This window comes from Methylovulum psychrotolerans, assembly GCF_002923755.1.
GTDB classification, from domain to species: domain Bacteria; phylum Pseudomonadota; class Gammaproteobacteria; order Methylococcales; family Methylomonadaceae; genus Methylovulum; species Methylovulum psychrotolerans.
The window spans coordinates 118,956-176,626 of record NZ_PGFZ01000006.1 but is presented as its reverse complement, the minus strand read 5'-3'; the positions used below and the strand labels follow the sequence as shown (position 1 = coordinate 176,626).

The 57,671-nt window shown below is 53.0% G+C and carries 56 protein-coding genes (1 of these 56 only partly in view); 37 read left to right on the top strand and 19 right to left on the bottom strand.

What is annotated here, in order from left to right; all coding sequences use genetic code 11:
- From AADEFJLK_RS14130 to AADEFJLK_RS14115, 4 genes are all read left to right on the top strand, one after another.
- On the top strand, positions 1-126 hold the end of the coding sequence (locus AADEFJLK_RS14130) for an intermembrane phospholipid transport protein YdbH family protein (RefSeq protein WP_103974712.1). 1,746 nt of this gene lie to the left of the window's left edge; 126 of the gene's 1,872 nt are visible here — the last part of the coding sequence; the start codon falls outside the window, past its left edge; its stop codon occupies positions 124-126.
- Entirely contained in the window at positions 126-323 is a 198-nt protein-coding gene (locus AADEFJLK_RS14125) for a YnbE family lipoprotein (protein ID WP_088620179.1), read from the top strand. The genes AADEFJLK_RS14130 and AADEFJLK_RS14125 overlap by 1 nt, the downstream gene beginning before the upstream one ends.
- Before the next feature lie 9 nt (positions 324-332).
- Complete coding sequence (locus AADEFJLK_RS14120; RefSeq protein ID WP_103974711.1) at positions 333-671, top strand: YdbL family probable chaperone protein; 339 nt, start codon at positions 333-335, stop codon at positions 669-671.
- A 96-nt stretch (positions 672-767) separates the two neighbouring features.
- Positions 768-3,104, top strand: a complete 2,337-nt coding sequence (locus AADEFJLK_RS14115; RefSeq protein ID WP_103974710.1) for a fatty acid cis/trans isomerase — start codon at positions 768-770, stop codon at positions 3,102-3,104.
- A 51-nt stretch (positions 3,105-3,155) separates the two neighbouring features.
- Here AADEFJLK_RS14115 and AADEFJLK_RS14110 read toward each other — a convergent pair whose 3' ends face one another.
- The 3 genes from AADEFJLK_RS14110 to gpmI all read right to left on the bottom strand — a co-directional run bounded on the left by AADEFJLK_RS14110 (position 3,156) and on the right by gpmI (position 6,434).
- Positions 3,156-3,956 carry an OmpA family protein gene (locus AADEFJLK_RS14110; RefSeq protein ID WP_088620182.1) on the bottom strand — a complete coding sequence of 267 codons (801 nt, stop codon included), beginning with the start codon at positions 3,954-3,956 and terminating at the stop codon, positions 3,156-3,158.
- 18 nt (positions 3,957-3,974) lie between these two features.
- Entirely contained in the window at positions 3,975-4,355 is a 381-nt protein-coding gene (locus AADEFJLK_RS14105; RefSeq protein ID WP_088620183.1) for a DUF4398 domain-containing protein, read from the bottom strand.
- A 426-nt stretch (positions 4,356-4,781) separates the two neighbouring features.
- Complete coding sequence (gene gpmI, locus AADEFJLK_RS14095; protein WP_103974708.1) at positions 4,782-6,434, bottom strand: 2,3-bisphosphoglycerate-independent phosphoglycerate mutase; 1,653 nt, start codon at positions 6,432-6,434, stop codon at positions 4,782-4,784.
- 421 nt (positions 6,435-6,855) lie between these two features.
- On the opposite strand from gpmI, the gene AADEFJLK_RS14090 reads away from it, so the two are divergent.
- Positions 6,856-7,665, top strand: coding sequence for a ParA family protein (locus tag AADEFJLK_RS14090; protein WP_088620185.1), 810 nt, complete (start codon positions 6,856-6,858; stop codon positions 7,663-7,665).
- Positions 7,662-8,567, top strand: coding sequence for a ParB/RepB/Spo0J family partition protein (locus tag AADEFJLK_RS14085; protein ID WP_088620186.1), 906 nt, complete (start codon positions 7,662-7,664; stop codon positions 8,565-8,567). The genes AADEFJLK_RS14090 and AADEFJLK_RS14085 overlap by 4 nt, the downstream gene beginning before the upstream one ends.
- Before the next feature lie 273 nt (positions 8,568-8,840).
- Here AADEFJLK_RS14085 and AADEFJLK_RS14080 read toward each other — a convergent pair whose 3' ends face one another.
- The 7 genes from AADEFJLK_RS14080 to AADEFJLK_RS14060 form a co-directional block, all read right to left on the bottom strand.
- A complete protein-coding gene (locus AADEFJLK_RS14080; protein WP_211299223.1) occupies positions 8,841-10,064 on the bottom strand; it encodes an ABC transporter permease in 1,224 nt (407 codons plus the stop codon).
- Positions 10,061-10,741: an ABC transporter ATP-binding protein gene (locus AADEFJLK_RS14075; RefSeq protein ID WP_103974707.1), complete on the bottom strand. Its 681-nt coding sequence runs from the start codon at positions 10,739-10,741 to the stop codon at positions 10,061-10,063. The genes AADEFJLK_RS14080 and AADEFJLK_RS14075 overlap by 4 nt, the downstream gene beginning before the upstream one ends.
- Positions 10,741-11,889 (bottom strand): efflux RND transporter periplasmic adaptor subunit, encoded by a 1,149-nt coding sequence (locus AADEFJLK_RS14070; protein ID WP_103974706.1) that lies wholly within the window; start codon positions 11,887-11,889, stop codon positions 10,741-10,743. The genes AADEFJLK_RS14075 and AADEFJLK_RS14070 overlap by 1 nt, the downstream gene beginning before the upstream one ends.
- A 3-nt stretch (positions 11,890-11,892) precedes the next feature.
- Positions 11,893-13,335 (bottom strand): TolC family protein, encoded by a 1,443-nt coding sequence (locus AADEFJLK_RS14065; protein WP_103974705.1) that lies wholly within the window; start codon positions 13,333-13,335, stop codon positions 11,893-11,895.
- A complete protein-coding gene (locus AADEFJLK_RS24590; protein WP_170065122.1) occupies positions 13,332-13,499 on the bottom strand; it encodes a hypothetical protein in 168 nt (55 codons plus the stop codon). The genes AADEFJLK_RS14065 and AADEFJLK_RS24590 overlap by 4 nt, the downstream gene beginning before the upstream one ends.
- A gap of 79 nt (positions 13,500-13,578) precedes the next feature.
- Positions 13,579-13,752 (bottom strand): hypothetical protein, encoded by a 174-nt coding sequence (locus AADEFJLK_RS25160; protein ID WP_211299222.1) that lies wholly within the window; start codon positions 13,750-13,752, stop codon positions 13,579-13,581.
- A gap of 123 nt (positions 13,753-13,875) precedes the next feature.
- On the bottom strand, positions 13,876-14,244 hold the full coding sequence (locus AADEFJLK_RS14060; RefSeq protein ID WP_103974704.1) for a PAS domain-containing protein: 369 nt from the start codon (positions 14,242-14,244) through the stop codon (positions 13,876-13,878).
- A gap of 555 nt (positions 14,245-14,799) precedes the next feature.
- On the opposite strand from AADEFJLK_RS14060, the gene AADEFJLK_RS14055 reads away from it, so the two are divergent.
- The 3 genes from AADEFJLK_RS14055 (at position 14,800) to AADEFJLK_RS14045 (ending at position 20,226) form a co-directional block, all read left to right on the top strand.
- The gene (locus AADEFJLK_RS14055; protein ID WP_103974703.1) at positions 14,800-19,347 is read left to right on the top strand and encodes an RHS repeat-associated core domain-containing protein; all 4,548 of its coding nucleotides are present in this window, start codon (positions 14,800-14,802) and stop codon (positions 19,345-19,347) included.
- The gene (locus AADEFJLK_RS14050) at positions 19,344-19,712 is read left to right on the top strand and encodes a hypothetical protein (protein ID WP_103974702.1); all 369 of its coding nucleotides are present in this window, start codon (positions 19,344-19,346) and stop codon (positions 19,710-19,712) included. The genes AADEFJLK_RS14055 and AADEFJLK_RS14050 overlap by 4 nt, the downstream gene beginning before the upstream one ends.
- Before the next feature lie 82 nt (positions 19,713-19,794).
- Entirely contained in the window at positions 19,795-20,226 is a 432-nt protein-coding gene (locus AADEFJLK_RS14045) for a hypothetical protein (protein WP_103974701.1), read from the top strand.
- A gap of 93 nt (positions 20,227-20,319) precedes the next feature.
- Here AADEFJLK_RS14045 and AADEFJLK_RS24585 read toward each other — a convergent pair whose 3' ends face one another.
- From AADEFJLK_RS24585 to AADEFJLK_RS14020, 5 genes are all read right to left on the bottom strand, one after another.
- Complete coding sequence (locus AADEFJLK_RS24585) at positions 20,320-21,270, bottom strand: PAS domain-containing protein (protein WP_170065121.1); 951 nt, start codon at positions 21,268-21,270, stop codon at positions 20,320-20,322.
- On the bottom strand, positions 21,267-24,227 hold the full coding sequence (locus AADEFJLK_RS14035) for a chemotaxis protein CheB (RefSeq protein ID WP_249028053.1): 2,961 nt from the start codon (positions 24,225-24,227) through the stop codon (positions 21,267-21,269). Before AADEFJLK_RS14035 ends, AADEFJLK_RS24585 begins: the two co-directional genes overlap by 4 nt.
- 196 nt (positions 24,228-24,423) lie before the next feature.
- Positions 24,424-25,068, bottom strand: a complete 645-nt coding sequence (locus AADEFJLK_RS14030; RefSeq protein ID WP_103974789.1) for a MarC family protein — start codon at positions 25,066-25,068, stop codon at positions 24,424-24,426.
- An 88-nt stretch (positions 25,069-25,156) separates the two neighbouring features.
- Positions 25,157-27,244, bottom strand: coding sequence for a catalase (locus AADEFJLK_RS14025; protein WP_103974788.1), 2,088 nt, complete (start codon positions 27,242-27,244; stop codon positions 25,157-25,159).
- An 80-nt stretch (positions 27,245-27,324) separates the two neighbouring features.
- Positions 27,325-27,504 (bottom strand): hypothetical protein, encoded by a 180-nt coding sequence (locus AADEFJLK_RS14020; protein ID WP_103974700.1) that lies wholly within the window; start codon positions 27,502-27,504, stop codon positions 27,325-27,327.
- Positions 27,505-27,523: 19 nt separating this feature from the next.
- Between AADEFJLK_RS14020 and AADEFJLK_RS14015 the strand changes: the two genes are divergently transcribed.
- The 7 genes from AADEFJLK_RS14015 (at position 27,524) to AADEFJLK_RS13980 (ending at position 36,151) form a co-directional block, all read left to right on the top strand.
- Complete coding sequence (locus AADEFJLK_RS14015) at positions 27,524-27,874, top strand: four-helix bundle copper-binding protein (RefSeq protein ID WP_088620197.1); 351 nt, start codon at positions 27,524-27,526, stop codon at positions 27,872-27,874.
- Between the two features lie 19 nt (positions 27,875-27,893).
- Entirely contained in the window at positions 27,894-29,222 is a 1,329-nt protein-coding gene (locus AADEFJLK_RS14010; protein WP_249028052.1) for a PQQ-dependent sugar dehydrogenase, read from the top strand.
- A gap of 24 nt (positions 29,223-29,246) precedes the next feature.
- Positions 29,247-30,068 carry an alpha/beta fold hydrolase gene (locus tag AADEFJLK_RS14005; protein WP_088620198.1) on the top strand — a complete coding sequence of 274 codons (822 nt, stop codon included), beginning with the start codon at positions 29,247-29,249 and terminating at the stop codon, positions 30,066-30,068.
- A gap of 346 nt (positions 30,069-30,414) precedes the next feature.
- Entirely contained in the window at positions 30,415-30,663 is a 249-nt protein-coding gene (locus AADEFJLK_RS14000; protein WP_103974786.1) for a DUF2171 domain-containing protein, read from the top strand.
- A gap of 85 nt (positions 30,664-30,748) precedes the next feature.
- Positions 30,749-31,426, top strand: a complete 678-nt coding sequence (locus tag AADEFJLK_RS25615; RefSeq protein WP_249028051.1) for an EF-hand domain-containing protein — start codon at positions 30,749-30,751, stop codon at positions 31,424-31,426.
- Positions 31,427-31,770: 344 nt separating this feature from the next.
- Positions 31,771-33,867, top strand: coding sequence for a hypothetical protein (locus tag AADEFJLK_RS13985; RefSeq protein WP_146054610.1), 2,097 nt, complete (start codon positions 31,771-31,773; stop codon positions 33,865-33,867).
- 676 nt (positions 33,868-34,543) lie between these two features.
- A complete protein-coding gene (locus tag AADEFJLK_RS13980; protein ID WP_103974698.1) occupies positions 34,544-36,151 on the top strand; it encodes an MFS transporter in 1,608 nt (535 codons plus the stop codon).
- A gap of 186 nt (positions 36,152-36,337) precedes the next feature.
- On the opposite strand, the gene AADEFJLK_RS13975 is transcribed toward AADEFJLK_RS13980, so the two are convergent.
- The 3 genes from AADEFJLK_RS13975 to AADEFJLK_RS24060 form a co-directional block, all read right to left on the bottom strand.
- Positions 36,338-37,888, bottom strand: a complete 1,551-nt coding sequence (locus tag AADEFJLK_RS13975) for a cytochrome c family protein (protein WP_146054609.1) — start codon at positions 37,886-37,888, stop codon at positions 36,338-36,340.
- Positions 37,889-37,953: 65 nt separating this feature from the next.
- Positions 37,954-39,666, bottom strand: a complete 1,713-nt coding sequence (locus tag AADEFJLK_RS13970) for a hypothetical protein (protein ID WP_103974785.1) — start codon at positions 39,664-39,666, stop codon at positions 37,954-37,956.
- Between the two features lie 231 nt (positions 39,667-39,897).
- On the bottom strand, positions 39,898-40,104 hold the full coding sequence (locus tag AADEFJLK_RS24060) for a hypothetical protein (RefSeq protein WP_146054608.1): 207 nt from the start codon (positions 40,102-40,104) through the stop codon (positions 39,898-39,900).
- A 261-nt stretch (positions 40,105-40,365) separates the two neighbouring features.
- Here AADEFJLK_RS24060 and AADEFJLK_RS13965 point away from each other — a divergent pair, with 261 nt between their 5' ends.
- From AADEFJLK_RS13965 to hypF, 20 genes are all read left to right on the top strand, one after another.
- On the top strand, positions 40,366-41,442 hold the full coding sequence (locus AADEFJLK_RS13965) for a hydrogenase small subunit (RefSeq protein ID WP_088620884.1): 1,077 nt from the start codon (positions 40,366-40,368) through the stop codon (positions 41,440-41,442).
- A complete protein-coding gene (locus AADEFJLK_RS13960; protein WP_103974696.1) occupies positions 41,442-43,238 on the top strand; it encodes a nickel-dependent hydrogenase large subunit in 1,797 nt (598 codons plus the stop codon). The genes AADEFJLK_RS13965 and AADEFJLK_RS13960 overlap by 1 nt, the downstream gene beginning before the upstream one ends.
- Positions 43,239-43,249: 11 nt before the next feature.
- The gene (locus AADEFJLK_RS13955) at positions 43,250-43,849 is read left to right on the top strand and encodes a HupE/UreJ family protein (protein WP_103974695.1); all 600 of its coding nucleotides are present in this window, start codon (positions 43,250-43,252) and stop codon (positions 43,847-43,849) included.
- A 9-nt stretch (positions 43,850-43,858) separates the two neighbouring features.
- Positions 43,859-44,569, top strand: coding sequence for a Ni/Fe-hydrogenase, b-type cytochrome subunit (gene cybH, locus AADEFJLK_RS13950; protein WP_103974694.1), 711 nt, complete (start codon positions 43,859-43,861; stop codon positions 44,567-44,569).
- A gap of 2 nt (positions 44,570-44,571) precedes the next feature.
- Positions 44,572-45,243, top strand: coding sequence for a HyaD/HybD family hydrogenase maturation endopeptidase (locus AADEFJLK_RS13945; RefSeq protein WP_088620888.1), 672 nt, complete (start codon positions 44,572-44,574; stop codon positions 45,241-45,243).
- Positions 45,243-45,551, top strand: coding sequence for a HypC/HybG/HupF family hydrogenase formation chaperone (locus tag AADEFJLK_RS13940; RefSeq protein ID WP_088620889.1), 309 nt, complete (start codon positions 45,243-45,245; stop codon positions 45,549-45,551). Before AADEFJLK_RS13945 ends, AADEFJLK_RS13940 begins: the two co-directional genes overlap by 1 nt.
- Positions 45,548-45,967 carry a thioredoxin domain-containing protein gene (locus AADEFJLK_RS13935; RefSeq protein WP_088620890.1) on the top strand — a complete coding sequence of 140 codons (420 nt, stop codon included), beginning with the start codon at positions 45,548-45,550 and terminating at the stop codon, positions 45,965-45,967. The genes AADEFJLK_RS13940 and AADEFJLK_RS13935 overlap by 4 nt, the downstream gene beginning before the upstream one ends.
- A gap of 83 nt (positions 45,968-46,050) precedes the next feature.
- Positions 46,051-46,899 (top strand): hydrogenase expression/formation protein, encoded by an 849-nt coding sequence (locus tag AADEFJLK_RS13930; protein WP_103974693.1) that lies wholly within the window; start codon positions 46,051-46,053, stop codon positions 46,897-46,899.
- Positions 46,896-47,117 carry a rubredoxin gene (locus AADEFJLK_RS13925; RefSeq protein WP_088620892.1) on the top strand — a complete coding sequence of 74 codons (222 nt, stop codon included), beginning with the start codon at positions 46,896-46,898 and terminating at the stop codon, positions 47,115-47,117. The genes AADEFJLK_RS13930 and AADEFJLK_RS13925 overlap by 4 nt, the downstream gene beginning before the upstream one ends.
- Positions 47,117-47,587 (top strand): [NiFe]-hydrogenase assembly chaperone HybE, encoded by a 471-nt coding sequence (hybE, locus tag AADEFJLK_RS13920; protein WP_103974692.1) that lies wholly within the window; start codon positions 47,117-47,119, stop codon positions 47,585-47,587. Before AADEFJLK_RS13925 ends, hybE begins: the two co-directional genes overlap by 1 nt.
- Positions 47,584-48,771: a Ni,Fe-hydrogenase I large subunit gene (locus tag AADEFJLK_RS13915; protein ID WP_103974691.1), complete on the top strand. Its 1,188-nt coding sequence runs from the start codon at positions 47,584-47,586 to the stop codon at positions 48,769-48,771. Before hybE ends, AADEFJLK_RS13915 begins: the two co-directional genes overlap by 4 nt.
- A 6-nt stretch (positions 48,772-48,777) precedes the next feature.
- Positions 48,778-49,119, top strand: a complete 342-nt coding sequence (gene hypA, locus AADEFJLK_RS13910) for a hydrogenase maturation nickel metallochaperone HypA (RefSeq protein WP_088621355.1) — start codon at positions 48,778-48,780, stop codon at positions 49,117-49,119.
- The gene (hypB, locus tag AADEFJLK_RS13905) at positions 49,119-49,904 is read left to right on the top strand and encodes a hydrogenase nickel incorporation protein HypB (RefSeq protein WP_103974690.1); all 786 of its coding nucleotides are present in this window, start codon (positions 49,119-49,121) and stop codon (positions 49,902-49,904) included. Before hypA ends, hypB begins: the two co-directional genes overlap by 1 nt.
- 40 nt (positions 49,905-49,944) lie before the next feature.
- Complete coding sequence (locus AADEFJLK_RS13900; RefSeq protein WP_088621735.1) at positions 49,945-50,160, top strand: addiction module protein; 216 nt, start codon at positions 49,945-49,947, stop codon at positions 50,158-50,160.
- On the top strand, positions 50,157-50,447 hold the full coding sequence (locus AADEFJLK_RS13895) for a type II toxin-antitoxin system RelE/ParE family toxin (RefSeq protein ID WP_088621353.1): 291 nt from the start codon (positions 50,157-50,159) through the stop codon (positions 50,445-50,447). The genes AADEFJLK_RS13900 and AADEFJLK_RS13895 overlap by 4 nt, the downstream gene beginning before the upstream one ends.
- A gap of 43 nt (positions 50,448-50,490) precedes the next feature.
- Positions 50,491-50,721: a HypC/HybG/HupF family hydrogenase formation chaperone gene (locus AADEFJLK_RS13890; protein WP_088621352.1), complete on the top strand. Its 231-nt coding sequence runs from the start codon at positions 50,491-50,493 to the stop codon at positions 50,719-50,721.
- Positions 50,718-51,848, top strand: a complete 1,131-nt coding sequence (gene hypD, locus AADEFJLK_RS13885; protein ID WP_103974689.1) for a hydrogenase formation protein HypD — start codon at positions 50,718-50,720, stop codon at positions 51,846-51,848. Before AADEFJLK_RS13890 ends, hypD begins: the two co-directional genes overlap by 4 nt.
- 71 nt (positions 51,849-51,919) lie before the next feature.
- The gene (locus AADEFJLK_RS13880) at positions 51,920-52,888 is read left to right on the top strand and encodes an SPFH domain-containing protein (RefSeq protein WP_103974688.1); all 969 of its coding nucleotides are present in this window, start codon (positions 51,920-51,922) and stop codon (positions 52,886-52,888) included.
- Between the two features lie 21 nt (positions 52,889-52,909).
- Positions 52,910-53,953: a hydrogenase expression/formation protein HypE gene (gene hypE, locus AADEFJLK_RS13875; RefSeq protein WP_103974687.1), complete on the top strand. Its 1,044-nt coding sequence runs from the start codon at positions 52,910-52,912 to the stop codon at positions 53,951-53,953.
- Positions 53,917-56,280: a carbamoyltransferase HypF gene (hypF, locus tag AADEFJLK_RS13870; protein WP_346222716.1), complete on the top strand. Its 2,364-nt coding sequence runs from the start codon at positions 53,917-53,919 to the stop codon at positions 56,278-56,280. Before hypE ends, hypF begins: the two co-directional genes overlap by 37 nt.
- Before the next feature lie 125 nt (positions 56,281-56,405).
- Here hypF and AADEFJLK_RS25900 read toward each other — a convergent pair whose 3' ends face one another.
- A complete protein-coding gene (locus AADEFJLK_RS25900; RefSeq protein ID WP_282957365.1) occupies positions 56,406-56,534 on the bottom strand; it encodes a hypothetical protein in 129 nt (42 codons plus the stop codon).
- A 267-nt stretch (positions 56,535-56,801) separates the two neighbouring features.
- Between AADEFJLK_RS25900 and AADEFJLK_RS13865 the strand changes: the two genes are divergently transcribed.
- Positions 56,802-57,671, top strand: an 870-nt coding sequence (locus tag AADEFJLK_RS13865; RefSeq protein ID WP_103974685.1) for an IS982 family transposase, incomplete at its 3' end; no start/stop codon positions are given.

Sequence of the window (57,671 nt, the reverse complement as noted above, 5' to 3'; positions counted from 1 at the left end):
GCGGGTGACTTTGAGCGGGCTATCCTCAAAGAAGCCAAAAGCCAAGCCGCCCCTATTAAACAACCTGTTACCCCCACTCATGGGGATCATCCACCTAAGCCGCCGCCAGCGGAACGGAGACCATAATGAAATGGACAACTGCAAAACGTGTGCTTATTTTGTCGGGTGCTTGGCACTTGTTTGGCTGTGCGCCAACGGTTAAATTTGAAGCTCCCGACAAACCGATAGAAATCAATATGAATATAAAAATCGAACATGAAATCCGCTTGAAGATTGAAAAAGATGTCGATGATCTGATTTCCACGCAAAAAGGCTTATTTTAGGAGATATCAATGAAAAAAACACGCTTGCACTGCTTACGGTCTGTGCTGTTAGGGCTATTACTGGTCTCTTTACCGATTGCCGCCGCCGATTTGGATCAGGCCAAAGCGGCTGGGTTCATTGGCGAAAAAATAAGCGGTTTTTTGGGGGTGGTCAATCCTGCCGCGCCTGCCGATGTGAAAGCCTTGGTGGAAAGCATCAATGCCCAGCGGTTGGCGGAATATCAGCGCATAGCCAATAAAAACGGGGTCACTGCCGACACCGTCGCCAAACTTGCCGCACAGAAAATCATCGGTAAAACCCCCTCAGGGCAATTTGTCGACACCGGATCGGGTTGGCAACAGCGTTAACCGAACCTGCTGGAGGCTTGCCCACTCAAACCCTGCATAACCTTTTGCAAGCCTGCGCGGATAAGGCCTATCATCCGCTAACCGACAAGGGACATTATGCGCAAGCTGCTGCTCTGTTTATTGCTATTATTGCTGGCAAGTTGCGCGGCTTATACCCGTTACCAACTCGACCAACAGTATGGCGCCGCCGATCCTGCCCGTTTCGGCCACCCCATCAGCACCGCGTCTGCCGTCAGTTACCGCCGTGATGTCAAACCCATCACCGATAGCCGTTGTGCGGTTTGCCACGGCTGTTTCGACGCGCCTTGCCAATTACAAATGGGCAGTTACGAAGGCATTACGCGTGGGGCGAGCAAAGAAAAGATTTATAGCGACTTAAGGCTATCGATGATGGCGCCGAGCCGCTTGTTTACCGATGCCCAAACCAATCAGCAATGGCGTTTGCGGGGCTTTACCCCGGTGCTTAACGAACGCCAGCCTGACCCGGCCACCAATCGGGAAGCCAGTGTCATGGCTAAACTTTTGCAATTGAAAAAGCGGCACGACTTCCCTAAAGCGGGTTTGTTGCCCGCCGGGCGTTTTGACTTTTCTTTGTATAGGGACCAAGCGTGTCCGGCGCTTGAAGAGATGGCCGATTATGCCAAAGACCATCCCGAATGGGGGATGCCTTATGGCTTGCCGCCGTTAACGGATAAGGAACAGCAAACGTTAATGCGCTGGTTAGAGGCGGGGGCACCTGTTGAAGCGCCGACCGCTTTGGCCAAAAACCAGTTAGATGAAGTGCAACAGTGGGAAGTGTTTTTAAACGGCGATAGCCTGAAGGCACAGTTAATGGCCCGCTATATTTACGAACACTGGTTTTTGGCACACCTGTATTTTACTGATTTGCCGGAAACGGCATTTTTTGAGCTGGTGCGCTCGACCACCCCGCCCGGCCAGGCCATCGGCCTGATCGCTTCGCGCCGCCCCTTTGACGACCCGCAAGTGGCGAGGGTCTACTACCGTTTGCGCCCGCTGCAAGGGACGGTGCTGAGCAAAACCCACTTGCCTTACGCCCTTAATGCGGCACGGATGCAGCGCCTTAAGGGCTGGTTCCTGGACGCACCCTATACCGTAACGGCCCTGCCTTCGTACACGCCGGAAATCGCCGCCAATCCGTTCGTCGCCTTCGCACAACTGCCGGTGCGCTCACGTTATCGGCTGATGCTGGACGAAGCGCAGTTTACTGTGATGGGTTTCATTAAAGGCCCGGTTTGCCGTGGGCAAGTGGCGATCAATGTCATCAACGATTATTTCTGGATCGGTTTTGCCCATCCCGATAACCCAGATCAGAACAGCCAACAGTTGCTGACCGCCGCCCTCCAGCAAACCGACCTGCCTATCAGCGACCAAAGCTTGGGCAGTGTGTTAAAATGGCGGACGTATGCGGCACAGGAAAACCAGTATCTACAGGCCAAAAGCAGCCTCATGAATAAGGTGCTGAGCGGGCAACACGCGCCTAATTTGTCCCTGTTATGGGATGGTGACGGCACCAATGCCAATGCCGCCCTGACGGTATTCAGAAATTTCGACAACGCCAGTATCGTCCAAGGCTTCGTTGGCGAACAGCCGCAAACGGCGATGATTATTGGCTATCCTTTACTGGAACGCATCCATTATTTGCTGGTGGCGGGGTTTGATGTGTTCGGCACCGTTGCCCACCAATTGCAGGCACGGCTGTATATGGACTTTTTGCGGATGGAAGGGGAACAAAATGCCCTGGCCTTTTTGCCGCTGTCCATGCGCGGCGCGGTGCAAGATAAATGGTACCGCAACGCGCCTGATGCCGTGTTGGCGCATTTGCATGATAAACAGCGTTTGTATGTGCAAAATACCGGCATCCTTTATAAGACCCAAGAGCCGTGGCCTGAGTTTACGCGGCTTTGGAAACGCCATCTCAGCCCCGTGCTGGACACCCGCTACGAATTGACCGACACTACCCTACCGCTTGATTTGCTGAAACAATTGGCCGGGCTGCATGGCAAAGCCGTTTCTTATCTGCCGGAAACTGTGTTCATCACCCTCAGCGACGCGCAACACCCCGCCCAGCATTTCACGCTCATACGCAATAGCGCCCACAGCAATGTTTCCGAACTGTTCAAAGAAGAAGACCGCCGTTTGCCCGATGAAGATACGTTGACGTTAGTACCCGGTTTTCTGGGCGCTTACCCAAATGCTTTTTATCGCTTAGGGGTACACCAACTGCCGGATCTTATCAACACCATACAGCATCTCAATTCTGAAGACAGTTATACCGATTTGAGCGCCCGTTTTGCTATCCGACGCACCAACCCGCAATTTTGGCCACATACCGATTTGCTCCATGCCGCTTACCGTAAAAGCTTTCCGATAGAAGCGGGCTTGTTTGATTTTAACCGCTTTGAAAATAGGTAGGGGCGGGCAGATGCCCGCGCTCCCAGCCTCTTACCGCCGCTGCGTTAAAGCCTAACGCTGAGTGATGTTACCGTTGGCATCGGACAGGATAATTTCCACACGGCGGTTCAGTTGGCGGCTGCCGGCATCATCATTGCTGGCGATAGGGGAACCCTCGCCATAGCCGTGCGTGCTGATGCGCTCGCCGCCGATACCGTCATTGAGCAACGCCGATTGTACCGAGTCGGCACGGCGTTCGGAGAGGTCTTGGTTATGTTCGTCACTGCCCGTACTGTCGGTATGGCCTTCGACGGATACCTTGTAGTTAGGGTATTGTGACAAAAAATCCGCCAGTTTTTGGACATTGCGGACACCGCCTGATTTCAGCTGCGCTTTGTCGACGTTGAACAAGACATCGCTTAGGGTGATGACCATGCCACGGTCGGTTTTCTTGGCGTTCAGGGCATCAAGCTGGCGTTGTTGTTCGGCAATGAGCGCGTGGTCACGGTCTATTTCTGCCGTTCTGGCATCTAAGCGCACCGCATTACGGTTAGCGGCAGCATTGGTGACGACCAATTCTGCGGTTTTGCGGTTGGCGACTTCTTGGGCAATATTGACTTGCTGTGTCGTGAGATACGCTAATTGGTTAACGGTGCCGGCATCTTCGTCATTAGCGAAAGCGGTATCCGCTTTCGTTAAAGATTCCCCCGCCGTTTGCAGTTCTAAAGCCGCCAACGAAGTCACATCGGCATCGCTACGCGCGGTATTAAAGTTGCTATGGGCGGCATCCAGAGCCGGATTGGGTACGGAACCACAGCCTGACAACAGTGCCACAGCGATCAGGGAGAGGGGGAAAAAGTGATGGTTTTGCATAAGGGGCTCCTGTGTGGGTTAGTGGGCGCTACGGTCAAGTTCTTGACGTAACACACGGTTGTCTTCCTGCAATGCGCCAGCGGCGGTATGGGCTTTGGCAGAGCGGGCGGTGGCGCTGGCGAGCTGCGCGTCAACTTGTGCCTGCTCCGCCAGCTGCCGGGCGATTACATAGTCTTTGTCGTCCATCGCCCGGTTGGCGGCATCCATTTTATCCATCGCCGATTTAAGCAATATAGGCGCTAATTCCGTTCCCCCGGCACTGCTGGCATTATCGACAGCGGCTTTGGAAACGGCCATCTGTTCTACGGGCGGCGGAACACTGGCGCAGCCAGCGATCAGTAAGGCAAGCGCCGCACTGCTAAGCAGAAGGCTCGCTTTAGGGTGGGTCATTTTGTTCATAACATATTATCCATTGGGTTATATAAGCATCGGACACAACCGTTAAAAGTTCACGGTTGCAACAATTATTGCGTTCTGATGGACTATTAAAATAATTGCCAGAAAGCAACGGATTTGAAAAACCATTGGCTTTATTAAACACTTTTTTGGGGGCTTTGACGGTACGGTAGCGTACATAGGCGGTTATTGCCGTACAGCGGTGCTGTGGCATTAACTGATAGCACTGTCCGCATGATAGGGATCAGGCAGGGGGCTTATTTAACCCTATCCGTCCCACTTCTTTTTGATAGAGCGGGCAAACGGTTCGGGGAATTTTTTAACTTGGCTTTATAGGGAAAGTTCAGGGGCTTTTTTGGCGGGGATAAATAGCATGGCGGAGGTTACGGCTCTTGGGGTGCGGGCATCCTGCCCGCGCCCCAAGGATTATTAACCGACGGCCACTAAACTCGCGGCATAATCTTCGGGTGGCTCAAAGCCTAACAAGGTGATGCAGGTCGCGGCGAGGTTGGCAATACCCGCGTTGGGCACGTCAGCCAACCGGGCGTTGGCCAGCCCCGATGGGTCATAGACAATACCCGGCACCGGGTTTAATGAATGCGCGGTCTTAGGTTTGTAGTTGCCTTGTTCATCCAGCACCAAAGCGCCGGTTTTCTTATCCAGTTCGCACATATCGTCGGCATTACCGTGATCTGCCGAGCACACCATAATGCCGTTAGTTTGTTTCAGGGCGGCCATAATCTTGCCGACCCCTTCATCTACGGCCTCAACCGCCAATTTGACGGCATCCACCCTACCTGTATGGCCCACCATGTCGCCGTTCGGGAAATTCAGGCGGATAAATTGGTATTCGCCGCCCTCAATCGCCTTTACCACCGCAGCGGTGATTTCATCGGCTTTCATGCGGGGCGCATCTTCGAACGGGCAGACATCAGACGGAATTTCTTGCCACGTTTCGGTAGCAAATTTACCCGAATTATTGCCGTTGAAGAAGTAGGTCATGTGGCCGTATTTTTGCGTTTCCGAAATGGCCAATTGCTTGACACCGGCATTGGAAAGGTATTCGCTCATCGTGCGGTCAATCGCTGGCGGTGTCACCAGATAACGCGCCGGCACACCCAGATCACCGTCATACTGCATCATGCCCGCATACATCACATCGGGTTTGCCGCCCCGGTCAAATTCCTTTAACTCATCGGCTTCAAAGGCTTTGGTAATTTCCAAGGCACGATCACCGCGAAAGTTAAATAAAATGACGCTGTCGCCATCGACGATCGGCCCTACCGCTACGCCGTCGCGCTCAATGACAAAGGCGGGCAAATCTTGATCGAGAATGCCAGGCATTTCCGCCCGGAACGTTGTCACGGCTTCTTGCATCGACGCAAACGTCCGGCCTTCGGCTTTGACATGGGTTGCCCAGCCCCGCTTCACCATATCCCAATTGGCATCATAACGGTCCATAGTGATATTCATGCGCCCGCCACCCGATGCCACGCAATAATCGACTGTGCCGTCGGCATTGAGCGCATCCAAAAAAGTTTCGAAGCGTTCCACATACTCGAATGCCGAAGTCGGCGGCACATCGCGCCCGTCAATCAAGGCATGTATCCGCGCACGCTTAACGCCCTGCTCTTTCGCCTTGCGTAACATGGACTCCAGATGGTTAATATTGGAATGGACATTACCGTCCGACAACAGGCCGATAAAGTGCAAGGTTGATGCTTGGTCATGGACATGGGTAATCAGCTCATGCCATACCGAACCGTCGGCATACATCGCACCGGAGGCAATCGCTTTACCGATTAAGGCCGCGCCTTGCTCAAAAATCCGCCCGCAACCGATGGCATTATGGCCTACTTCCGAATTGCCCATATCCCCATCATCCGGTAAACCTACCGCTACGCCATGCGCCCGCAATTTTGTGTACAAGGCATTTTCATGCAGCCAATCTAAATTCGGCGTATTGGCCTGTTTGACAAAATCGCTGGCCGGGTTTTTACCGATCCCCATCCCATCCATAATGACCAATACCACAGGTCCTTGCGGGCCGGTAAAAGCCACATTTTTTTTCAACTCAATCATTGCAAACTCCAAATTACAGGTCTATGTAGATAAAAATTTTCTTAGGGCCGCTGACAGCGTTAGGCTATTGCATCGCGGATACGGAGGGGATGGGTTTTTGTATAATCAGTGTGATCCGATAGGGCGGGTTGACGGAAACCGACTGTGGTTTTGCCTATGTACACCGCGATAACCGCTGCTTAAACGTTACCCACCGCCGCTGATTTTTAGTGTGTGGGCACTAAATAGGGGACAGAAAAGAGGCCTGATAGCCCTATAAACCGCTCTATTCATGGTATGCCAAATAATATTTTAAAGCAACTTGCGCAAGGTATAGGCCCGGCAGATGTGCCGGCCGCGCGGTCAACAGCATTTTAAAGGGCTGTCTTTTTTATCCCTACCCACCTATAATGGACACAAATTTTACTCATACCGTACACACATGTCAGCTAAAAAAACCGTAACCATTGCTGTATCCAACCATAAAGGCGGCTGCGGCAAAACCACGACTGTGATTAACCTTGCGGCGGAATTGGCAAAATTAGGCCTATCCGTATTGGTTATTGACCTTGACCCCCAAGCCAACGCCAGCCTGCATATCGGCAAAAAACATCCCAGCGAAGTGTCGGTGACCTGTGCGGAACTGTTGCTCTCCGAAATCGAAAAATTGCCCTTAGCCATCCATGAAGATACCCATATTGAAGGGGTGTCGTTAATTTATGGCTCACTCTTGTTGGGCAGGACAGAAGACGAATTGAAGGATGTCGTGCCTAGGCCTTCGGAGGAATTGCGCGATAAGATACGGCCTTTGCAAGGCATTTATGACGTGATCTTAATCGATTGCCCGCCCAGTTTGAAACTGTTGACCAGCAATGCCCTTGCGGCGGCCAGCCATTTGATTATCCCTATCGAATCCGGTTCGCAATACGGCATGTACGGCGTTACCGATTTGCTGAGGTTGGTTGAAAAAATCCGCCGCATTAATCCGGCCTTAGAATTGATTGGCGCTTTATTAGTCCGTCATGATGAAAGGCAAACCGTCTGTAAATTAATTGAGGGCGCGGCGCGGGAGCAGATCGGTAAATTGATCGACATTAAAATCCCCACCAGCACCAAAGTCAACCAATCGGCGATTGCGCAAATGAGTTTGCGCGAGTTGGACAGGACATCGAAGGTGGCTAGGGAATATAAAAGGTTGGCGGAATTATTGGTTGAACGCCTGCAACTTACGGTGGGAGATGAGCCTTTATGAAAAAAGACTTAAAAGGTATGCTGCAATCCAAGCTACAGCAAAATAACCTGCGCCATACCGCTTCCGGCCAAGAGGTGGAGTTTGCCGAAGGCAGGGAATACCGTTTGGTGCCGGTTGACAGCATTGAGGCCAACCCTTACCAGCCGCGCAAGGTATTTCCTCAGGACGAATTGGACAAGCTCGCCGCGTCCATCGCGGAGATTGGCCTATTGGAGCCGATTTTATTGCGTAAAGCGGGCGATGGCTATCAGATAGCGGCAGGCGAGCGGCGCTGGCGGGCGCATAAGCTGCTGCATAAAAATACGGTCGAAGCGATCGTCACCAATATCTCGGACAGCGATATGGCGGTGTTTGCCTTGGCCGAAAATGTCGATAGGGAAGATTTAAGCGATTATGAAATCAGCCTGGCCATACGCCAAATTGAAGGCTTGTTTCCGACTAAAAAGAAACTCGCCGAATCCCTAGGCTTGGTCAGGGAAGACATGTACCGCTATTTTGCCTTTAATGAGTTGCCGGATTTTATCTTGGCCGATTTGGAGGCCAACCCCAGATTACTGTCCCGCTCCGCCGCCAACGACCTGAAAAAAGTCTTGAAAGACCATAAGGATTCGCCGTATCTTGACCAAGTGAGTGCCGAGGCGTGGGATTTATTGGTGGCTAAGGAACTCGACCAAACCAAATTGGCCGATTTTATCAAAAGAAAAATAAAAGAGGTAGCGAACAACATCGATACCGATGTGCAGATGGCGCAGTATTTTTTTCGGGACGGCAAAAAAGTCGGCAATATTTCTTCGACCAACCATCATTTTACCATTAAACTCAGCGCCAAACTGCTCGACGAAGTGCAAGAAAAACGCCTAAAAGACTTTATAGAACAGATGTTGGCAGATACGGCGTTGTAACTGGGGGCAGCGGGCCTAAAAAAGTGTAACAAGTTGTTACACTTTTTAGCTGGGCTTTGGCTATCGGGGTGAGTCTTCGTGCAATGCTCTTTAGCCATTGCACGCTGGCCTAACCGAGTGTACCAACCTTTAGCCTGCCGTTTGCTTAACGCCTGACTCTATAAGCAGGTTTATAGCTATTTTTAATGCCCCAGCCTTTGGCCGTCCGTTACGGCGCCAAGTAAAGCCGACTTTCGTCTTCTGGCAAGGAAAATTGGCTTTTTTTCTCCCCCGCTACTGAAACCGCAAGGCTTCAATAGGCTTTAAATTAGCGGCTTTCCGCGCCGGATAAAAGCCAAAAAACACCCCGACACTCGCCGCCACCCCAAACGCCAGCAACACCGAGCTAAGCGTCACCACTACCAGTGTATCGTTGATTTGGCTGTAAAAATAAGCGCAGGCAACCCCTAAAGCCGCGCCGATAAAACTCCCGGCTAGGGAAATCATCACCGCTTCGAAGAGAAATTGCAGCAAGATGTCGCTGTTTTTTGCGCCGATAGCCATGCGGATGCCGATTTCGCGCGTCCTTTCGGTGACCGATACCAGCATGATATTCATGATGCCGATACCGCCCACTAAGAGCGATACCGAGGCGATGGCGCCGAGCATGGTCGACATGGCGGCGGTGGTGCTGGCGGCGGCTTGGGCAACGGCGGTGAGGTTGCGGACGGAAAAATCATTGTCTTTATCGGCATGGATACGGTGCCGGGTGTGCAGTAAATCATTCATTTCCTGTTCGGCTTTCGCCATCACGGCGGCGGACTTGGCTTTCACTAAAATCATCCGCACCATGCCGGGGAATTGGTTGCCGAACAATTGCCGTTGCGCAGTGGTGATCGGCACTAACACGGTATCGTCTTGATCGCGCCCATCCAAACTTTGGCCTTTTTGCGCCAAGATGCCGACTATCAGAAACGGGCTGTTTTTGACCCTGACAATTTTCCCGACCGGGTTTTCATCGCCAAACAGATTTTTCACCACCGTTTGCCCCATCAACAGCACCCGCGTCGCCGCACGGATGTCGCTGTCTTTAAAACCTTCCCCGGCCACCACTTGCCAATCGCGGACTTCAATAATGGCTGGTGTGGTGCCCGCGACTTGGGTGCTCCAATTATTGGATGCGTAAATCAGTTGTGCAGAATTGAAAATATTCGGCGCGACGGCGGCGATTTGCGGCAATTCGCTGATGGCTTGGGCATCGGCTAAGGTTAATGTCGGCACGGTGCCGGAACCTTGCCGGGTGCCCCCCGCCGAGCTGGAGCCGGACAATACGATAAACAAATTGCTGCCCATGGAGGCGATGGACTCATTCACCATCAATTCCGCACCTTGGCCGATAGCCATCATCATAATGACCGCGCCGACCCCAAACACCATCCCCAGCATGGTCAACAGGGTGCGCATCCGGTTCGCCAGCATGGCCGCCCAACCTTCCCCCAATAAGGCCCCGATAATCATGTGCGGGTATCGCTGGCGATTTGCCCGTCACGCACCAGGATCATGCGCTGGGCATGGGCGGCAATATCCGGTTCGTGGGTGACGAGGATGATCGTGATTTTTTGCTCTGCGTTCATCGTTTGGAAGATTTTCATAATGTCTTCGCTGGTTTGGGTGTCCAGATTGCCGGTCGGTTCATCGGCGAGAATGAGTTTGGGATCGGTCACCAAGGCTCTGGCGATGGCGACACGTTGCTGCTGTCCGCCGGACAATTGGTTGGGACGGCGTTCGCCAAATTCTGCCAGGCCGACCCGGCTGAGCATTTGCAGGGCTTTTTCGCGCCGTTCGGGTTTGCTTTTACCCGCATACAGCAAGGGTAAGGCAATGTTCTCTAAGAGCGAACTGCGCGGCAATAAGTTGAAGCCTTGAAAAACAAAGCCGATCAATTGGTTGCGCAGGTTAGCCAGTTCATCCGAGCTTAAGGTGGCGGTGTCGCGGTCTTGTAGGTAATAATGCCCGGCGGTGGCGGTATCCAAGCAGCCGAGGATATTCATTAACGTCGATTTGCCGGAACCGGAATGCCCCATGATGGCGACAAATTCGCCGCTTCCGATGTTAAAGTTAATGTCCTTAAGCACCGGGACATTGATCAAATACTGTTTGTAGAGACCGCTGACGGATATGAGGGGGCGGGGCATCAGAACGCCTTGATACGGAAGTTTTGCTTGTCCGCCGCCGTTTTTTCAGCACTTGGCTTGGCATTGCTATTTTCCAGTATCAGCGCGTCACCCGCTTGTAAAGCCCCGCCAATGACTTCGGCATATTTGCCGTCATTAATGCCCAGTTCCACAGGGATTGCCACCGCCGCACCCTTTTCCAAACGGTACACCGTTTTGGCAGATTTATTGGCAACGCTGCCGACAGGGCGAAACTTTAAGGCGGCTAAGGGCAGTTTTAAACTGTCGCCCCTTTCTTCAATAACGATATTCACAAACGCCGTCATGCCGGGCAGTAAAATTTCATCGGGATTGCTGACATCAATCACCACGTCGTAGGTCACGACATTTTGCAAAACGGTCGAATCTAGGCGGATACGCCGGACGGCGCCGGTGAAAACACGGTCTGGGTAAGCATCGACGCTAAAGTTGACCGCTTGGGCTTTGCGTACCCCGCCGACATCGGCTTCAGCGACCGAGGTGTCGATTTGCATGGTTTTTAGGTCTTTGGCAATGGTGAACAGGGTCGGGGTTGTAAAGCTGGCAGCGACCGTTTGGCCAATATCAACACTGCGCGACACGACCACACCGGATACCGGCGATTTGATAATGGTATACCCCCGATTTGTCTTATCGCGTTTCAGTAACCCTTCCGCCGCATCGACCAAGGCTTTTGCCACCGCCAAGGCTTGCACGGATTGGTCGAGTTCGGATTTGGCGATGTAATCTTGGGCATACAAGCCGTATGAGCGTTGCGCGTTCAATTGCGCCAACTTCAACGATGCTTGGGTGTTGGCGAGGTTGGCTTGGCTTTGTTCAAGTTGGGCGTTAATCAGTGAGGGGTCAATTTCTGCCAGTATCTGGCCTTTGGTGACGCGGTCGTTAAAATCCACATTCAGTTTATTGACCACGCCGGAAATTTGCGTGCCGACATTGACCAGCACCACGGGATTTAAGGTGCCGTTGGCGGAAATGCTCGTAGTGAGTTTGCCTTTAACGAGGATTTCTGTGCGGTAGTCGGGCTTTTTTTCTGCCGTCCGCCATGGGCCGAACCAATAGCCCCCGGCAAGAACCGCTGCCAGCACCAGCAAAATAATGGCGATATGCCGACTAAACCAAGAACGTTCCATAGATTACCTTGAGGGCAGGGAAGCAAAATCCAGCCGCCCTAGGGCTTGAGCCAGTTGGGCTTTTTGGGTTAACCAAGTGTATTGGGCTTGGATGATTTGTAGGCGGGCGGTGGCGTGGCTGGCTTGGGCGCTTAACAGATCAATTATATTGCCCGCCCCGGCTTTATATCGCCCCATTGCCACCCGCTCGGCTTGGAACGCGCTCGCCAGCAAATCTTCACTGCTTTTAAAGGTGTCGTGGGCGATGTTGACTAACTGATAAGCCTTCCAGACATCCAAACTGACCGTTTGGTCGAGCTGGTCAAAATTCGCACGTTGTACGTCCAGCTTTTCTTTGGCGCTGCGGACTTGATAAGTGACATTAAAGCCCGTAAACAACGGCACACTGATTTGCAGCCCTACTGTCCAACTTTGGGTTTCGCTAGGCAAACTGGTTTGGTTGTAGCCCACGGTGCCGACTAAAGACAGGCTCGGCAGATGCCCCGCTTCGGCGGCTTTAACGCTGGCTTCCGCCGCTTGGATAGTGGCTTCGGCGGCCGCCAAATCCGGGCGTAAGGTTTTCGCTAGGGCAATCAATTGGTGGATATTATGGTCTTGCTCACGGCTAGGTTTGGGTACCGAGGGCGGCGCGATTTGCAAAGGATAGTCGGCTTCTAGCCCTAAAGCATTTGCCAAACTGCCGCTGGCGACCCTGGCTTCACCGGCGGTTTTTTGGTGGTTGAGACGGGCTTGGGCAAACGCCGTCTGCGCCAGTAGCGCGTCAGCCAACGCCGCCGCACCGATTTCATGGCGGGTTTTTGCCGCCTTCAAGGCTTCGCCCGTTGCGTTTTCCGACACTAAGGACGCATCGGCGGCGGCTTGGCTGGCAAATACTTGGTAATAGGCTTGTATCGCCGAGAACATCACCGTTTGCAGTACCGCGTCTTGTGTCCAATTGGACGCTTCCAAGGTTTTTTGCGCCGTCTCCAGCACCGCTTCCCGCCCGCCAAAGTTATAAAGCAAATAATTTAAACTGATGACGGGTGTGAAGCGGTTGATTGCTTGTGCCGCACTGCCGGAACTGGTGTTGCTGATGGTCGTTGACTGTAAATTACTGCTGCTCGACGAATTGATGCCGCGTGACAACGAGGTCGTTAACGTCACTGTCGGTAGATACGCCGCTTTGGCAATGCCGACTTGTCCGGCCTGATAGCGTGCATTCGCCCAAGCGAGGCGGGTTTGCGGATTAAAGCACAAAGCTTGGTTAACGACGTCCACCAACGTCCACGCCGGATGGCTAATAGGATTGAGGCGGCAAGGATCATCCGCCCCGTGCTGTTGTTGGCCTGGGCTTGGGCTGACTTGCCGATGTGTGGCGAAAGGGTCGGCAAATCTGCTGTTTTGATCGGCATTGCCGACTAAGGGGCAAAAAACCATGCCTAATCCCGCCCATAAAATAAGCTTCATAACGATGGCCCGGCCAAACTTTTGGCGATAACGGCCACGGCAATTTCGGCGGTGGCGGGCAATGGCACGCTACCCACCAATTGGTAATGCGCCAAAAAATGCCCGCCCTGTCCATAAACCATCGCGGCACTGAGTGCCCGAAAGCCGCTTGGCGGTACGCTCATTTAAGTGTTCGGGCATAAAAGTGCATGGCTTGGGATGAGGTAATGTGAAAAATATCTGTCTGGGCACGCGAACAGCCGCTTATTGTGCCGCCATGATTCCTTGGCATTGCAGTTTGTCTGAAATGAACGGCGAAGTCTGTGCGTTATCGCGCATTAAGATGAATGTGCTTAGGGCTGGGCTGAATTCAGCAACGGATAGTGCGATGGTTTGGTGTGAGGTGGGCTGGTTTTGCCACACTAAGGGATAAGCCACAAGCGGACGGTGGTTGGCCCTTTATGACCCCTGAAATATATAGGGCGTGGGAATGGGAAAAACTTGGGGTGGCAGCTTAAAAAGTGTAACAAGTTGTTACACTTTTTAGTTTGCCTTTGGCTGTCAGGAAAGCCCCTGTTCAATAGGGGCGGCGGCGGTTTTTTGTTGGCTTATGTCACTTTGCATACCGACATAATAGATGACTGCGCCATCGTCACCATATACCGCCGTGATGCTGGTCCAGGCCGGATAATCCTCACCGTTTTTGCGCCGGTTCCATATTTCGCCTTGCCAAGCCCCCGTGGTGTTGACGTTATGCCATAAGGCGGCATAAAAGCCCTGATCGTGCCGCTCTGACCGCAATAGGTTAGGAGTTTGGCCCAGTGCTTCGGCGGTGCTAAAACCCGTAATATGGGTGAAGGCTTGGTTCACTTTAAAAATCACCCAGTCGGTGTCGGTGACCCAAATGCCTTCTTGCGATTCCATTTTCATCTGAATCAACACAGGATAACGACTGACTTTTGATCTGCGCTTCTTTCTGCTCACGCGCTACATGTTCAGTATTTTACCTCATAGCCACATTTGACCACTTTTGAAACACGCACTAACCGCAATGTGTTATTTCACCCATCAACATAGGTTAAATAACCTAGTTCAATTATTCGCCAAAAAAACAAATACCAAAAAATTTTTTATTTTAAATTAGATTACTACACTTTGTCGCAGGCAAATCAAGGATTGCAACAGCGTAGTCCTTAAGTAAACAGGCGACTTAGTGTATTTGGTACAAATAATGCTCAATTTCGGGACACCTTTTGGTTATTTTGCCCTGATGAATTCATTGTCCAGTCTGCTTGGCCTTGTTGGAATTATTAATGATGCGCGGCGCACCCTCACTTAGCTGCCGTCAAATCCGGCTTGAGATTAGATAAACCGGGCGTGTATGTCGCGCCCATTAATCGTAGTGGCCAGGACACCATAACCCAATCAAATGGCATTGCCTTTTGGTAATCCCTGATTCACATTCACAATAAAATGGTATGAATTATGATGAGTACACTAAACAGTATCTTCCCGACATTGGAGCGTCATTTATCCTTTGGTAGAGTTATTGGATTACCTTTATTATTGGGTATCTTCCTTGTAATCAACATTGCCGAAGCTAATCCTGGGCTTGCTTATGAAAGTTTGCCCGGAGAATTACGAGTGGAGCAATCCGATAAAAACCGGGTGCCGCAGGTGGAGTTTCAGACTGAACCGTTGTTTGGCTCCATTTTACTTAAGGAAACCGATTATAGGGGCGAGGGGCAGTTTCCGTTGGAGTTTATACGCTACAATGCTTCGCCACAGCCGACTAGCGAAGTTAATTGCGCCCAAGATGCAGGGCTATATGAAAACTGGACGCACAGCTATTCCAGTTGCCTTGTCAGCCATCTTAATTATGGCGGCCCATCCAGTAACCGGACGATCACGGTATGCACTATGGGCATCTGCACGATGTTTGGGGAAACGTTGAAGCCTCCGCGCCAAGATGTTCGTGACACCCTCGTGCGTAACGGTGTAATAAATGGGGTTGCCTATTCATGGGTGTATACCCAATTTAAAACCGGAATACGCGAAGCTTATGACAGCAACTATCGGTTGGTCGCACGCTTTGACCGATCTGGTATTGAACACCGTCTCGCTTATATCACGATGACGTCGTCAACTGGCAGCCAATGGACTCGACTAAGCACAGTAACCCATGTGCCAAGTGGGAGACAACTTGTATTTCAGTATAGCCCTTCGCCAGGATTTTATCTGCAATCTATTACAGACCCGTCGGGCAATCTCTACACTTATGCTTTATATTCTTATGATCGTCTCACCGACCCGGGTACGGTCACCTTTCCGTCTGCTGATGACGGAGGTGCACAATTAGTACGCAGCTATACTGTTGATTCTAAGGGATGTCATCTTGGAGGAGGCAACCATCTTATGGGCTATAGCTACCTATCTAATATTGACGAGCTTGGCATAAACCAATTAAATATCGAGTTCATGGGAGGTCAAGATGAAAAGTTCTGCGACCCAATTTATGCAGTAAGCGGTTTTTGGTATACGAAAGTTACCAAAGCGGGTCACAATGCCCGGCCAATGATTGGCACTCATTACTACGACCCAGGACATGAGGAGTTCTTTACAAATGCAGAGTTGTTTGCAGATACAGATACTGCAGCATACCGATCTCTGGATATTAAAAGGACATATATAAGTGCAAATGGCCCAGTTTTGCAAGATTCACAGATTTTACGTCCCGAATCCGTTTCGCCACGCTGCGCCGGCTGCGATGACGATTACCAAAATTACACCTACAGCACCACCGGCGACCTCCTCACCCGCACCGATTACCTTAACCGCAAAACCGTCTTCGTCAACGACACGCGCGGCCTGCCGTTGACCGAAACTGAAGCCGCAGACACCACAGATGCGAGGGTGACGACGCGCACTTGGGATACCCGCTTTCCCCTGATGACCTCCGAAATACGCGGCGCTGTCGCCAAAGAATGGCGTTACAACAATTATGGCCATCTGGTAAAAGAAATTGTCCGCCCCGCTTCGGAAGATTTGGTCAGCGACAATTGTCCGGTCGGTTCACTTACCTGCCACCAAACCAATTACATGTATGTCTATTATAACATTGCCCATGCCAACGAAATAGGAGCGTCCGAAAATAGGGTAATAACCAAAACCATCAAAAAAGGCCCCCGCCCCGGTGTGCAGACCATTACCGAGTACCGCGACAACGGCGACTTGTGGAAAATCACCGATGCCAAAGGGCATGTCACGGAAGTGTTGGCGACAAATGCCCACGGCCAAATCACTCAACTGAAAGACAGCAACGGACGGGTTACCGACAATGTTTACAACAATTTGCGCCAACTGGTGTCCTCTTCAGTGGCCAGTGATAAAACCAGTTACACCTATTACACGAATGGCCGCCTGAAAACGTTAACCCAACCAGATAGTACGGTATTCACTTACACCTATACCAAGGCGGGTTCCGTCAAAACAGTAAGCCGCAAAGCAGGGGAAGCCGGTGATGTCATTGACCAACTAGAATACCAACGCGACAGCCGTGGCCATATTCTCAAAATAATTGCCACCCGCAACGGCGCCGAAACCCAAACCTGGATCAATTCATTCGATACCCAGGGCCGCCTGGAAACCAGCAAAGACGGCACTAACAAATGGTCTGTCAACAATACCTACAACGACAATAACCTGCTTCGGGAAACCTGCCGTAGTGACGAACTTGACGACAATGATTCCGTTTCCGAGATGTGTGACATCAATGACTACAACAACCGCAACGAATTGTGGCGCACCTTTTTTGCGGCGAGACTCACTGACGGAACGTTAGGCAATAAAACCCGATTGTTGACCTTGGGATTCGACCCGGCGGGTCGGATCAATCAAGTTACCGACCCGTTGGGCATCAACACCTTCATCACTAACAACGAAGTAGGTCGCCATACTATCGAGCAATCCTCCGATTTTGGCAAACGGGAAGCTGACTTTGATTTGGCGGGCAATGAAGCCTTCAAAACTGACCCTGACGGCTACGATGCCACTAAAGCGTTTGACAACCTGGATCGCCTAACACAGGCCGACTATTCTGATGGCGGCAACCTCACCCAACTGTGGGATGTGCCGGCGTTGCCGGAAGGTCAGGCGGGGTCTGCCGACAACTACAAGGGACGTTTATCATCCATATCCCGCCTAAATGCCGCACCAGAGGGCAGCGCGGAAGTTTCTGAAGCCTATGTGCTGAACCAGCGTGGGGACAAAACCAGCATAGTCCAAAGCATTGATGGCCGACCGGACAAAACAGTAGGCATAGAAGTCACAGTGGGGGCAGATGGCACAGGCCGCCCAAAAAAACTCACCTATCCAGGCGGCTTGGTCATAGACTATCTTTATAACAATTCCGATGGCAGGGTGCATCAAGTGAACGCCATCAAAGGAGGCATTACCTACGAAGTGGCCAAAGACATCACCTGGCAACCATTAATAAACCGCTTGCGCAGCCTAACCTTCGGCAACAATTACCAGTATTGGCGGGACCGCGACGCGGGTGGCCGGTTGTCCCGGGTACGCGTTATCAAAGCGGATGGTGTGTCAAACGCCTTTTATGCCCCCGTCCGCTATGACGCACGCAACCGGGTGAACGGTTACGGGAACATCACTTTCGGTTATGACGATTTGGATCATCTGAAACTGCAAGGGCTGATCGATACGGCTAACCCTGCGCGTACCGAACTTGAACACGACAACAACGGCAACCTGACCGAATGGCGCAAATACGATAACAATAACGCCCTGCAAGCCAAAGACACCTTAACGTATGTCACCAGCCCGTACCTGCGCAACCGGCTGATTCAAGAGGCCATCTCCCCGTCACCAAACGGCGGGTTGGATGGCTGGAATGACCCTTATACCCATGATTTGTCCGGTTATGTCAAAACCCATGGCCGTTTCAATTTCCGTTACGATCATAGCCGCAGCCTGAACCTGTTCGGGATTGACGGCAACAAAACCCGTTATGTCTATGACGGGTGGCGCCGTAGGGTATTGAAAATACAAAGCGGCAACGAGACGCGTTATTTTTACGATGCCAACGACCATCTCATTTACGAACAAGCCGCCGACGGTAGCCAGCGCAACTACGTTTGGCTCGGTGACATCCCGCTGGCGGTGCTTGACCAGGATGCCGCCGGCACCATTACCGCCCGTTACTACATCGAAACCGACTTCACCAACACCCCACGCTTCCTGCGCCGCGCAAGTGACAACGCCACGGTTTGGGAATGGCCCGTCGCCCCTTACGGCAACGCCAAACCCACCGGCCCGGTCACGTTCAATCTGCGCTATCCGGGCCAATATTTTGATGCCGAATCCGGCCTGCACTACAACCACACCCGCTACTTCCAGCCCCGCACCGGACGGTACTTGCAGCCTGATCTTATCAAGCTGGAAGGCGGGGTTAACGTGTATACTTATGCCGACGGCAATCCGGTGCATTATACGGACCCGACGGGGACTTTTGTCTGTGCAAGTTTTGGACAATCCGAAAATTGCACAGACGGTCAACGTCCACCGCCAACAGGAACTCCAACGAATGGCCCTTTAAGCCCAATTGGGATTGCCAAAACAGCCGCTACCGCAGCGTCATTAGCTATGCCTGGATTGCGTGGAGTTAAGCCGGTTATTAGTGCGGTGGCTGTTCCTGGTCGAGTTCAGTCTCGTATTAACTTAAAAAATGAAGGGATGGAACATGTGGTAGCCCGTCACTTGTCCAGTAAAACTAATGCAAGCCAATTTTCAATAACAGAAGGTGAAGTTCGTGGCTTGTTACAAAGTAAGGATGTGGTGAATACGCCAGTTAGTCGAACAATCGATACTAAAGGTGGTCTGCTTTACGTTCGGGAGTTTGATGCTGGACGAGCTATTGGCTTCGATAAATTTAGCGGCGGTCAGGAGACATCAACTATGACAATATTAACCAACAAGTTTGGTGAGTTAGAGTCCGCTTTTCCAGGAATGCTAAAATGAGCGATAGGCAATTCGGACCGCAAACTCAATTGCTGAGAAAAGAACTGCTGGAATCAATGGCATATCTATTTTCAGGCGATATAAACCCAATACTTTTAGAGACCCTTAGGTTTTATTTTCCTTGGTTATCTTTTGCCTTACTTATTAATTGGCTTCCTGAGCAGGGAGAGGATATTTATTGGGTCTTAATTGATAGTCAACGCGTTGCTGTGGTTGAAATACCACGAGAAACTAATGTTGATGTGAAAAACGTACTGATAGAGGTCGTTCCTGTTTCTGAATATCAAAAGCGTACTTCGACTGCGGTGAAACGGCGTAAGTTTAAGGCGGCACTTGATCTTATGCGAGAAAAAGAACGCGAATAAGCCCGGATCGGGTGGAGGTGACGGAATTGCGTCCGCCACCCGATCTTGGCCGGATTGCGTAGAGTTAAGGCGGTTATTAGTAATGAACCTCAAAATTATAGAAAAACATTTTGGCTCGTACTTGGAAAAATATTGGCAGTTGAGTGATATAGCACCATTTCTTTTTGTCTATATTGAGTTGCTCCTTTTATTTAAAAACGAGTTATCTCAGGTGGAGTTGAATGTCGTATTGGAACGGCAAAAGCAATTGCGCGGAGAAGAATTTGCGGATGACGGTTTTGATGAACTTATGAATTTAAGTCGCAAAGAGGTGGATCGAGACATCGGAAACAATACTAGTACAACGCGGAAAGGAATGTTAAACAGGTTGCTGTTTTGTGCGTTGCTGGATACAGAGGAGAATGATTTTTTCTACTTAACTGAACCGGTATTCGAATTTGTTCGGAAAATGGAAATTTCGCCTGATCAACTAAAGCGGATTTTGGAATCAGCGTTTGTTGGGTTAAAGATTTGAAGCCCGATAGGGTACAGCGTATCTACCCGGCTACTTGGCTGTCCCAGCAAAAAGTGTAACAAGTTGTTACACTTTTTGGTTTGCCTTTGGCTGTCAGGAAAGCCCCTGTTCAATAGGGGCGGCGGCGGTTTTTTGTTGGCTTATGTCACTTTGCATACCGACATAATAGATGACTGCGCCATCGTCGCCGTATACCGCCGTGATGCTGGTCCAGGCCGGATAATCCTCACCGTTTTTGCGCCGGTTCCATATTTCGCCTTGCCAAGCCCCCGTGGTGTTGACGGTATGCCACAAGGCGGCATAAAAGCCCTGATCGTGCCGCTCTGACCGCAATAGGTTAGGGGTTTGGCCCAAGGCTTCGGCAGCGCTAAAACCGGTAATGTGGGTGAAGGCTAGGTTCACTTTTAAAATCACCCAGTCCGTATCAGTGACCCAAATGCCTTCTTGCGATTCAAAAGCCGTTGCGGCAATTCGCAACTCTTGCTCGATTTGCTTGCTTTTACTGATGTCGGTTAGGTTGACGCGTAAGGTTGGCTCGGCATTGGCGGGGTTGTGGCGCAGGCAATCGAGATGGGCATAGAACACCGTACCATCGGGATGGAGCATTTGCAGGTCAAATGCCTGTTTGTCTGCGGGGGCGGTGGTCATCAGGCTCAAAAACAGGCGGTACCAGCGGTCTTTGTCAGGGGCGGCGACAAACTGCGAAAACCGCCGCATCAGCAATTTTGTGCGGTCAACTTTTAACAAATCAGCTCCGGTCAGATTGATTTCACTCATCAGGCCGTCGCGGGTAATAGTGATATAGCCGACCGGGGCAAACTCATAAAGGTCGACAAAATGGTCGCGGGCTTCTTCAAGGGCGGTATGGGCCCTGCGTAACTCTTCATTTTGCATTTCCAGTTCGATTTTATGGACTAACAGTTCATGCAGCAGGATTTCGTTAGGTTGGGCGATCAGTGCTTCCGGCGATAAGCTGACCACCAGCCTTTCGGCTTCTGTCCGCAGCGTCTGGCGGGCTTCATGCCCCGGATATTTTTTGGTCATGCCTTATTCTCCAAGGATTCAGGAACGGGTACGGTATCGATTTCTTCTGCCGTCAATAAAATCAACGACGGCTCGCTGGTTTTGCCGACAATGCGGCGGGCATCCAAGCGGATTTTATGCCGGCCTATCGCCGGAAAATCATGTTCTACCAAATAGCCCTCAACGGCTTGGTCGCGCGGTAAGATAATTTCTAACAACTCGCGCAGGGCGGGGATGTTCCATTGTCGGTTGCCCAGATCGTAAATTTTGCGCCCCACGGTGTCGGCCAGCGTCACATGAAAATAGCGGTAAAAAGCGCGGTTGGCCGTCACGACTTGTAAATGGCTATCCAGTACCAACAGCGGTTTGTCCAACGTATCCACAACATTTTCCGCCAGCTCACGAGCCAGTTGTACCGCCGTTTCTGCGGCTACGCGCTTACTGATGTCGGTGAAGGTCAGCACCACGCCTTCAATGATATTGTCCAGTGTCCGGTAAGGCTGGATACGGACGAGGAACCAAGCGCCATTATGGGTGTGTACTTCTTGCTCAAAAGGTGTCAGGCAATCCAGCACCTGTTGCGCGTTCGCCAGCAAGTCTTCGCCGTCGAAATTGGACTTGATGTCGGCCAACGGACGGCCTACATCCGAAGCCACCAACCTATAAAGCTGGGTGGCTTCGCGCGTGAAGCGCCGGATCAGCATTTTTGCATCCAAAAACACTGTGCCGATATGGGTATTGTCAAACAAGTTCTTCATGTCATTTTGCATACCCGCCAGTTGCTCAATTTTGGTTTGCAGTTCAGAATTGACGGTGATGAGTTCTTCGTTGACCGATTGCAATTCTTCTTTTGAGGTTTCTAGTTCTTCATTAGTCGATTGCAATTCCTCATTGGTGGATTGCATTTCTTCGTTAGTCGATTTAAGCTCTTCATTAGAGGCTTGTTGCTCTTCCAGACTGGCCTGATAGTTTTCTTTCAGGTAGGCCAGATCGCGTTCCAGTTCTTCGATGCGCCCCAGTTCGGCAGGTTTGGCACGGCGTTTGCGGGCAGGTTTTGCCGGGCTGGCAATATCTTGAAAACTGACCAGCAGCAAGTTTGGCGTGGCTTCCGCGCCCGATAATGGCCTGACGCTGAGGTTAACGGCACTGAAACCGCCATTGGTCTTCACTTGTAAGGCCTTATTCAGGGTCGCTACGCCATCACTGGCCGCCCCGCGCAGGGCGGTACGCAGTTCCAACTCCAAACCTTCGCGGGCCATTTCAATGATATTGAGGCTGGCCTGTCCGGGGGCCGGGCGTAGGTATTTGCCGGTGTCGCCATGCACATACAGCAGGTCGCCGTTGCCGTCGGTGATGATTGAGGCCGGCGCGTAATATTGTACCAGCACCCGGCGGGCCAATTCGGCAAAATTGGTTTCCTTAGGCTTTTGCATAACTTCCTCGGCGGGCTTGTCGTCCGTTTTTGCGGCCCAGGACACCACTTGGGTCATGACCGTACGGGCAGTGGTGGGGGAATGGATGGCACGATAAAATTTCCATTTGCGGTTCAGTGCGGAAAATAAATCGGTATAGTTGCCGATGCTTTCTGAGGGCGACAAAAACAGCACCCCGCCCGGCTTGAGCGCGTAGTGAAAGGCCGGAATCAGCCGGTTTTGCAGTTCCGCTTCCAGATAAATCATCAGATTGCGGCAACTGAGCAAATCCAGTTTGGTGAACGGCGGGTCTTTCAGCACATTCTGTAGGGCGAACACCACCATGTCGCGGAGTTCTTTTTTGACCCGATAGCCTTTGTCTTCCTTAATAAAAAAACGCCGGAGCCGTTCCGGGCTGACATCTTGGGCGATAGTGGGCGGATAAATACCCGCACGGGCCAAGGCAATGGCCGCTTCGGCCAGATCGGTACTGTAAATTTGCACCTTAAAGTCTTGCTGCGACTTGTCCATCAGTTCGCGCAATAAGATGGCGATGGAGTAGGTCTCTTCACCCGTGGCGCAGCCGGCCACCCAAACGCGGAACACATAATTGTCCGGTTTATCCAAACACAGTTTCGGTAAAATATCCTGTTCCAGTACCGTAAACGCCTCAGGGTCACGGAAGAAATTGGTGACATTAATCAGCAGTTCTTTGAAGAGGGCTTGCACTTCCTCAGGATTATTTTTGAGGTAACGCACATACACGTCCGCGTCTTCAATAGTGTGTTGCGCCATACGGCGTTCGATGCGGCGGCCAATGGTACTTTTTTTGTATAAGGAAAAATCGTGGCCGATGCTGGTGCGCAATTGCAGGAGAATCTTATTGATCCAGCCCGTTGGCCGCAGCGGGGAGGGGGTTGTTATATCAGCGGACAGGCTGCGGGTATTGTTTAACAGGGCTTCCGGCATTTTGCCGACCGCCAAAACGTGGCTGGCGTAACCCGCTTGGATGGCGCTGGCAGGCATCCCGTCATATTTTGCCGTCTCCGGTTTCTGTACCAAGGTCATGCCGCCCACACCTAAAATAGTCCGCAAACCTTGTGTGCCGTCGCTACCAGTGCCGGATAAAATGATGCCGACCGCCTGTTCTTGCTGGTCTTCGGCCAGTGAGCGTAAAAACGCATCAATCGGCAAGCGATGCCCACGCGGTTCATCCGGTAGGCTCAATTGCAGCTTACCGTGGAAAATCGCCATGTCACGGTTTGGCGGGATAACGTAAACCGTATTGGCGGCAACCGTCATTTGATCCTCGGCTTCCAGCACTGGCATCGTGGTGGTGCGTTGCAGTATTTCGGTCAGCAGGCTGGGGTGGCTGGGGTCCAGATGCTGCACCAGCACAAACGCCATGCCGCTATCGGCGGAGACGCTGCGGAAAAATTCTTCCAGCGCCTCCAAGCCCCCAGCCGATGCGCCGATGCCGACAATAGGGAAGGCAGCGGCGGCCTGTTCCGCTATTTGGGGCGTTTTTTCTGGCGGCACAACGGTTGGCGGTTGAGTTTTTTTCACTTGCGCGACGCTTCCATCGTAAGGTTAACCGAGCTTTTGCTAGGTGTAAGGTGGGCATATTATCATTTATGGGTTTGTGGCTTGGCGGTAAATACCGTTTTTCTGCACTGATCGCTTATGAAACTCGCCGGGGTTCCGGGTTTCGGCACTACGTTAACGTAAATGCCCCTTTACCGTCACCAGAAAAACATAGCTTTCAAGTCGCCGTTTTTAGCAAAACCGGAAATAGCTCGCCCAGACCTGTAGCGATAAATTCCACTGCGATGGACGTTAAAAATAAGCCCATCACCCGCGTCACCACGTTCATGCCCGTACTGCCCATAACATCGGCAATTTTCGGGGCGGCCAATAAGGTCAGCAGCACAAAAACCGCTACGGATAAAATCACACTGCCGACCAACAAAAAATGCCCTAAAGAATGTCCGCTATGCCCATAGACAATCATCGTGCTGATGGCACCTGGGCCGCTCAATAAGGGAATCGCCAAAGGGACTACTGCAATAGAATCTTTTTCGAACGATTCGGCCTGTTCTTCCGGGGTATGGCGGGCGCGGTCATTATTGGCATGAAGCATTGAAAACCCCATCATCATTATCAATAAGCCGCCCGCCACCCGAAACGACGGCAGGCCAATACCCAAAAAATGCAATATCGGCTCACCTGCCACTAACGTAATGGCCAATACCGTCGCCACCGAAAAAGCACAGGTGATAGCGGTGTGCCGTCTTTCTGCTGGCGGGCGGTCATTGGTCAGGGCAATAAACATCGGGATAACGCCGATGGGATTAACCACGGAAACCAGCCCGGCCAACAGTTGCAAATAGTCGTGCCAATTCAGCATCTGTTGGCCGCCTGTTTGCAAAAGCCCCTGCTTACCCATAATAATGCTGCTTTCATGCCAATAAACGTGTTGCCAAAAGAACCCTATTCTAAGCTAAAGTCCTGACATTTACCTCACGGTCCCATTGGCGGGTTTTAGCGGCGGCAATGAACAGCGCCAAGGCTTCAATGGCAATCACCCCGGCATCGGCGGTAATCCCCGCTGTTTTTAATAAATCTGCCCCGCCCTTATCAAAGACGATGGCTTTCAGATGGCCGAAAGCATCGCGGACGAAATCAATGGCGGCGGCTTCTTTACCTAAACGCACGGCATGGGCTGGGGAGAGGATAATGGCGATAGCGTCGAACAGGACAGACGGCGTCCCCGCCAATTGGCCGTCCACCGCTAACATCACGCCGTCAGAAAGTTTCACCGCGCCAATGGTCAGGGCGATTATCTTTACCTTTGCACCCGCCGCCGCCACGCCTTCTTTGACCGCCTTAATGCCTGCCGCGTCCGAGCCGTCGGCCAGCAAAATGCCGACAGTCCGGCCTTTCAGCGTGTCCTGCATTTTGCCGATAAGCTGCAAGGCGGGTGATGCCGCTAAGGTTTGCACAGGCATAGCCGTCACGGGTGCGTTAGGCAAGGCTTCCATGCCTAAGCCGGAAGCGACGCGGATGGCGAGGTTTTCGTTGATATGGCGCAAATGGCCGACAATGGCCGAACGGATGTGCGGATGGTCGAGTTTTGACAGTTCAAACACCAGCGCGGAGGCCAGATGCGCTTGTTCGTAGGCGCTTTGGCTGAGATAAAATTGCCGCGCTTGGCTGTAATGGTCGGCAAAGCTTTCTGCCCGAATCCGGCCTTTGCTGCCGGCTTCATCCGCCGCCACGCTGCGAAAGCCCTTGTATGTTTGTTCGCGCGGCGAATCTGCCGCCAAGCTATTGGGTTCGTAAGATACCCGCCCGGTCGGTTGGGCCATTTGCGCATGGCCGTCGCGTTGCTGGTTGGCGAACGGGCATTGTGGGGCATTGATCGGTATTTGATGAAAGTTGGCCGAACCCAAACGGGACAGCTGCGTATCCAGATACGAAAACAAACGGCCTTGTAATAAGGGGTCGTTAGAAAAATCAATGCCCGGCACGACATGGGACGGGCAGAACGCCACCTGTTCGGTCTCGGCAAAGAAGTTGTCGGGCCAGCGGTTTAAAACAAACCGCCCGATCACTTGCAAGGGCACCAGTTCTTCGGGGATTAATTTGGTCGCGTCCAGATGGTCAAACGGGAAAGCCTCGGCTTGGGCGGCGGTGAACAATTGCACAGAAAACTCCCATTCGGGAAAATCGCCCGCGCTGATGGCTTCGAACATATCACGGCGATGAAAATCGGCATCCGCCCCGGCAATTTTAACCGCCTCATCCCAAAGCGTCGATTGCAGACCCAATTTAGGCCGCCAATGGAATTTCACGAAAGTCGCTGTGCCGGCGGCATTCAGCAAGCGGAAGCTGTGGATGCCAAAGCCTTCTATCATGCGTAGCGAGCGCGGCAACGTGCGGTCGGACATAATCCACATCACCATGTGCATGGTTTCTGGCGTTAGGGAAATAAAATCCCAGAAGGTGTCATGTGCCGACGCGGCCTGCGGGAAGCCCCGGTCAGGCTCCATTTTCACGGCATGGATAAGGTCGGGGAATTTAATGGCATCTTGGATGAAAAACACCGGGATATTGTTGCCGACCAGATCCCAATTGCCTTCTTTGGTATAAAACTTCAGCGCGAAGCCCCGGACATCACGCGGGGTATCGGCAGAGCCCGAACCGCCCGCCACGGTCGATATGCGTGCGAACAAGGGGGTTTGTACGCCGACTTCGGTCAGCACTTTGGCGGTCGTATAGTTTTCCAGGGAGTGGGTCAGCTCAAAAAAGCCGTGTGCGCCCGTACCCCGCGCATGGACTATGCGTTCGGGAATGCGTTCGTGGTCAAAATGGGTGATTTTTTCGCGCAGGATGAAATCTTCCAGCAAGGTAGGGCCTTGCGGATGGCTTCTTAGGGAGTTTTGGTTATCGGCAATCACCACACCCTGATTAGTGGTCAAGGCGGGGTGTCCGGCGGCAGACTGGTGCCACTCGCCGCCGTTGCCTATCGTCAGGAGGGCTGCTTCTGGTGCAGATGGAATGGCGGTTGTATCTTGGGTCATCATATTGCTCCAAAGGGTGTTAGGCGGCGGCAGGGTGGCCGTCAGGGAATGGCACTAGACAGTAACAGCAAAACGCTGTGTTATCGGTACGCTATGACACATAAGCCTGCTTTATCCTTACGCTTATTGTGCGCTAACGTACCGACCGGATAAGTTTTTGCCGCTAGAGTATCCGCAAGGTCATAACGCGGCCTTAGCCCGTCCACATAAGCGTTATTTTGGTCAGGATAGCCCGCTATTTTGGCCGCACTTGTCGCCATACCCCACTAAGGAAATCAGATGAATCCAGTTGCCCATTCCGTAGAAGCCATGCAAGCCTGTATAACAGCCTGTTGCCATTGCCATAAGACTTGCCTGCAAACCGCCATGAACCATTGTCTTGAGGCGGGAGGCCCGCATGTGGCGGCGGAACATTTCCGCTTGCTGATGAATTGCGCCGAAATCTGCCAGACTTCAGCCAATTTCCAGCTCAGCAGCTCACAATTTCATAGCCAAGTATGCGGCGTTTGCTCCGAAATTTGCGCCGCCTGCGCGTTGGATTGCGAAAAAATTGGCGGGATGGCCGACTGTGTTGACGCGTGCAAGGCCTGCGCCGAAAGTTGCCGGCAAATGGCGGCTATGAAGCATTAAGCGTTTCCGGGTGATGGCCATGTCTCTGCAACAAACCGCATTCGCGGTTATGGTGATGGCGTTAGCGGCGTGTGGCGACGTGGCACAATTACCGCTTTCGGCAGGTATTGGCCGCCATCCCCAATTACCCCCGCCCCATCCGACCCTCATTCCTACGATAAACGTTGCCCCCGCCATAGGTTGGCCGGCATCCGGTCAACCTATGGCCGCCTCCGGCATGACAGTAAATGCCTTCGCCCAAGGGCTGGACCATCCCCGCTGGCTTTATGTCTTGCCTAACGGCGATGTTTTGGTCGCCGAGACCAATGCCCCGCAACGCCCCGAAGATGGCAACAGCATCAAAGGTTGGGTAACGGCACAGTTCATGGCTAAGGCGGGTGCTGGTGTGCCCAGTGCCAACCGTATCAGCTTATTACGCGACACCAATGGTGACGGTATCGCCGAAACGCGGACGGTGTTTCTCAACGGGCTGAATTCGCCTTTCGGCATGGCGTTAATCGGCCACGATTTCTATGTTGCCAATACTAATGCGCTGATGAAGTTTTCTTATCAAGACGGTATGCAGCAAATAACCCAACCGGGCATTAAAATTCTGGACTTGCCTGCCGGCCCCATTAATCACCATTGGACGAAAAACCTGCTGGCCAGCCGGGATGGTTCCAGACTTTATGTCACTATCGGCTCCAACAGCAATGCGGGGGAAAACGGCATAGACAACGAACTGGGACGTGCCGCGATTTGGGAGGTGGAGTTAAAAAACGGTAACTACCATATCTACTCCTCCGGTTTGCGCAACCCGAACGGCTTGGCTTGGGAACTGGATAACGGGACGCTGTGGACAGTGGTCAACGAACGCGATGAAATCGGTAGCGATTTGGTGCCGGATTATCTGACTTCCGTCACGGACGGGAGTTTTTTTGGCTGGCCTTACAGCTACTTTGGCCGCCATTGGGATGAACGTGTGCAACCCCAACGCCCGGATTTGGTCGCCAAGGCCAGTGTGCCGGATTACGCGCTGGGCTCACATACCGCTTCATTGGGCTTGGTGTTTGCCAAGAACGCCTTATGGCCTGCCCCCTTTAACAATGGCGTTTTTATCGGTCAGCACGGCTCGTGGAACCGTACGCCGCGTAGCGGCTATCGGGTTATCTTTGTGCCGTTTAAAAACGGCCAGCCGTTTGGGGTGCCTATAGACGTGTTGACGGGGTTTGTCAACGAAGATGGCGAAGCGTTTGGCAGACCGGTGGGCATCGTCTTGGATAAAACAGCGGCATTACTGGTCGCCGATGATGTCGGCAACACCGTCTGGCGGGTGACACCACCGACCGGACACAAACCATCAAACTAACCCATAAACCTAAGGACAACGACTATGAGCCTATTCACCACGACCGACGGTACAGAACTTTATTATAAGGATTGGGGCTCAGGGCAGCCTGTGGTGTTTAGCCATGGCTGGCCCCTTAGCTCCGACGCTTGGGAAAACCAAATGGTTTATTTGGCCGCCAACGGTTACCGTTGCATCGCCCATGACCGGCGCGGCCATGGCCGCTCCAGCCAGCCTTGGCAAGGTAACGATATGGACACTTACGCGGACGATTTGGCGGAACTCATTGCCAAACTGGACTTGAACGCCATCACCTTAATCGGCCATTCCACTGGCGGGGGCGAAGTGGCCCGCTACATTGGCCGCCACGGTAGCGGGCGGGTCACTAAGGTCGTTCTGATCGGTGCGGTCACGCCAGGGTTACTGAAAACGTCCGACCATCCTGACGGTATACCCATGAAAGTGTTCGATGCTATCCGCGCTGGGGTCAGTGCCGACCGGGCACAGTTTTTCAGGCAACTGGCAAAACAGTTTTACGGGGCCGACAGGCCGGAGGCGAAAATCAGCAAAGGCCTACGGAACGCCTTTTGGTTCCAAGCAATGCAAGGTGGCCTGAAAAATGAGCTGGATTGTATCAAAGCGTTTTCGGAAACGGACTTTAGGGAAGACCTGAAAAAGTTCGCTGTGGAAACGCTGATTATCCACGGCGACCAAGACCAAATGGTCCCGATTGACGCATCGGCACATGCGTCATATCAGTTGATTAAAAATGCGGTGTTAAAAATCTATCCCGATGCTCCTCATGGGCTCCCCGACACCCACAAAGACGAACTGAATGCCGATTTGCTGGCTTTCCTCAGAAATTAAGGGCGGGCGATGCGGTAGGGGCGGCGGATTTTTTACTTGCCGCCACCTACCTGACCGCCAGACCGATTAACGGCTGCCGCACATTGGCGGCAACAGCCGCCGAAACCCCTATAGTATCTAAGAGTAACCATTTTTAAGAGTAACCGTTTTTATGTATGCCGCCGCACAGATAGCATTTAACCCGTTGTGTATATTGGTACTGCCGACAAGCGCCATTTTAGTGCCATTCACCCAATAAGAATACAGAACGAAGTGTTGTGGGATAGCGAATGACGTGCGTTGCAATTGTCTGTAGCCGCTAAAAATAAGCCACCCAAACTGCCCGGACTATGTCCAAGGAAACATGATGATAAATATTGACGAGATTAAACCCGACACGCCTGTTGTTTGCTCCCAAGACGGTCAATTTGCCGTTGTCGAGCAAGTGGAGGAGCAAGGCAATATCATGCTGAAGCCAGATGAAAATGGTCAGCACCATTATATTCCGCTCAGTTGGGTCGTCTCGACTGAGGGTGGCAAAGTGAAAGTAGACCGTCCCGGCGATCAGGCCATGCAAGAGTGGTCGACCGTGTCGCCTAATTACATCGTTGATTAAAGTGACACGATAGATAAAAGCCGCCGCTTTTAAAACGGCGTTTTCAACAATTAGCCTATTTCATGCCCTAAAAAAGGAAACCGTTATGAAAAATCAAAAAAGCCTTCCCCTTTGTTTGCTGGTTATAGCTGCCAGCTTGGGTTTTGCCAGCCTGTCCGTAAAGGCTGAAACTGAAGCTTCCCATCCGAATTATCGCTATATCAAACCCATAGCCGCCGACCATAAGACCGTCCCTGCCAGCCCAGCTGTTCTTGCTAGCCCAGTTACCCCTGCCAGCCCGGTCGCCCTTGCCAGTCCAGTTGCCCCTGCTAGCCCGGCCGCCCCTGCCAGCCCGGCTGCTTCTGCCAGCCCGGCCGCCCCTGCCAGCCCGGCTGCTTCTGCCAGCCCGGCCGCCCCTGCCAGCCCGGCTGCTTCTGCCAGCCCGGCTGCTTCTGCCAGCCCGGCTGCCCCTGCCAGCCCGGCCGCCCCTGCCAGCCCAGTTGCCCTTGCCAGCCCGGCCGCCGCTGATAAGCCCATCACATTAGCGGAAAAAACGCCACCTGTTGAGCCGGTTACCAAACCGACGGATGGCCATGGCGCATTGCCTACATTTGCCCAGGCTGACAGTGACGGTGACCATTACGTCACTAAGGCCGAACTGAAAAACTATCCTTATCTGCTGCAAGTCTTCGATAAGGTCGATGCGGGCAAAAATGGCAAATTAGAACAACACGAATACCAAAATCTGGAAATGGAAACCAAACGGGAAGGTGAAGTACGATAATTCGGCCTGTCGTCAATGCATAACGTCTGTCTGTTATCTCTCTAGTTTAAAATAGTTGCGGTAAGTAGGTGTGCGTATATTTTTAACATTGGCAAGCAAAAACCGTCATTCCGGCACTCACAGGAGCGCGATAGCGAATTCTTGCCGGAACGGCGTTTTATTGATTTCGTAGTCAAAATAAAGGACATTAGTCCTGAAAAATTAGGTTAAAAAACTTTTTCACACCTATTGACGACTCAACAACGCTTTAACTTGATTTATTCAATACTTAAAAAACAGATCCTGTGGTAAAATTGGTTGAGCAAGAGTGTGTCGTGCAACCCAATACCCAGGATAAAATAACGATGAAATCCTTTATAAAAATCCTTGTCGGCAGCCCTTGGCTGTTGGTTATGAACTTATCGGTAGCCCAAGCCGACATTTATGCTTACAACGACAGCATTGTCAGTGGTTGGAGCGATTGGAGCTGGGATACCACCACCCTCGTCACCAACGACACCCTCTTGAAGAAATCAGGTACCGCTTCAGCGCATGTCAACATCGCCAAGGCTTGGAACGGTTTCGCGCTGCATTGGGATACGGGCGGTGTAAACCTGAGTTCCTTGTCCGCACTCAAATTTGACATCAATCCGGGTGGGAATGTCGCAAAGGTGGCGGCACTTTCCGTTACGTTGCAAAACGATACCGGCTTGAGCAATGCCGCCAAGCTTTCTGCCTTCGCTACACCGCCGCTGGCCGCCAACACCTGGTCCAGCGTCACCATTCCGGTCAGCAGCCTCGGCGGTTTGGCCTTGGTGAACCGTCTCAATCTGCAAGACGGGCTAGGCCAAGGCGGTGTCGTCTTCAATGTTGACAATGTGGTCTTGGTTTCCGCCGCCCTAGCGGGCGGTTGCCAAGCGTTGGCCGTGGATTCTGGCGTCGCTGACGCGGGCAAGCCCATCAACGGATTTTTGAACGACCAGTACACTTGGTCTGACAGCACCTGCAAACCGCGCAACGTGGCGTTGGCCCGCAACGATGCCAGCAAGGGCGGCAATGCCAAGCAGTTCACTTATACGCTGCCGAACGGCACAATACGGACGGTGAACCCCAGTTCTAACGGCGCGGCAGGCTTCGGCTATGTCGTTGCGCACTTGAGCAACCCGTCTTTCGCCGCCGCTTATGGCAAGGACGATTCGCCGCTGGGTTCCGGCAGCGGCGCCACCAGCAATAAGCTATTTGTCGGCAACCATCACGCCATCCACGAATACACGCTCAATTATGTCCGCTATGGCCTGACCCAAGCGGCGCTCACCAACCTATCCATCGAGCCGTGGACGTGGATCTACGGTCCGGCAGACCCTAACCGCCAGTATGTCACGGTTTATAACATGCCCGTGCGTATCCATTGGATGCTGGCTACAGGCCGCAATTATCCGGTCTGGTCGGTGACGTTCGACTTATCACAGATACCCAACCATGCGGTGGACTCCGATTTCCGCGCCCCTTATGGCGACATGAATGTGGAGGGGGGCACCGGCGCGGATATGGTCGGCGGTGTCGGCTGGGGCGACAAATATGTGTTCGCCAGTGCGGGAAAACCATTTACGATGAATAACGCCTGGGATTATTCCCAACTCAATCAGGGGGGGCCCTATGATTATTTATGGACATCAAGCACCGATGCCGAAATGGGGCTGGCCGGAACGCAGCTCATCGCCAACCAAAACGCGGGGGGCTACAACAATTACCAAGCCCAAGTCTGGCGTGGCAAAACCAGCGCGAATATGGGGCAACTGTGCATTAATGACCAAGGGGCGGGGCCTGGGTATAACCACAAAATGCCTTGTACTAGCGATTGGGCTTACCAACTGGTGCAATACTCGGTTGCCAATGCGGCACAGACCACCAGCAACAAGCGTTTGGCCTGGGGTGCAGACTGGGGGTCTTTGGGCAATGGGTCGTTTATCAGCACTAACGGTTATGGCGTCCACGGCTGGCCTAAAGTGAGCTACAGCACTTATATCGTGCTAGACCCGCATTCGGCTAAGCCGACCCAAGCCATCGCCCAGCAAGCCAAGACCATCAGCCTGACCAGCTTGACCACCAGCATAGGAACCGTGCGTACGAAAGGCGTGGCGGGTGTGGGGCGTAGCGATAACCAAACCTATAGCCCGGTGGGGTATAGCCCAATCTATGGCACTTGGGAGCTTGATGCCGCCAATAACAATGTCCTCTTGTACTTCGGTGTGTCCAACACCGCACCCACCACCTTAGACATGCCGATCATCGTTGCCCACAACTACACCCTGGCCACGCCACCCGTGCAAATAACCTTAGATGGCGTGGCCTTAGTGGCCGACACCGATTATTTTGTCAGTGTACGTCCCGCCCAATCAGAACTGTGGGTCACGCTAAACAAGAAGCTGGCCGGCAAACACAGCATCCAGATAAGCAACTAGGTTCTATGGGCTTTCAGTGGCGGGTCGATGGGGAGTATCCCGACCCGCCAGCCCAATGGCCATGCGAACGCCAAAAATAGTCACCTACTCATTCAGCCCCCCGCTACCGAATTGCTTACATCGGCCTTATCGCCGCCGACAAACCGGACTGGTTGTTTAAACTCGATTATCAAGTTTTTAACATTCGGATAAATAGTTCAACTACCGGATATTAAAAAGTTGAACAAATTAATTTAAAACAACAAGTTGCAATGGAACCCGTCCCCCTCCCCTGATGGGGAGGGCTGGGGTGGGGAGAATCTAAATAAGGCTTTTTTCATTAATCAGACAGAAAGCAGTCTGATTAAAATCTCTAAGCCATAAGTATAAGTCATTAATTTTATTCTCCCCACCCCAGCCCTCCCCATCAGGGGAGGGAGCCGTCTTACCCTACACGCGTGTGTTTTTAACAAACTCCCTACCCTATTCAGGGCGGGCTTTATGAAAAACTTGATGATCGAGTTAAAGGTATCCGCCCGTTAAGGTTGGACTTAGTACGCCCCGTGTTGTTATGATTTCGCCTAGGGTCAAATAAGGCCTTGGCGAAGGGCAGGGGAAGCTTTGTCCCTAACCTTGCCGAGGCTTTCTTTGGTTATTTTTGTGGAATCACTGCTCGCGTTTAGCGAAGGTATGGGATATGCAAGCAACGTCGTCACCTAATGATAGCCAGACCTATTCAGCTTGGAGCCCGTTGCGGCATAAAATATTCCGGGCGTTATGGCTGGCGACCATTGCGTCCAATATCGGCACTTGGATGCAGGATGTGGGGGCGGCTTGGTTAATGACCTCGCTGTCGGCCTCGCCGTTGATGGTCGCCTTAGTGCAGTCCTCAACCACCTTGCCTATTGTGTTACTGGCCTTACCCGCCGGGGCGCTGGCGGACATTGTCGATCGCCGCCGTTATTTGCTCATTACCCAATTATGGATGCTGCTGGCGGCGGCGGGTTTAGGTTTTTGCACCTTAACAGGCCAGACGACGGGCTGGTTGCTGCTGGCATTTACTTTTATGCTCGGCTGCGGCAGCGCCATGAACTTGCCTGCCTGGGCGGCCATTGTGCCGGAACTGGTGCCTAAAGCCGAACTGCAAGCCGCGATTACCCTGAACGGGCTAGGTATCAACATTGCCCGTGCCATAGGCCCAGCCTTGGCCGGGCTGCTGATTGCCGCGTTTGGCCCGGCCAGTGTCTTTTTGTTGAATGCGGTCTCCTTTTTTGGGGTGTTGGCGGTGTTGGTCGCTTGGAAAAGGGACTACCGTACCAGCAGTTTGCCCGCCGAGCGCTTGTTCAGCGCCATCCGTTCCGGTTTACGCTATGCCCGGCATTCCCAGATGCTGCAAGCGGCGCTGATCCGGGGGGCGGCATTTTTCCTGTTTGCCAGTGCCTTATGGGCATTGCTGCCTATTTTTGTCCGCCAGCACTTGCTGGCGGGGCCTTCGGTTTATGGCGCACTCTGGGCTTGTGTGGGGCTGGGCGCGGTGTCCAGCGCGTTTCTCCTGCCGCATTTGCGTCGGCATCTTGACAGTGATAACAGCATTAGGCTGGCTTCACTCGGCTATGCGGCCATACTGGCGGTGCTGGCGAGCCTGAATAACCTGTACCTGCTGGGGGTGTTGATGTTTATCATTGGGGCAAGTTGGCTTATCGTCATCTCTTCCCTACAAGTCGCCGTTCAGGCCAGTTTGCCGGAATGGGTCAGGGCGCGGGGCATATCGGTTTTTATGATGGCGTTTATGGGCAGCATGGCGGGCGGTAGTATCTTATGGGGCTATCTGGCAGACATTGGCGGCTTGCCTTGTGCTTTGGTGTTGGCGGCGGCGGGGATGCTGTTAAGCATTCTTGCCACTTGGCGGCAACGTATTAGCGGTTATGAGAATTGTGATTTCACCCCTTCGCTGCACTGGCCCGCACCGATCACCGAACAAGCGCCACAACATGACCAAGGGCCGGTATTGATTACCTTGGAATACCCGGTCGCCCTTGATAAGCGCCAGGACTTTTTGCGCCTCAGTTTGCCGCTACAAAAAATGCGCCGTAGAAATGGGGCTTATTTTTGGGAGTTATTCCAAGATACGGCGCAGGCGGATCATTTTATCGAATGCTTTATGGTGGAATCTTGGCTTGAACATCTACGCCAACATGAACGCGTCTCTAAAGCAGACCAGGCGGTTCAGGATAAAATCAACCGCTGCCTTATCGGAGCGGCCATCAGCAAAGTGTCCCACTATATCGCGGTTAAGCATAGCTGACGTTACCCGGTAACGGCAGATCTTAAATACCAGCCGTCAAAAACCGCCGCTTCCCTGCCCCGGCAGGCAGTAATGTGCCGGGCAAAGTCCAGTTATAGCATGGCGGCTTAGGGACGGGCATAAAAATAACCTCGGCAAATTTGGAGCGCGTTTGCCTGAATGATTTCCTGCCCGTCCCTTATCGCTTCAATGGGTCTTAAATGTACGTTTCAACCCCAGCACGTTGGCTTGGGCAGGGCCTACTTGCCCGAATAAAAAGCTGAAGTCTGAACTGCACGACCCGCTGTTGCCGCCAGAACTTGCTGGTGGACAAGTGGCGGTTTTCGGCGCGATGGCGGCATACTCGTGGCAACTTGTACACGTTGTGTTTTGCACATACGTTTCTAGGGTGGTGTTCGCCACCAAACCCCCACTGCCTGAGGTCATGCTGGTCAACGGGTGCGGTACCGCATAGGGTTTACTGGGGTCTTGCGTGGGATTGGTCGACCATAGCACGTCAACTAACTGATAGTATTGCCAAACCGAATTCGGATAATTTTGCCTGATGCCGTTTTGCACAGTTTGGTTGGCCGTTTGCGCATTACTGTCCAGTTGGGTGGTGCGCGTCACTTGGATAGGCACAGGCTTGGGGCAACCTTGGCCCAAATAATAGGGCGGCGATTGGTTGGCGGTGCAACTGACCGTGACCGGAACGGTGCCGCTGCCGCCCTGAGTGGTGCAAGCCGCCGGCACAGAGAGTGCTTGTGTCTGGCAATTGGCGTTATAAAAGTTATAGCCGCCGCTAGGTGCCTGCACATTGGCCGTAGGGACATTGTCAATATGTTCGAAAGTCGCCCAAACCCAAGTTGGCTGGTTAGTGGTTTTATGCAAGATATGCAAACCGACCAAGGCAAGATTAGTCTGGCGGCATTGCTGGGTGCTAGGATCAATGACCAAACCTTCGGTGATTTTATAACGGCTCCATTTTGGGTTACTGCCATAATCCGGCGCTTCCATCCACGCCGCCTTCATTTCCACCGCGCCGAGCATCGAGCCGTTCGGACAAGTTTGCCCAAGCTCTGTAGAGCAGCCTTTAGGCAAAACTACAGGGGAGCCTTGCCCGTTGTTGACATAGCTGGCTTGGGTGTTGGCATTGTACAGGCCGTTGTTGACGACATAATTGTATTCGTCTTGGCTGACGGTTATTTCATACCACGCATTGCTGCCGTTTTGCGCACCTAACCAGTTCGGCGCATTTTGCGGGGCGGCCTGGCCTGTCGAAAACGGCGAATCGGTTTTACCCGTCATTGAAAAAACCCGCATTCTTTTGCTGGATGCGGTCAGCTTGGCTTGGCTGGCGCAATTTTCCGGCAAGGCGGGTTGGCTACCCCATGGCGGTGGGGTCGAGCCGTCGCTAGGGAACAGTAATCCGGCATCCATATAGCTTTGCCATTGTACGGGGGCGGTGTCGCCGGGATCACCAAACCCTGTGCCGCTGGTGGGCCAGTTCAGCGAAACAAATTCTGACCAAGCAAAGCAATCCACGGTCAGTTGGTTGGAAAAGGTTTTCAGATCATAAGGCACGGCGGACGAGAAATTGATGCTGACGGGCGGCAAGCCCGTACCGCAGGTGATCGATGTGGCAGCCGTGGTGGTGGTTTTCGCCGTTGCGGGCACTTTGGCCGTATCTTGCAAGGCGCACACCGGACCGCCTACACCGAGCAAGACTGCGCTTAACAATACGCTGTAGATATTCATAATTCGTTCCTGTCATTGGGTAGGGCTTGGCCTCTTGTGGTAAAGGCAAGAGGCCAATAATACCTTTAGATGGCGCTGACGATATTCAGTAGCGATGGCATCGGGGCTTGTTGCGTTTGCCCGACATTGGTGACATAGACATCTTGCAACCCTAAGCTTGCGCTGGCGCCGACCGACACGACAATATTCAAAGCCGTGTATTCGGACGGATAAGTGTTGCCAGGTACGGCATAAGTGACCGGCATGGCCGACACCACTGACACGCTGATGGCCGGGTCGGAAAAACTGACGGCGGGCAGTTCGCCGCTTGCACCCAAGGCGACGGTGGCGCACACCAGCACCATCGGCACGTTGACCGCCCCTTGTGCCACCAGCGGTGCGATGAGGGTGCTATTGCTGACCAAACTCATCGGGAAATCGACACCGGAAATGCCAGTGGCGTACAGCCCTGTGAATACGGCCTGATGGAACAGTTGCGCCGGCTGTGCGTAAGACACGTCGGGGGTGCCAACGCAAGGGACTGCCGCTGCGACAGGAGCGGCATAGCCCATTGCGACAATTTGCATAAGAATTTGCTGGACGATCTGTCCTCCCCAATTGATCGGCTGTCCTTGGATGGTCATGTCGCCTACCGTGAAACCCAATTCCGCCGGCACTTCATAAGTCGCATGAAGAATAAAATTGCCGGGCATGGTGTTGCCGAACTCATCTACCAAACTATCGGAACCGCGTACCACTTGCCAGAAATCAGCAGGATTGGCGGTTTGTCCCTCAGGTACGGCAAACGTCGAAAAATTCGGGGTTTGGATATACAGGCCGGGCGGGTTGGCTAAACTGACGCTGTAGCCGCCGCTGACGGTTTGGTTCGTCTGATAGCCAATGTTCGGATCGCTGTTACGGTGCAATTGCCCATATTGCGCACAGCAAATCAAATCATTTTGCGGGCTGCCGACATTCGGTTCGCAACTTTGGATGCGCTGCACCGTTGCCGCCCCGGCCAGGCCAATCTCCGTTTGTAAGGTGTTAGGTGTGCTGGTCAAGTGCATCGCCCCGCCGTAGCTGTCAGTGGACACGGGGCCTGAGTTCCACTTGTTGAGCGGGTTGTAAACCGGGCGGCCTGTGGACGGGTCAATGACGGGCTGCCCGTTGCTGCCCATGAGTTGCAAGTCCGCCAATTGGATTTGCGGCTTGCCTAAGGTTTGTTGGTACAAAGCTAAAACTTGGTCAGGGTCTATCATCCATAAGGTGTTCCAATATTCGGGGTTTTCGCAAGTAAAATCGATACGGATGATTTTATTGGTGGCAGCATCACGGTAAACAGACCATTCGCAATATTCGTCTTGCCAACCGCGCGGGCCATAAGGGCCATAAGGGACTTGTTCGGTGGCAACGGGTGTGCAAGGGGTTTGCGGAATATTGCCGAATGGGGTGTAAACGGTTTGTCCGGCGGCATTGCTTGAGGACAGATACCCGGTGTCGCCCAACTCCAATTGCTGGGTACTGCTCAGTGTCGGGAAATACGCGGCAATCCGCCCCGGAAAAGCCGACCAAGTAATCTGCACATAAGCGCTGCTTGAAGCCGACGGATCCGTCAAAGGATTAAAATAATTGCTGGCGACGGGCGAATTGGTGGCATTCCATGGATTGCCGGCGATGCCTTGCTGGGTGAAACCATTCAAGTTGGTGTTCCATTGCGCATCCATCGCAGTTTGCTGGGTGGTATTGTTGCTGAAGTCTTGGATATTGGCGGGTGTCCAAAAACGGCTGATTGTACTCATGAGCATAGTTTCCTTATCAAAAAAGTTGAAAATAAACGCAGACATGTCGCCCTTGTTCTATGATGGGGCATCAGTATAATCCGTCAACACCTTTAAAAAAACTAAAAGTTTATTTCTTGATGATTTTTCGATATTTTTAGTGATAAACTACATCTGTACTCAGGTATGATTTCACAAACCGATAGAAAACACCTGTTTGATACTACCTGTTAACCAACAAGAAACCGTTATTTAAGGTAAGCGGGGGGGGGTTATCTTTTTACACCGCCATTCCGGCAAGCGTTGCCGTTTATTGGCGGCAATCCTGGCCAGATTCGGATTTAACAGCTTCCTCGTCCTATAACGGTCATGGCGTTTGGTGAAGCCGAAACGTCCGCGTAGGCTTTCAAGCAATTCACCCCGCCATTTGTCACTTTTGTCATATAAGCGACATGACATAACCGCTTTTACAGCGGCGGCATCCCCTATTTCCCCTGCTTTTATAAAGGTTTTTAGTCTGGCATTTATCCGGCATAAATGTTGCTTTTTGACTGCAACGCAGGATCAGCTATTTGGCAATAGCCATCACTGTGCCAAAACAATAATAAGCAAATACATCAGCGCTTCCAAGCGACAAAGCCACCGCCCCCATCAGGCGGCGGCAGATCAAGAAAAAAGTCGGGTCGGAAATGCGGTACTGAGAACGCCAGGAGTTCCTGAATGAATGAGACTTTTTACGATGTCATGCGTAGGCAAGGCATTACCCGCCGCAGTTTTCTTAAATTCTGTAGCCTGACGGCGGCATCCTTAGGGCTTGCCCCCGCTTTCGCCCCCAAAATCGCCCATGCGATGGAAACCAAGCCGCGTATCCCGGTGCTGTGGTTACATGGCTTGGAGTGCACCTGCTGCTCGGAATCGTTTATCCGTTCCGGCCACCCGTTAGCCAAAGACGTGATCTTGTCGATGTTGTCGCTAGATTACGACGACACCATTATGGCGGCGGCCGGGCATAATGCCGAAGCCATTATTGATGAAATTGTCGAGAAATATAAAGGTAACTATATCTTGGCGGTGGAAGGCAATCCGCCGCTGGCGGAAGACGGCATGTATTGCATTATTGGGGGCCGGCCTTTTGTCGAGCAGCTCAAATATGCGGCGGAAAGCTGCAAAGCCATCATTTCTTGGGGGTCTTGCGCGTCGTGGGGATGTGTGCAAGCCGCCAAACCGAATCCGACCCAAGCCACACCCGTACATAAAGTGCCGGGACTGGCCGACAAGCCGATCATCAAAGTCCCCGGTTGCCCGCCAATTGCCGAAGTAATGACGGCGGTGGTGGCGTATTTGTTGACCTTCGACAAGTTGCCGACTTTGGACAGGCAAGGCCGTCCGCAAATGTTCTACAGCCAGCGCATCCATGACAAATGCTATAGAAGGCCACATTTTGATGCCGGGCAATTTGTCGAACACTGGGATGATGAAGCGGCAAGGCAAGGCCATTGCCTATACAAAATGGGCTGTAAGGGGCCGACCACTTATAACGCTTGCTCAACCGTGCGTTGGAACGAGGGCTTGTCCTTTCCTATCCAATCCGGTCACGGCTGTATCGGTTGTTCTGAAGACGGTTTCTGGGATAAAGGCAGTTTTTATGAACGCCTCACCGATATTAACCAATTCGGCATTGAAGCCAACGCTGATACGGTCGGCGGTACGGCGGCGGCTGTCGTCGGGGTCGGCATTGCCGCTCATGCGGGCTTGACCGCACTGAACCGTGCCAAACAACCAGGAGCAGAACGCTAATGACCGTCACCAAAACCCCTAACGGCTTTAACTTAAATGACGCGGGCCGCCGCGTTGTAGTCGATCCGGTCACCCGTATCGAAGGCCACATGCGCTGTGAAGTCAATATTGATGAGGATAATATCATCCGCAACGCCATTTCCAGCGGCACGATGTGGCGGGGCTTGGAAGTGATCCTCAAAGGCCGCGACCCGCGCGATGCTTGGGCGTTTGTGCAGCGTATCTGCGGGGTCTGCACCGGGACTCATGCCTTGACTTCGGTACGCGCTGTGGAAGATGCGTTAAAAATACAGATTCCTGAAAACGCCAATTCAATACGCAACCTGATGCAGTTAAGCCTGCAAGTGCAAGACCATCTGGTGCATTTTTACCATTTGCACGCCTTGGATTGGGTGAATCCGGTCAATGCCCTGAAAGCTGACCCGGCGGCGACTTCGGCGTTGCAACAGTCCATCTCGCCGCATAACCCTAAATCGTCGCCCGGTTACTTCCGTGACACTCAAAACCGCTTGTTAAAATTTGTCGAATCCGGGCAATTAGGGCCGTTTAAAAACGGTTATTGGACAAATCCGGCTTATTTGTTGTCGCCGGAAGCCGATTTGATGGCGGTGACCCACTATCTGGAAGCCTTGGATTTTCAAAAAGATATTATGAAAATCCGCACGATCTTCGGGGGCAAAGACCCGCATCCGAACTGGCTGGTCGGTGGTGTGCCTTGCGCGATTAATATCGATGGCATCGGCGCAGTGGGTGCGATCAATATGGAACGCCTGAATTTGGTGTCGTCGATTATCGACCGCACCATCACCTTTATCGACCAAGTGTATATCCCCGATTTATTGGCGATTGCCCAGTTTTATAAAGGCTGGCTGTACGGCGGCGGCATCTCCGGGCAAAGCCTGTTGTCTTACGGCGACATCCCCGATAACGCCAACGATTATTCGGCGGCAAATTTGCTGATGCCGCGCGGGGCGATCATCAACGGCGATTTGACGAAAGTCCATGAAGTCGATTTGACCGACCCTGAGCAAATCAAAGAGTTCATCCCGCACTCGTGGTACCGTTACCCTGACGAATCATTGGGCCTGCACCCTTGGGACGGCATCACCGAACCTAATTATAAGCTGGGGCCGAATACCAAAGGCGACCGCACCCATATTAAAGAACTGGACGAAGCCGCCAAATATTCTTGGATCAAGGCCCCGCGTTGGCGCGGCCATGCGATGGAAGTAGGGCCGTTGGCGCGGTATGTCATCGGTTATGCGCAAGGCGATAAGGAAATCACCGAACAAATTAACTTTGTTTTGAAAACGCTGGACGTACCCGTCACCGCCTTGTTCTCGACCTTAGGCAGGACGGCGGCGCGGGGTTTGGAAGCACAATGGGCGGCTGGCAAGATGCGCTATTTTATGGACAAAATGATGGCCAATATTAAAGCGGGCGATTTGGCGACGGCCAATGTCACCAAATGGGACCCGCAAACTTGGCCTAGCAGCGTCAAAGGGGTGGGCTTCACCGAAGCGCCGCGTGGGGCGTTAGGGCATTGGCTGAAAATCGAAAATACCAAAATCGCCAATTACCAATGCGTAGTCCCCACCACTTGGAACGGTTCGCCGCGTGATGACCAAGGCAACATCGGGGCTTTTGAAGCCGCCTTAATGAACACCAAGGTGGAACGCCCCGAAGAACCCGTGGAAATTTTGCGTACCTTGCATAGTTTTGATCCGTGTCTGGCGTGTTCCACGCATATCATCAGCCCGGACGGCAGCGAATTAACCCAAGTCAAAGTCCGTTGAGGAGATTTTTTATGAACGATTGGCACAGAATCACGTTGCAATGCTTGTCCTTGGGCGGCTTGTTGGCGTTTTCCCATAGCGTATCGGCACATACTGGCCTGTTAGCTACCGATGGCTTTAGCCACGGCTTTCTGCATCCGTTTTTGGGGCTGGATCACTGTCTGGTGATGTTAGGTTTAGGTCTGTGGGCCAGTACCCAGAACCACCGTCTGGCCGGCCTAGCCGTTTTGCTATTTTTGGTGTTCATGGTGGCGGGGGCGTTATTCGGCTTGGCGGGTGGGCGCTTTGTTTATGTCGAGACCGGGCTTATCGTCTCGTTGCTGGCAGTCGGCACCGCGTTGGGCTGCGGTACGCAGCGGGTACCACAGCCCTGGCTTTGGGTGGCGGTGGCGGTTTTTGCCGCCCTGCACGGCTTGGCGCACGGCAGCGAAATGCCGCTTGCTGTGTCCGGGGTGGCTTATATGACCGGAATGGTGGCGGCTACGGCAATCCTGTTAGGCTTAGGGTGGATTTTAGGCTGGGTCGCCCGACGCGGCCATGCGATCGGCTTGCTCCACCTTTACGGTACGCTGACCGGCCTGACCGGGGTTTGGCTGTTATTCAGCGCCTAAGGAATTGCCATGACCGAGCCTACAGTAAACACCCCGCTGCCAGCGGTATATGTCTATGAAAAACCCATCCGGTTATGGCACGGCTTAAACGCCCTGCTGATCCTGACCTTGATCTTAACAGGCTATTTCATCGCCGCGCCGCTGGCTTCGGTAGGCGGTGAAGCCTCCGAACATTTTCTGATGGGTTACATCCGCTTCGGGCATTTTGCCGCTGGCTATCTGTTGGCGATAGGCTTGTTGTTCCGGCTGTACTGGGCGTACGCGGGGAACGGCTATGCCAAGGAAATCTTTCAGCCGCCGTTATTGTCCAAGGTGTTTTGGCAAGGTGTCGGCCATGAAATCCTCTGGTACGCCTTTTTAGCCAAAGAGCCGCGCAAATATGCCGGCCATAATCCTTTGGCCTTGCTGGCCATGCACTTCGCCTTTGTCTGGGGTTCGCTGTTTATGGTCATCACTGGCTTTGCGCTGTATGGCGAAGGGACTGGGCAAGGCTCTTGGCAATATAGCTTATTCAGCTCTTGGGTTTTGCCGCTGTTTGGCGGTAGCCAAAGCGTACATAGTTGGCATCATCTGGTCATGTGGCTGATCGTCTGTTTTGTGCTGATCCATATTTATGTCGCGGTGCGGGAGGATAAAGTGTCCCGGCAAAGCCTCTTATCGACGATGGTGACGGGCTGGCGCACGTTTAAAGACGATAAACCGCTGGATGATGTGCATTGACTATGAAGGTGTTACTGTTAGGCATAGGCAATGTGCTGTGGGCTGATGAAGGCTTTGGTGTCCGGGTCATCGGGCATCTGCAACAGCACTACCGTTTCCCTGATAACGTCACGGTGTTGGATGGTGGCACCCAAGGTGTCTATCTGGTCGAACATGTGCAGGCCGCCGATATTTTGGTCGTGTTCGACGCGATCGATTACGGCCTGCCGCCAGCAACGTTAAAATGCCTGGAAAACGCCGATGTGCCGAATTTTTTGGGCGCAAAAAAAATGAGCCTGCACCAGACCGGCTTCCAAGAAGTGTTGGCGATGGCGCAAATGCTCGGCGCTTATCCGCAGCATTTGTTGTTGGTTGGCGTACAGCCGGTGGAATTGGACGATTATGGCGGCAGCTTGCGGCCACAGATTAAAGCCCAAATCCAACCCGCTATAGCAATGGCTTTGGTTTATCTGGCAGGTTTTGGCATCAGTGCCGAACCTACCCGGACGGTAGCTAGCTTGGCCGACCCGGTGCTGGATCTGCGCCGTTACGAACAAGAACGCCCCAGTGCGGACGAAGCTTGCCGGATGGGTGACGGGCGGGTTTTACAGGCCGTTGATTTTACCGTATCTGCGCCGCCTTCGGCGGAAGGCTGTACTTTGCGGGTGGATGTCGATTATCGGGGCAAATACTGATGTGTATCGGCCTGCCCATGCAAGTTATCGGTCTACAGGGCGATACGGCCCTGTGCCGCTACCGTGGCGGTGATACGCTGGTTGATCTGCTGTTGGTCGGTGCGCAACCTGTCGGCACTTGGGTGTTGGTGTTTCTTGACACCGCCAGGGAAGTGCTGAGTGAAGAAAAAGCCCGGCAAATCGCCGATGCCTTGGAAGCCATGCACTTGATCATGGGCCAGCACCCTATAGAACAAAGCCAAATAGATGACCTTTTCGCCGACTTGGTCGGTCGGGAACCGCCCTTGCCGGAGTTTTTATTATCATGAGTTCACCCTTGCTTGCCCAATTGACTACCCGGTACGGTTATCCGGTACTGGATGCCGACAATTACGATTTCTTTGTCTATAGCCATAAAACCGTGGTGCTGTTTTTCAGTAACGACCCCAGCCAATTTCCCGAAAGCAACGATGTCGCGGTGATCCTGCCGGAATTGCTGAAAGCGGTTGGTGGCCAGTTGCAAGCGGCGCTGATCGCCAAACCTATCGAACGCGAATTACAGGCGCGGTTCCGCTTTACGGGTTGGCCGTCGCTGGTGTTTTTGCGCAATGGCGATTATTTAGGCGTTATTACGGGTATCCGCGACTGGCAGGAATTTATGCAAGAAACCGCCAAGATTCTCAGTAGCCCCCCTAGCATACCCCCCAAATTTGATTTGGATAGGGTTTGCCAAGCCGCCCATTGAGTCGTGGCAGCACAGCCTGTGGTTTTGCCAAATAACCAAAGCCCCCCCAGCCTATCTTTTCAGCCTTTTAAACCCCGATTATTATGACTTCAATCTCTCTGCCAATTTTTGGCCAAGGTAGCCAGCCGCCTGAACAAGACGGCGTTGCCTTGGAGTATTTGCCGATGCCGGAGGATATGGCGACGTATCGGATGCCGCAGTTATCAACGCAATTAAGCCTAACGCAGTTGCCACAGGCCAAAAATGCGGTGCAGCAATTGCAACAGGCCTTGAATGCCTTCCCCTTGTTGACGGCAGAAAATGACTTGAGCGGATTGTCTGCCGATAACCGCCAGTTTATCGACGAACTGCTGGGAGAGGGGGAGGTCAGCGCCATTTGTTCGGGTAGCCAAGAAATCCGTATCCAAGAATCGGTACTGGCTGGTGTTTGGCGTTTGCAGACCCTCAATAGCGAACGGCACATCGTCAAAGACACGCTGGAGGTCGGCATTATCCCCGCACAACTCCTGCACGGGGCGTTTGCGGGTATGGCAACGCAAATCGACACCCACTGGACAGAACTGCCTGTGGGGGTGATGAATGCGCCGCCGTTACTGGCGGAGCTGAACGCCAAAATTGCCGATTATCAGCCGGGCGGGGAGGCGCATACCATCAATTTGAGTTTGTTGCCGCAAACCGAACAAGATTTGCTGTTTTTAGCGCAACGGCTAGGCACAGGTACGGTGACGATACTCTCGCGGGGCTACGGCAATTGCCGGATTACCGCCACGGGTACAATGTTTGTCTGGTGGGTGCAGTATTTTAATTCGCAAGACACCTTAATCCTCAATACCTTGGAAGTCAGCGATGTGCCTAGCGTAGCCTGCGCTTCACCGGAAGACATTGCTGACAGTTGCCAGCGTTTGCAGGACATTATGCAGGTCTACTGGTGAGCGTGCCGTTTTTTGCCGGGTCTTATGCGGGCGATGCCTTAAGCTTGCCGCCGGAGACTACGCTGGAATGCAAAATATGCTGGTATGTCTATGACCCGGCAGTGGGTGATGAAGTCTGGCAAATCCCGTCCGGTACGGCGTTCGCCGACTTGCCGGCACATTGGAGCTGCCCGCAATGCGGCGCGGCAAAACAAGATTTTTTATTGGTAGACGGCTGATGCGTTGGCAGGATGGCAAGCAGCTCGGTTGTGCCTTGGAAACGGTGTTTAACAACATTTTAGCGACGCGTATGCAGGAAATGCCGGTGCTGAATAACGCCTTGTCTGTACAAGCCATTGGCTTTAGGGCGGTTGAGACAGATTGGCTGGGTATAGTGGTTACGCCGTGGTTTATGAACTTGCTGTTAGTGCCCGGACAGCATGGCACTTGGCAGGGGCTGGTGCCGGGCGGTAAAATCGAGCGGCATTTCCCTTATGGGCTGTTTGAGTTTACCGTAGCCAGCGAAGCGGCCATCGGCCTGTATGCGGCCTGTTCCCTGTTTTCGCCGATGTTCCTGTTCGATAGCCAAGCCGCCGCCGTCATTTCGGCACAAACGGCTTTGCAAGGCTTATTGGCAGTGCCTGCACCACACGGCATCAGCCGCCGGAATATATTGCGCGGTTCTATGCGTAGCAACAGCCCTGAATGACGCTGGCAGGCTCCCTCAGTATTGATCTTTACCACCAAGAAGGCAAGCCCTGCCGTGTGGCGATAGCCTCCAGCCGTCCTATAATAGCGGCCAGCCAACTGCTGTTGGGCAAAAGCCCGGAGCAACTGCTCGACACCGTAGCCTTGCTCTTTACGCTGTGCGGCAATGCCCAAGCCTATACCGCCTTACTGGCCTGCCGTGCCGCCTTAGGCATAGCAGCCGACCCCGCCGCCGATAATGCCCACAACATGCTGGTGCAACTTGAAACCTTACGCGAACACGCATGGCCAATTTTATTAACTTGGCCGGGTCTTATCGGTGCGGTTCCAGATAAAAAACCCTTGGCGGCATTATTGCAATCCATAGCGTTGTTTAAGCAGCAGTTATTCCGGCACGGCGAGGCGTTCAAACTCGATAGCCGTGCCGAGACCGATATTGTGCCGCTACAGCGGCTTATTGACGGATTGGCAGACCTGATTGACACGGCGCTTTTTAACGGTGGCTTGGCCGACTTTCAGCAGCTAAGGACGGAGGCGCAATTACGCGCTTGGCTACGGCAAAGCAATGCCTTGCCGGCGCGTTTGTTGGCGGAAGTTTATGACAGGGAATGGGCGGCATCCGGCCAAAATCAGGTCGCTTGCTTGCCGCCGTTGGAGGCGGCGGCGTGGCTAGAATATATCCGGCAACAAGATTTAACTGCCTTTAGCCGCTTGCCGCACTGGCAAGGCCGTTGTTTTGAAACGACGTTATTAAACCGCCAACGGGCGCAACCGTTAATAGTCGAATTGCAAGGCCGTTATGGCAACGGCCTGATCGTGCGCCTAGTGGCCCGTTTATTGGCGGTGGCCGATACGCCGACCCGTTTAAGGCAGTTGTTAGCTTGCCAAGATGCTGGGGCGGTATCTGCCCACAGCATAAGCTGTGACGGTCACGCCTTGGCACAAATCCAGGCAGCGCGCGGTTTATTAATACATCGCTTGGTGTTGAGGCAAAATAAGGTGTACGATTACCGGATTATCGCGCCTACCGAATGGAATTTCCATCCCGATGGGGTGGCCGCCCAAAGCTTGTTGCAATTAAAACCCGCCGCCCCTGCTGAGCTAAAATTACAGGCGGAGTTGCTGCTTAACGCGCTAGACCCTTGCGTCCGTTACACCGTAAACCTAACCGATAGTGGCAGGTAAAAAAACATGCATGAAATGTCGCTGTGCGAAAGCATTTTGCAGGTATTGGAGCAACAGGCGGAAGCTCAGCACTACCACAAAGTCAAAACCGTTTGGTTAGAAATCGGCGCGTTGGCCGGGGTTGATGCCGAGGCGTTGCGGTTCTGTTTCGATGTCGTTATGCAAGGCTCTTTAGCCGACCAAGCCCACCTTGAAATGGTTGCCGTACCCGGCCAAGCGTGGTGTTTGCCGTGCGCCAGCCATGTTACCGTGCAACAATTATATGATGTATGCCCGCACTGCGGCAGTTATCAATTACAGATCACTAACGGAGATCAAATGCGTATCAAAGAATTGGAGGTAGAATAATGTGTGCTGTCTGCGGCTGCGGCGAGGGTCACTCGCACGATCACGACCATCCCCATGATCATGCTCACGACCACGGTGCGGGACACTCACACGCCCATGCCCCCGGCTTAAGCCCATTGCGGATGGTGCAAATCGAACAGGATATTTTGGCGAAAAATAACCGTTATGCCAGCGAAAACCGCCGCTATTTCAGCGAACGCGGCATGTTGGTGCTGAATTTGGTATCCAGCCCAGGTTCCGGCAAAACCTCTTTGTTGACCGAAACCATCGCCCGTTTGCAAAATGAGGTCGCCATCACGGTCATCGAGGGTGACCAGCAAACCGCCCGCGATGCCGAACGCATCCGCGCCACGGGAGTTTCGGCGGTGCAAATCAATACCGGCAAAGGTTGCCATCTGGATGCCCATCGGGTCGGCCATGCCGTAGAAACCTTGCAAGCGCCCAAACACAGCCTGTTATTTATCGAAAATGTCGGCAATTTGGTCTGCCCTTCGGCCTTCGACTTGGGCGAAGCCCATAAAGTGGTGATTTTGTCCGTCACCGAAGGCGAGGACAAGCCCATCAAATACCCTGACATGTTCCATGCCGCCGATTTGATGATCCTGAACAAAACCGACTTATTGCCGTATTTGGACTTTAACAGCGAAGAGTGCATACAGTTCGCCAAGCAGGTTAACCCTAAGATTAAGGTCTTGTCCTTGTCGGCAAAAACGGGCGAAGGGATGGACGGTTGGCTGCAATGGCTAAAGGCTGAACTGGCCTTGCAGCGGATTGCTTATGCTTGATGGCAGAGGTTTTGCCGTTACCCATGTAGAGGTTATTAAAATGAACAGGAAACAATTATTTAACGAGGCGTTAAACTTACCGTTAGCAGACAGGGCGGCATTGGCTGAACAGTTGTTGGCGAGCATGGATCCGCCCATTCGGGAAATTGATAATTTATTGGCGCTTGAAGCCGAACGCCGAATTGACGGGTATGAGCGCGGCGAACTGCGCTCAAGCCCAGCCGAACAAGTTTTTAACCGCTTGGAAGCGAATTGATAGTCCGTTTCCTTGAAGTTGCCGAGGCGGAGTTGGAAGCGGCCATAAATTATTATAATCTGAAAAAAACAGGATTAGGCCAAGCGTTTCTCATAGAAATAAAGGCGACTGTCAGCCGTATAGCCAACTTCCCTGAAGCGTGGCAACCATTGGGCCAACGTACCCGGCGTTGTCTTACCCATCGGTTTCCCTATTGCGTGGTTTATCAAATACGCGACGATGAAATATTGATTATCGCCGTAAGCCATTTACACCAAAAACCGATGTATTGGCAGGGCAGATTATAATAGTTTTAAACACGCCTTATAACCCAACAAAAAACCTAAACTTATGTGCCTAGCCCTACCCGCGCAAATCATTGCCATCGACACCGCTACGGATATGGCCACCGCGTCGATTAATCAGGTCAGCGTTGAGGTGTCGTTGGCTTTAGTCGATGATGTCGCGCTCGGTGATTATGTGTTGGTGCATGTCGGTTACGCGCTGAATAAAATCGATGAGGAGGAGGCTTTAAAAACCTTGGCCTTATTTGCCGAAGCCGGTTTACTGTCCGCGCCATGAAATACATTAGCGAATTCCGCGAACATACGCTCGCCTTACAGCTTGCCAACGCGATTGCCCAAACCGTCAACCCTGAGCGGCAGTATCGGCTGATGGAGTTTTGTGGCGGGCATACCCATGCCATTTTCCGTTACGGCATCCAAGATTTAATGCCGGACAATGTCGAGTTTATCCATGGCCCCGGCTGTCCGGTCTGCGTATTGCCGACAGGCCGTATCGACAACGCCATCCAACTGGCCGAACAGCATGGCGTGATCCTGTGCACTTATGCCGATTTAATGCGCGTACCCGCGACAGGCCGCCACAGTTTGCTGAAAGCCAAAGCCAACGGCGGCGATATACGCATGGTGTATTCGACCCAAGATGCCTTAAAAATCGCCCGCGATAATCCGGCCCGGCAAGTGGTGTTTTTCGCCATCGGCTTTGAAACCACGACCCCGCCGACCGCCGTCATCATACGGCAGGCACAAGCCGAACGGCTGGACAATTTTTCGGTGTTCTGCAACCATGTCCTGACCCCGGCGGCCATGCAGGCCATCTTAGACGTACCCCGCCCAGCCGCTTCGGCACACGCCCCTCCGCTGTTAATCGATGCGTTTTTAGGGCCTTCCCACGTCAGTACCGTCATTGGTAGCCAACCTTACGAACGCTTTGCCGAACAATACGCCAAGCCGATTGTGATTGCAGGCTTTGAGCCTTTGGACGTGATGCAGTCGGCCTTGATGCTGATACGCCAACTCAATGAAGGCCGCCACGAGGTCGAAAACGAATACCGCCGCGCCGTTACCCCGCAAGGCAACCTGAAAGCCCAGGCATTGATGCGGGAGGTGTTTGAAGTGCGCCCGTACTTTGAATGGCGCGGCTTAGGGCTGATTGCCGACAGCGCCTTAACGCTGAAAGCCGACTATGCCGACTTTGATGCCGAACGACACTTTAACCTACCCGCCATCCAAGCCGCCGACACCAAAGGCTGCGAATGCCCCGCCATCTTGCGCGGCGTAAAAAAACCGCAAGATTGCAAATTGTTAGGCACGGTATGTACCCCGGAAAACCCTATGGGATCGTGTATGGTATCGTCTGAGGGGGCTTGTGCGGCGTATTGGTCGTATCGGCGTAACAGTCTTTGATGCCGCTCAGTGCCAATAAAGTAGGAATTGTCTCCAAAGGTGTCTTATAAGAACCATTAAGAAGTAGGACTATGAAAATGCTCATGTCGAATATTGCCGAGACTTCAACCAGTCAATTCAAATCATGGCTAGGTTACGGTTTGGCGGCCCTTTTGCTGGTCTATAACACCGTGTATACGGTTGACCCCTCAGAAATGGCCAATGTCCGCCGCTTAGGCAATGTCGTTTATGAACAGCCGATTAAGCCGGGGCCGCATTTTAAAATCCCGTTTATTGATACGGTCGATAAAGTGCAGGTGAGCCTGACCACGCTGCATATCCCGCCTTTTGATGTCAACACGATTGACAATCAAAAGATCACCTTAGATATGAATTTCAATTTCACCATCCCTAAAGACAAGGTCAACCACTTGCTTTACGAGGTCGGCAAAACGGGGGATGTCGATATTGCCGACAGCATTATCCCCATTGTCAAAGACCGTGCCGGACGGGTATTTAACAAAAAGAACACCACAACCATTTCCCAAAACCGCGAAGCCATACAGGAAGAAGTCACCACGATTGTCTTTAGTGCCGTCGTCGAACTGTTTGGCCTCCAGCCGCATAGCCTGCAAATTGCCCAGATTGTCTATTCGCCGACGTTTGTGCAATCCAACGAAAATGCCGTGAAGGCGAAAAACGATGCGGTGGCGGAACAAAACAAGCAAGTGGTGGAAACCGCGAAAGCGCAACAAAAAGTGATCGCTGCCAAAGGCGCGGCAGATTCCGCTATTGAAGCTGCAACCGGGGCCGCCAGATCGGTGGTAATTGAAGCGGAAGCCAATAAGACCAAACAACAGTTGGATGGCGAAGGGCAGGCCGCACGCCTGAAACTGGAAATTGCCGCGTTTAACAATAACCCCGAATTATATATCCGTTATTTGCAAGCCCAAGCCCAATTGCAATGGGACGGGCAAGCCCCGCAAGTGGTCAGTGCGGGTGGCGGTGCGGGGCAGAATGCCATTATTGTCCCCATGACGCTGCCGTCTGGGGTTAAGTAAGATGACAAAAATTCCTTGATAATGAAAAAAACCTACACCTCACGCCTCAACCTAAGCACGGGCAAAGTCGATTTAAGCCACGGCGGTGGCGGGCGGGCAATGGCCCAACTGATTGACGAATTGTTCATCAAACATTTTGATAACGACTGGCTGCGCCAACGCAACGACCAAGCCTTACTCAGCCTACCCGCCGGGCGGCTGGCGATCAGCACCGACGGCCATGTGATTTCGCCGTTGTTTTTTCCGGGCGGCGACATCGGTTCGCTGGCGGTGCATGGTACGGTCAATGATGTGGCGATGTCGGGTGCGCAGCCGCTGTATTTGGCGGCGGGCTTTATCCTCGAAGAAGGTTTGCCGCTGGCGGATTTGGAGCGCATCGTCATCAGTATGGCCGCTGCCGCCCAAAGCGCAGGTACGCCTATTGTCACGGGCGACACCAAAGTCGTCGAACGCGGCAAGGGTGACGGCGTGTTCATCACCACCACTGGGGTCGGCATCGTCCCGGAGGGTGTCAATATTGCCGGCCACCGCGCCCAACCGGGTTGTGCGGTGTTGCTGAGCGGGACTATAGGCGACCACGGTGTCGCCATTATGGCCGGGCGGGAAAACCTGCAATTTGCCACCCGCATCCTTTCCGATTCCGCCGCGCTCAATGGTTTGGTGGCGGCAATGGTCGCCGCCGCGCCTGCCGATATTTTCTGTTTGCGTGACCCGACCCGGGGCGGTTTGGCGACGGCATTAAACGAATTGGCGCAGCAGTCGGGGGTCGGTATGCTCATCGACGAAACCCAGATACCGATCAGGCCCGACGTGCAAGCCGCTTGTGAAATCCTCGGCCTAGACCCGCTGTATGTTGCCAATGAAGGCAAGTTGGTCTGTATTTGCCCCGCCGCCGCTGCCGAACGTTTATTGGCGGTCATGCGGGAACATCCCTTGGGGCGTGATGCCGCCATTATTGGCGAAGTGGTCGCCGATGCCCACGGTTTTGTGCAGATGCGCACCGCTTTTGGCGGCAAGCGCATTGTCGATTGGCCGGTGGGCGAGCAATTGCCGCGTATTTGTTAATGCCGGGTAAGGCCATACGGATACGCGGGCTGGTTCAAGGGGTCGGCTTTAGGCCGATGATCTGGCGGCTGGCTAGGCAACACCGATTAGGCGGCGAAGTGTGGAACGATGGGCAAGGGGTGATGGTCCATGCCTTCGGCAGCGCCGAAAACTTGGCCGCCTTCATCCGGCAAATACCGCTGCATATCCCGCCCTTGGCACGGCTGGACAGTCTGGACGTGCAAACCTTGGCTGGCTTGCCCGCTCCTGATAGCTTCCGCATTGCCGCCAGCCAAGACGGCGGGGCGCAAACCCCTATCGCCGCTGATGCCGCCACTTGTAGCGATTGTTTGGCCGAGATTGCCGACCCTGACAACCGCCGCTACCGTTATCCGTTCACCCATTGCACCCACTGCGGGCCGCGGTTGTCCATCATCAGGGCGATGCCTTACGACCGCTGCCACACCAGTATGGCTGACTTTGTTATGTGTTGGCACTGCCAACAGGAATACCAAGACCCCAACGACCGCCGCTTTCATGCCCAAGCCAATTGTTGCCCGGACTGCGGCCCTGCGCTATGGTTGGAGGATAAGCACGGTCAGCGCTTAGCGGGTACTGACCCGCTAAGCTTAGCCGCCGAACTGATCCGGCAAGGCCATATCCTTGCCATTAAAGGGGTGGGTGGTTTCCATTTGGCCTGCAATGCCGCCGATGCCGCCGCCGTCAGCCGCTTGCGGGCAGCAAAGCGGCGCGATGCCAAACCGTTCGCCTTAATGGCTAAGCATATCGGGATGGTGTCGCGGTATGCGCAGGTCAATGCGCAAGAAGCCTGCTTACTGCACGATAAAGCCGCGCCGATTATCTTGTTGAACGCACACGGCGCAACGCTTGCGCCAAGCGTTGCCCCAGATGATGACAAACTCGGCTTTATGTTGCCTTACACGCCGCTGCACACGCTGTTAATGCAGGATTTGGCCGCCCCTATCGTGTTGACTTCGGGTAATCTCAGTGACGAACCGACCTGCACAGACAACACGCAAGCCCGCGTAAACTTGACGGCTATCGCCGACTATCTGCTGTTGCATGACCGTGCCATTGTCAACCGTCTGGACGATTCGGTGCTGCGGGTAATGGCGGGCAAAGCCCGCGTGTTACGCCGGGCGCGGGGCTACAGCCCGGAGGTGTTGGCCTTACCGCCCGGTTTTGGCGACGCAAATGCCATTCTGGCAATGGGTGCGGAGCTGAAAAACAGTTTTTGTTTATTGAGCAATGGCACGGCCATTGTCAGCCAGCACATCGGCGATCTGGAAAACGCCGCCGTCCAGCAAGAGTACCGCCACCTGCTGGAGGACTACGGCAAGCTGTATGGCTTTAAGCCTCGCGTTATTGCCGTTGACCGCCACCCCGGCTATTTATCGACGCAATACGGTTATGCACTGACCGACACTTACGGCGCAACCGTCATACCCGTGCAGCACCATCACGCCCATCTGGCAGCGTGTTTGGCCGAACAGGGGGTGGCCTTAGATGCCCCGCCCGTGTTGGCGGCTTTATTTGACGGTTTAGGGTTGGGCGACGACGGCGGCTTATGGGGCGGCGAGTTTCTGTTAGGCGATTACCGCCAATACACCCGCCTCGGCCATTTGCAGCCAATGGCCTTGCCGGGTGGCTCCCAAGCCATGCGCGAACCTTGGCGCAACGCCTACGCGCACTTGCTGCATTATTTTACTTGGCCGTACTTGCAACAAACCTATGGTGAGTTGGAGATTATCCGCTTATTAGCCAGCAAACCCTTGGAGACCTTGGCGACCATGGTCAGCAAACAGCTCAATTCCCCACTAAGCAGTTCTTGTGGCCGTTGGTTTGATGCTTACGCCGCCCTGCTGGGCCTGCATAGCGGGCAGATCAGCTACGAAGGCCAAGCCGCGATAGCCTTGGAAAAGTTGGCAACCCCGCCGTTTGCTGACGAACAGGCTTACCCGGCGGCTTGGGTGATAGCCGAGGATAACGGCATGGCGGTGTTAAGTTGCCAAGGCTTATGCCAAGCGGTGTTAGATGACTTAAAGCGCGGGGCCGATAAAGCCCGGATTGCCGCGCGTATCCATCATAGCTTAGCTGACGTGACCGTCAGGGTACTGTGCCAACTCAGTACCCAAACAGGTGTTGACCGCATCGTGCTGAGCGGCGGGGTGTTTCAAAACCGCCTGCTTTTGGAGGCGGTGACCGGGCAATTACACAAGCACGGCAAAACCGTGCTGTCACCACAAGCCTATCCCCTAAACGATGGCGGCTTAGCCTTAGGGCAAGCAGTTGTTGCGGCGGCACAGGGCATTAGTCCCGAAACCTAGCCATTGGTTGGCAAATAAGAAGGTTACTGTGTAACTTTAGTGATACCCCACCTAAAAAATTCAAAGCTCTCTATGGGTTTCAAGGTCTTTTGATAAAATCCGCGAATGGAAACATCAATTATCACTCAACTGATTTTACCCGCGCTGGTGACGGCGGTGACGGGAATGCTGCCGTTGGCGGCAAAGCCTATGGTGACGTTGAAGTCGGTGAAGCCACCCACCCAGTTTTTAAAGGATTCGGCAGGTTTTATCATCGGGTGAATCCAAATAAACACAAAATATATATCGTTATAATCGCCAGCATCGCAATGATTCCTCCATATAAGAGGAAAATAAGTTGAGATCTTGATAACTTATCACAATAAATATAAGCAATTCCAATTGAAAATATTCCTATGGCACTAAAAACCATAAAAACGTATATCTTACGCGATGTTCGACTTTTTAGGGCGTGAAATTTTAAGGGTGACATTCTTGTCTTAGGTTCAGGTTAATCGAACTACCTTACCGGAGAAGCCGTCATGCCCGTCGAAGATTTCATCATTTATGTGTATTGTTGCGTATGCGATTGCTATGAAAAAGTGGCCCCCCACCCGCTGAGGAAGCGGGGCTTCCCGACCAAACTGAGTGACTGCGAAGCCATTACGATGGAGATTGTCGGCGAATTTATGGGCAAAGACCAAGACAAAGGGATTTGGGAATACTTCCGCAACCATTGGCATGGCCTGTTTCCTAACTTAGGGTCACGCAGCAGTTTTGTCAAGCAAGCCGCGAACCTTTGGGTGGTGAAGGGGCGTATACTTGGGCAACTGGCCAGACAACTTGGGGCGGACACGAACACCGTCCATTTGGTTGACGGTTTCCCGATGCCCGTTTGCAAGATCACCCGCGCCGCCCGGAGCCGCTGTTTCCGCACGGAGGCGGGTTACGGTTACTGCGCCGCCAAGGATGAAAAGTATTACGGTTTTGAAGGCCACCTTTTGACCGACAGCAACGGCATCATCTGCGGTTTTGCCTTCGCCAACGCCCCCATTGACGAACGCGATGTCGTCCCCGAACTTGCCGAAGGGCTTGGCGGGTGGCTGATTGGCGACAAAGGCTATATCAGGCCTTGGCTCAACTCAGAATTGGCAAAACGGGGCATCAGCTTGCAGACACCCTTACGGAAAAACATGGACGGCCCGCGCCCGAAGGCCTTCGTCAGGCAACTGACGGCCACCCGAAGGTTGGTTGAAACCGTTATCGGGCAACTGACCGAAAGGTTCCACATCGAACGGATCAGGGCGCGTAACCTTTGGCACTTGGCAAACCGTGTCATCCGCAAGCTGCTTGCCCATACCGTAGGGGTGTTTCTGAATTGTTGCCTGGGCCGCCACCAACCCCTCCAATTT

Coding starts and splice junctions, on each gene's coding strand:
- AADEFJLK_RS14125 (WP_088620179.1), top strand. CDS start 126: ATGAAATGGACAACTGCAAAACGTGTGCTTATTTTGTCGGGTGCTTGG.
- AADEFJLK_RS14120 (WP_103974711.1), top strand. CDS start 333: ATGAAAAAAACACGCTTGCACTGCTTACGGTCTGTGCTGTTAGGGCTA.
- AADEFJLK_RS14115 (WP_103974710.1), top strand. CDS start 768: ATGCGCAAGCTGCTGCTCTGTTTATTGCTATTATTGCTGGCAAGTTGC.
- AADEFJLK_RS14110 (WP_088620182.1), bottom strand. CDS start 3,956: ATGCAAAACCATCACTTTTTCCCCCTCTCCCTGATCGCTGTGGCACTG.
- AADEFJLK_RS14105 (WP_088620183.1), bottom strand. CDS start 4,355: ATGAACAAAATGACCCACCCTAAAGCGAGCCTTCTGCTTAGCAGTGCG.
- gpmI (WP_103974708.1), bottom strand. CDS start 6,434: ATGATTGAGTTGAAAAAAAATGTGGCTTTTACCGGCCCGCAAGGACCT.
- AADEFJLK_RS14090 (WP_088620185.1), top strand. CDS start 6,856: ATGTCAGCTAAAAAAACCGTAACCATTGCTGTATCCAACCATAAAGGC.
- AADEFJLK_RS14085 (WP_088620186.1), top strand. CDS start 7,662: ATGAAAAAAGACTTAAAAGGTATGCTGCAATCCAAGCTACAGCAAAAT.
- AADEFJLK_RS14080 (WP_211299223.1), bottom strand. CDS start 10,064: ATGATTATCGGGGCCTTATTGGGGGAAGGTTGGGCGGCCATGCTGGCG.
- AADEFJLK_RS14075 (WP_103974707.1), bottom strand. CDS start 10,741: ATGCCCCGCCCCCTCATATCCGTCAGCGGTCTCTACAAACAGTATTTG.
- AADEFJLK_RS14070 (WP_103974706.1), bottom strand. CDS start 11,889: ATGGAACGTTCTTGGTTTAGTCGGCATATCGCCATTATTTTGCTGGTG.
- AADEFJLK_RS14065 (WP_103974705.1), bottom strand. CDS start 13,335: ATGAAGCTTATTTTATGGGCGGGATTAGGCATGGTTTTTTGCCCCTTA.
- AADEFJLK_RS24590 (WP_170065122.1), bottom strand. CDS start 13,499: ATGAGCGTACCGCCAAGCGGCTTTCGGGCACTCAGTGCCGCGATGGTT.
- AADEFJLK_RS14060 (WP_103974704.1), bottom strand. CDS start 14,244: ATGAAAATGGAATCGCAAGAAGGCATTTGGGTCACCGACACCGACTGG.
- AADEFJLK_RS14055 (WP_103974703.1), top strand. CDS start 14,800: ATGATGAGTACACTAAACAGTATCTTCCCGACATTGGAGCGTCATTTA.
- AADEFJLK_RS14050 (WP_103974702.1), top strand. CDS start 19,344: ATGAGCGATAGGCAATTCGGACCGCAAACTCAATTGCTGAGAAAAGAA.
- AADEFJLK_RS14045 (WP_103974701.1), top strand. CDS start 19,795: ATGAACCTCAAAATTATAGAAAAACATTTTGGCTCGTACTTGGAAAAA.
- AADEFJLK_RS24585 (WP_170065121.1), bottom strand. CDS start 21,270: ATGACCAAAAAATATCCGGGGCATGAAGCCCGCCAGACGCTGCGGACA.
- AADEFJLK_RS14030 (WP_103974789.1), bottom strand. CDS start 25,068: ATGCTGAATTGGCACGACTATTTGCAACTGTTGGCCGGGCTGGTTTCC.
- AADEFJLK_RS14025 (WP_103974788.1), bottom strand. CDS start 27,244: ATGACCCAAGATACAACCGCCATTCCATCTGCACCAGAAGCAGCCCTC.
- AADEFJLK_RS14020 (WP_103974700.1), bottom strand. CDS start 27,504: ATGGCGACAAGTGCGGCCAAAATAGCGGGCTATCCTGACCAAAATAAC.
- AADEFJLK_RS14015 (WP_088620197.1), top strand. CDS start 27,524: ATGAATCCAGTTGCCCATTCCGTAGAAGCCATGCAAGCCTGTATAACA.
- AADEFJLK_RS14010 (WP_249028052.1), top strand. CDS start 27,894: ATGTCTCTGCAACAAACCGCATTCGCGGTTATGGTGATGGCGTTAGCG.
- AADEFJLK_RS14005 (WP_088620198.1), top strand. CDS start 29,247: ATGAGCCTATTCACCACGACCGACGGTACAGAACTTTATTATAAGGAT.
- AADEFJLK_RS14000 (WP_103974786.1), top strand. CDS start 30,415: ATGATAAATATTGACGAGATTAAACCCGACACGCCTGTTGTTTGCTCC.
- AADEFJLK_RS25615 (WP_249028051.1), top strand. CDS start 30,749: ATGAAAAATCAAAAAAGCCTTCCCCTTTGTTTGCTGGTTATAGCTGCC.
- AADEFJLK_RS13985 (WP_146054610.1), top strand. CDS start 31,771: ATGAAATCCTTTATAAAAATCCTTGTCGGCAGCCCTTGGCTGTTGGTT.
- AADEFJLK_RS13980 (WP_103974698.1), top strand. CDS start 34,544: ATGCAAGCAACGTCGTCACCTAATGATAGCCAGACCTATTCAGCTTGG.
- AADEFJLK_RS13975 (WP_146054609.1), bottom strand. CDS start 37,888: ATGAATATCTACAGCGTATTGTTAAGCGCAGTCTTGCTCGGTGTAGGC.
- AADEFJLK_RS13970 (WP_103974785.1), bottom strand. CDS start 39,666: ATGAGTACAATCAGCCGTTTTTGGACACCCGCCAATATCCAAGACTTC.
- AADEFJLK_RS24060 (WP_146054608.1), bottom strand. CDS start 40,104: ATGTCATGTCGCTTATATGACAAAAGTGACAAATGGCGGGGTGAATTG.
- AADEFJLK_RS13965 (WP_088620884.1), top strand. CDS start 40,366: ATGAATGAGACTTTTTACGATGTCATGCGTAGGCAAGGCATTACCCGC.
- AADEFJLK_RS13960 (WP_103974696.1), top strand. CDS start 41,442: ATGACCGTCACCAAAACCCCTAACGGCTTTAACTTAAATGACGCGGGC.
- AADEFJLK_RS13955 (WP_103974695.1), top strand. CDS start 43,250: ATGAACGATTGGCACAGAATCACGTTGCAATGCTTGTCCTTGGGCGGC.
- cybH (WP_103974694.1), top strand. CDS start 43,859: ATGACCGAGCCTACAGTAAACACCCCGCTGCCAGCGGTATATGTCTAT.
- AADEFJLK_RS13945 (WP_088620888.1), top strand. CDS start 44,572: ATGAAGGTGTTACTGTTAGGCATAGGCAATGTGCTGTGGGCTGATGAA.
- AADEFJLK_RS13940 (WP_088620889.1), top strand. CDS start 45,243: ATGTGTATCGGCCTGCCCATGCAAGTTATCGGTCTACAGGGCGATACG.
- AADEFJLK_RS13935 (WP_088620890.1), top strand. CDS start 45,548: ATGAGTTCACCCTTGCTTGCCCAATTGACTACCCGGTACGGTTATCCG.
- AADEFJLK_RS13930 (WP_103974693.1), top strand. CDS start 46,051: ATGACTTCAATCTCTCTGCCAATTTTTGGCCAAGGTAGCCAGCCGCCT.
- hybE (WP_103974692.1), top strand. CDS start 47,117: ATGCGTTGGCAGGATGGCAAGCAGCTCGGTTGTGCCTTGGAAACGGTG.
- AADEFJLK_RS13915 (WP_103974691.1), top strand. CDS start 47,584: ATGACGCTGGCAGGCTCCCTCAGTATTGATCTTTACCACCAAGAAGGC.
- hypA (WP_088621355.1), top strand. CDS start 48,778: ATGCATGAAATGTCGCTGTGCGAAAGCATTTTGCAGGTATTGGAGCAA.
- hypB (WP_103974690.1), top strand. CDS start 49,119: ATGTGTGCTGTCTGCGGCTGCGGCGAGGGTCACTCGCACGATCACGAC.
- AADEFJLK_RS13900 (WP_088621735.1), top strand. CDS start 49,945: ATGAACAGGAAACAATTATTTAACGAGGCGTTAAACTTACCGTTAGCA.
- AADEFJLK_RS13890 (WP_088621352.1), top strand. CDS start 50,491: ATGTGCCTAGCCCTACCCGCGCAAATCATTGCCATCGACACCGCTACG.
- hypD (WP_103974689.1), top strand. CDS start 50,718: ATGAAATACATTAGCGAATTCCGCGAACATACGCTCGCCTTACAGCTT.
- AADEFJLK_RS13880 (WP_103974688.1), top strand. CDS start 51,920: ATGAAAATGCTCATGTCGAATATTGCCGAGACTTCAACCAGTCAATTC.
- hypE (WP_103974687.1), top strand. CDS start 52,910: ATGAAAAAAACCTACACCTCACGCCTCAACCTAAGCACGGGCAAAGTC.
- AADEFJLK_RS25900 (WP_282957365.1), bottom strand. CDS start 56,534: ATGATAAAACCTGCCGAATCCTTTAAAAACTGGGTGGGTGGCTTCACC.